60 protein-coding genes (2 of these 60 only partly in view) are annotated in these 57,671 nt (G+C 38.9%); 5 read left to right on the forward strand and 55 right to left on the reverse strand.

Going from position 1 to position 57,671, the window contains the following annotated elements:
• The 4 genes from dinG to panB form a co-directional block, all read right to left on the reverse strand.
• Positions 1–2,744: the 5' portion of an ATP-dependent DNA helicase DinG gene (gene dinG / locus ACIP9G_RS08125; RefSeq protein WP_401018708.1), read on the reverse strand. 28 nt of this gene lie to the left of the window's left edge; the window shows 2,744 of its 2,772 coding nt (coding positions 1–2,744); its start codon is at positions 2,742–2,744; its stop codon lies beyond the left edge, outside the window.
• 673 nt (positions 2,745–3,417) lie between these two features.
• Positions 3,418–3,801: an aspartate 1-decarboxylase gene (gene panD, locus ACIP9G_RS08130; RefSeq protein ID WP_340825172.1), complete on the reverse strand. Its 384-nt coding sequence runs from the start codon at positions 3,799–3,801 to the stop codon at positions 3,418–3,420.
• Position 3,802: 1 nt separating this feature from the next.
• On the reverse strand, positions 3,803–4,657 hold the full coding sequence (panC, locus tag ACIP9G_RS08135; RefSeq protein WP_401018709.1) for a pantoate--beta-alanine ligase: 855 nt from the start codon (positions 4,655–4,657) through the stop codon (positions 3,803–3,805).
• The gene (gene panB / locus ACIP9G_RS08140; protein ID WP_340825175.1) at positions 4,658–5,494 is read right to left on the reverse strand and encodes a 3-methyl-2-oxobutanoate hydroxymethyltransferase; all 837 of its coding nucleotides are present in this window, start codon (positions 5,492–5,494) and stop codon (positions 4,658–4,660) included.
• Positions 5,495–6,037: 543 nt separating this feature from the next.
• Between panB and ACIP9G_RS08145 the strand changes: the two genes are divergently transcribed.
• From ACIP9G_RS08145 to ACIP9G_RS08155, 3 genes are read left to right on the forward strand one after another with little or no spacing between them, the layout of a single operon-like run.
• Entirely contained in the window at positions 6,038–6,358 is a 321-nt protein-coding gene (locus ACIP9G_RS08145) for a PadR family transcriptional regulator (RefSeq protein WP_173478483.1), read from the forward strand.
• A complete protein-coding gene (locus ACIP9G_RS08150) occupies positions 6,351–6,950 on the forward strand; it encodes a DUF1700 domain-containing protein (RefSeq protein ID WP_340825178.1) in 600 nt (199 codons plus the stop codon). The genes ACIP9G_RS08145 and ACIP9G_RS08150 overlap by 8 nt, the downstream gene beginning before the upstream one ends.
• Entirely contained in the window at positions 6,951–7,784 is an 834-nt protein-coding gene (locus ACIP9G_RS08155; protein WP_401018710.1) for a DUF4097 family beta strand repeat-containing protein, read from the forward strand.
• A 162-nt stretch (positions 7,785–7,946) separates the two neighbouring features.
• Here ACIP9G_RS08155 and ACIP9G_RS08160 read toward each other — a convergent pair whose 3' ends face one another.
• The 7 genes from ACIP9G_RS08160 to ACIP9G_RS08190 form a co-directional block, all read right to left on the reverse strand.
• On the reverse strand, positions 7,947–8,930 hold the full coding sequence (locus ACIP9G_RS08160) for a biotin--[acetyl-CoA-carboxylase] ligase (RefSeq protein ID WP_401018712.1): 984 nt from the start codon (positions 8,928–8,930) through the stop codon (positions 7,947–7,949).
• A 111-nt stretch (positions 8,931–9,041) separates the two neighbouring features.
• On the reverse strand, positions 9,042–9,572 hold the full coding sequence (locus ACIP9G_RS08165) for a GNAT family N-acetyltransferase (protein ID WP_401019084.1): 531 nt from the start codon (positions 9,570–9,572) through the stop codon (positions 9,042–9,044).
• A gap of 158 nt (positions 9,573–9,730) precedes the next feature.
• Positions 9,731–10,906: a CCA tRNA nucleotidyltransferase gene (locus ACIP9G_RS08170; RefSeq protein WP_401018714.1), complete on the reverse strand. Its 1,176-nt coding sequence runs from the start codon at positions 10,904–10,906 to the stop codon at positions 9,731–9,733.
• Positions 10,893–12,038: an N-acetyl-alpha-D-glucosaminyl L-malate synthase BshA gene (gene bshA, locus ACIP9G_RS08175; RefSeq protein ID WP_340825185.1), complete on the reverse strand. Its 1,146-nt coding sequence runs from the start codon at positions 12,036–12,038 to the stop codon at positions 10,893–10,895. Before bshA ends, ACIP9G_RS08170 begins: the two co-directional genes overlap by 14 nt.
• 32 nt (positions 12,039–12,070) lie before the next feature.
• Positions 12,071–12,475 carry a methylglyoxal synthase gene (mgsA, locus tag ACIP9G_RS08180; protein ID WP_340825186.1) on the reverse strand — a complete coding sequence of 135 codons (405 nt, stop codon included), beginning with the start codon at positions 12,473–12,475 and terminating at the stop codon, positions 12,071–12,073.
• A gap of 18 nt (positions 12,476–12,493) precedes the next feature.
• Complete coding sequence (dapB, locus tag ACIP9G_RS08185) at positions 12,494–13,291, reverse strand: 4-hydroxy-tetrahydrodipicolinate reductase (protein ID WP_340825187.1); 798 nt, start codon at positions 13,289–13,291, stop codon at positions 12,494–12,496.
• On the reverse strand, positions 13,291–13,626 hold the full coding sequence (locus ACIP9G_RS08190; protein WP_024364257.1) for a nucleotide pyrophosphohydrolase: 336 nt from the start codon (positions 13,624–13,626) through the stop codon (positions 13,291–13,293). The genes dapB and ACIP9G_RS08190 overlap by 1 nt, the downstream gene beginning before the upstream one ends.
• Before the next feature lie 114 nt (positions 13,627–13,740).
• On the opposite strand from ACIP9G_RS08190, the gene ACIP9G_RS08195 reads away from it, so the two are divergent.
• The gene (locus ACIP9G_RS08195) at positions 13,741–14,610 is read left to right on the forward strand and encodes a YitT family protein (RefSeq protein ID WP_340825188.1); all 870 of its coding nucleotides are present in this window, start codon (positions 13,741–13,743) and stop codon (positions 14,608–14,610) included.
• 286 nt (positions 14,611–14,896) lie between these two features.
• On the opposite strand, the gene ACIP9G_RS08200 is transcribed toward ACIP9G_RS08195, so the two are convergent.
• The 37 genes from ACIP9G_RS08200 to prsW all read right to left on the reverse strand — a co-directional run bounded on the left by ACIP9G_RS08200 (position 14,897) and on the right by prsW (position 49,696).
• A complete protein-coding gene (locus tag ACIP9G_RS08200; RefSeq protein ID WP_427428250.1) occupies positions 14,897–15,571 on the reverse strand; it encodes a zinc metallopeptidase in 675 nt (224 codons plus the stop codon).
• 60 nt (positions 15,572–15,631) lie between these two features.
• Positions 15,632–16,228, reverse strand: coding sequence for a lipoprotein heptaprenylglyceryl N-acetyltransferase LhaT (gene lhaT, locus ACIP9G_RS08205; RefSeq protein ID WP_340825189.1), 597 nt, complete (start codon positions 16,226–16,228; stop codon positions 15,632–15,634).
• Between the two features lie 225 nt (positions 16,229–16,453).
• The gene (locus ACIP9G_RS08210) at positions 16,454–17,227 is read right to left on the reverse strand and encodes a menaquinol-cytochrome c reductase cytochrome b/c subunit (protein ID WP_340825191.1); all 774 of its coding nucleotides are present in this window, start codon (positions 17,225–17,227) and stop codon (positions 16,454–16,456) included.
• A 42-nt stretch (positions 17,228–17,269) separates the two neighbouring features.
• The gene (qcrB, locus tag ACIP9G_RS08215; protein ID WP_024364262.1) at positions 17,270–17,944 is read right to left on the reverse strand and encodes a menaquinol-cytochrome c reductase cytochrome b subunit; all 675 of its coding nucleotides are present in this window, start codon (positions 17,942–17,944) and stop codon (positions 17,270–17,272) included.
• A 22-nt stretch (positions 17,945–17,966) separates the two neighbouring features.
• Positions 17,967–18,470: a Rieske (2Fe-2S) protein gene (locus ACIP9G_RS08220; RefSeq protein WP_340825192.1), complete on the reverse strand. Its 504-nt coding sequence runs from the start codon at positions 18,468–18,470 to the stop codon at positions 17,967–17,969.
• A 155-nt stretch (positions 18,471–18,625) separates the two neighbouring features.
• A complete protein-coding gene (locus tag ACIP9G_RS08225) occupies positions 18,626–19,075 on the reverse strand; it encodes a DUF2487 family protein (protein ID WP_340825193.1) in 450 nt (149 codons plus the stop codon).
• A 150-nt stretch (positions 19,076–19,225) separates the two neighbouring features.
• Positions 19,226–19,783, reverse strand: a complete 558-nt coding sequence (locus tag ACIP9G_RS08230) for a ReoY family proteolytic degradation factor (protein ID WP_024364265.1) — start codon at positions 19,781–19,783, stop codon at positions 19,226–19,228.
• Between the two features lie 14 nt (positions 19,784–19,797).
• Positions 19,798–21,066, reverse strand: a complete 1,269-nt coding sequence (locus ACIP9G_RS08235; protein WP_401018717.1) for a tetratricopeptide repeat protein — start codon at positions 21,064–21,066, stop codon at positions 19,798–19,800.
• A gap of 94 nt (positions 21,067–21,160) precedes the next feature.
• Complete coding sequence (gene aroA / locus ACIP9G_RS08240; RefSeq protein ID WP_401018718.1) at positions 21,161–22,450, reverse strand: 3-phosphoshikimate 1-carboxyvinyltransferase; 1,290 nt, start codon at positions 22,448–22,450, stop codon at positions 21,161–21,163.
• 105 nt (positions 22,451–22,555) lie between these two features.
• Positions 22,556–23,653 carry a prephenate dehydrogenase gene (locus ACIP9G_RS08245; protein WP_401018719.1) on the reverse strand — a complete coding sequence of 366 codons (1,098 nt, stop codon included), beginning with the start codon at positions 23,651–23,653 and terminating at the stop codon, positions 22,556–22,558.
• On the reverse strand, positions 23,650–24,750 hold the full coding sequence (gene hisC, locus ACIP9G_RS08250; RefSeq protein WP_401018720.1) for a histidinol-phosphate transaminase: 1,101 nt from the start codon (positions 24,748–24,750) through the stop codon (positions 23,650–23,652). Before hisC ends, ACIP9G_RS08245 begins: the two co-directional genes overlap by 4 nt.
• A gap of 18 nt (positions 24,751–24,768) precedes the next feature.
• Positions 24,769–25,137, reverse strand: a complete 369-nt coding sequence (aroH, locus tag ACIP9G_RS08255) for a chorismate mutase (RefSeq protein ID WP_340825201.1) — start codon at positions 25,135–25,137, stop codon at positions 24,769–24,771.
• Positions 25,134–26,225 (reverse strand): 3-dehydroquinate synthase, encoded by a 1,092-nt coding sequence (gene aroB / locus ACIP9G_RS08260; RefSeq protein WP_401018721.1) that lies wholly within the window; start codon positions 26,223–26,225, stop codon positions 25,134–25,136. The genes aroH and aroB overlap by 4 nt, the downstream gene beginning before the upstream one ends.
• A gap of 3 nt (positions 26,226–26,228) precedes the next feature.
• Positions 26,229–27,410: a chorismate synthase gene (aroC, locus tag ACIP9G_RS08265; protein ID WP_340825203.1), complete on the reverse strand. Its 1,182-nt coding sequence runs from the start codon at positions 27,408–27,410 to the stop codon at positions 26,229–26,231.
• A gap of 362 nt (positions 27,411–27,772) precedes the next feature.
• Positions 27,773–28,543 carry a CheR family methyltransferase gene (locus ACIP9G_RS08270; RefSeq protein ID WP_340825204.1) on the reverse strand — a complete coding sequence of 257 codons (771 nt, stop codon included), beginning with the start codon at positions 28,541–28,543 and terminating at the stop codon, positions 27,773–27,775.
• Positions 28,544–28,626: 83 nt separating this feature from the next.
• A complete protein-coding gene (locus ACIP9G_RS08275; protein WP_340825205.1) occupies positions 28,627–28,857 on the reverse strand; it encodes a hypothetical protein in 231 nt (76 codons plus the stop codon).
• A 231-nt stretch (positions 28,858–29,088) separates the two neighbouring features.
• A complete protein-coding gene (locus ACIP9G_RS08280; protein ID WP_401018723.1) occupies positions 29,089–30,714 on the reverse strand; it encodes a long-chain fatty acid--CoA ligase in 1,626 nt (541 codons plus the stop codon).
• Between the two features lie 128 nt (positions 30,715–30,842).
• On the reverse strand, positions 30,843–31,610 hold the full coding sequence (locus ACIP9G_RS08285) for a 3-hydroxyacyl-CoA dehydrogenase (RefSeq protein ID WP_401018724.1): 768 nt from the start codon (positions 31,608–31,610) through the stop codon (positions 30,843–30,845).
• Between the two features lie 14 nt (positions 31,611–31,624).
• Positions 31,625–32,773 carry a thiolase family protein gene (locus ACIP9G_RS08290; RefSeq protein ID WP_401018725.1) on the reverse strand — a complete coding sequence of 383 codons (1,149 nt, stop codon included), beginning with the start codon at positions 32,771–32,773 and terminating at the stop codon, positions 31,625–31,627.
• Positions 32,774–33,128: 355 nt separating this feature from the next.
• Complete coding sequence (gene ndk, locus ACIP9G_RS08295; RefSeq protein ID WP_340825209.1) at positions 33,129–33,545, reverse strand: nucleoside-diphosphate kinase; 417 nt, start codon at positions 33,543–33,545, stop codon at positions 33,129–33,131.
• An 86-nt stretch (positions 33,546–33,631) separates the two neighbouring features.
• Positions 33,632–34,606, reverse strand: coding sequence for a heptaprenyl diphosphate synthase component II (hepT, locus tag ACIP9G_RS08300; RefSeq protein WP_340825211.1), 975 nt, complete (start codon positions 34,604–34,606; stop codon positions 33,632–33,634).
• Positions 34,607–34,625: 19 nt separating this feature from the next.
• The gene (locus ACIP9G_RS08305; protein ID WP_401018726.1) at positions 34,626–35,330 is read right to left on the reverse strand and encodes a demethylmenaquinone methyltransferase; all 705 of its coding nucleotides are present in this window, start codon (positions 35,328–35,330) and stop codon (positions 34,626–34,628) included.
• Positions 35,331–35,346: 16 nt separating this feature from the next.
• Positions 35,347–36,114 carry a heptaprenyl diphosphate synthase component 1 gene (locus ACIP9G_RS08310; protein WP_340825214.1) on the reverse strand — a complete coding sequence of 256 codons (768 nt, stop codon included), beginning with the start codon at positions 36,112–36,114 and terminating at the stop codon, positions 35,347–35,349.
• Positions 36,115–36,427: 313 nt separating this feature from the next.
• A complete protein-coding gene (gene mtrB, locus ACIP9G_RS08315; protein ID WP_010858802.1) occupies positions 36,428–36,646 on the reverse strand; it encodes a trp RNA-binding attenuation protein MtrB in 219 nt (72 codons plus the stop codon).
• Between the two features lie 63 nt (positions 36,647–36,709).
• Positions 36,710–37,279: a GTP cyclohydrolase I FolE gene (gene folE, locus ACIP9G_RS08320; RefSeq protein WP_401018728.1), complete on the reverse strand. Its 570-nt coding sequence runs from the start codon at positions 37,277–37,279 to the stop codon at positions 36,710–36,712.
• Positions 37,280–37,568: 289 nt separating this feature from the next.
• Complete coding sequence (locus ACIP9G_RS08325; RefSeq protein WP_004232618.1) at positions 37,569–37,841, reverse strand: HU family DNA-binding protein; 273 nt, start codon at positions 37,839–37,841, stop codon at positions 37,569–37,571.
• 199 nt (positions 37,842–38,040) lie between these two features.
• Positions 38,041–39,519 (reverse strand): stage IV sporulation protein A, encoded by a 1,479-nt coding sequence (gene spoIVA / locus ACIP9G_RS08330; protein ID WP_340825215.1) that lies wholly within the window; start codon positions 39,517–39,519, stop codon positions 38,041–38,043.
• 310 nt (positions 39,520–39,829) lie between these two features.
• Complete coding sequence (locus ACIP9G_RS08335; RefSeq protein ID WP_340825216.1) at positions 39,830–40,618, reverse strand: hypothetical protein; 789 nt, start codon at positions 40,616–40,618, stop codon at positions 39,830–39,832.
• Between the two features lie 18 nt (positions 40,619–40,636).
• Positions 40,637–40,849, reverse strand: coding sequence for a DUF2768 domain-containing protein (locus ACIP9G_RS08340; protein WP_340825217.1), 213 nt, complete (start codon positions 40,847–40,849; stop codon positions 40,637–40,639).
• A 402-nt stretch (positions 40,850–41,251) separates the two neighbouring features.
• The gene (locus ACIP9G_RS08345) at positions 41,252–42,268 is read right to left on the reverse strand and encodes an NAD(P)H-dependent glycerol-3-phosphate dehydrogenase (RefSeq protein WP_401018731.1); all 1,017 of its coding nucleotides are present in this window, start codon (positions 42,266–42,268) and stop codon (positions 41,252–41,254) included.
• A gap of 160 nt (positions 42,269–42,428) precedes the next feature.
• Positions 42,429–43,739 (reverse strand): ribosome biogenesis GTPase Der, encoded by a 1,311-nt coding sequence (der, locus tag ACIP9G_RS08350; RefSeq protein WP_340825219.1) that lies wholly within the window; start codon positions 43,737–43,739, stop codon positions 42,429–42,431.
• Between the two features lie 291 nt (positions 43,740–44,030).
• Positions 44,031–45,167: a 30S ribosomal protein S1 gene (gene rpsA, locus ACIP9G_RS08355; protein WP_340825221.1), complete on the reverse strand. Its 1,137-nt coding sequence runs from the start codon at positions 45,165–45,167 to the stop codon at positions 44,031–44,033.
• Between the two features lie 102 nt (positions 45,168–45,269).
• A complete protein-coding gene (gene cmk, locus ACIP9G_RS08360) occupies positions 45,270–45,944 on the reverse strand; it encodes a (d)CMP kinase (RefSeq protein WP_340825223.1) in 675 nt (224 codons plus the stop codon).
• 82 nt (positions 45,945–46,026) lie between these two features.
• A complete protein-coding gene (locus tag ACIP9G_RS08365; protein ID WP_340825225.1) occupies positions 46,027–46,686 on the reverse strand; it encodes a flagellar brake protein in 660 nt (219 codons plus the stop codon).
• Between the two features lie 85 nt (positions 46,687–46,771).
• On the reverse strand, positions 46,772–48,055 hold the full coding sequence (locus tag ACIP9G_RS08370) for a PepSY1/2 domain-containing protein (RefSeq protein ID WP_340825226.1): 1,284 nt from the start codon (positions 48,053–48,055) through the stop codon (positions 46,772–46,774).
• 16 nt (positions 48,056–48,071) lie between these two features.
• Entirely contained in the window at positions 48,072–48,923 is an 852-nt protein-coding gene (sleB, locus tag ACIP9G_RS08375) for a spore cortex-lytic enzyme (RefSeq protein ID WP_401018734.1), read from the reverse strand.
• A gap of 98 nt (positions 48,924–49,021) precedes the next feature.
• On the reverse strand, positions 49,022–49,696 hold the full coding sequence (prsW, locus tag ACIP9G_RS08380; RefSeq protein WP_173478441.1) for a glutamic-type intramembrane protease PrsW: 675 nt from the start codon (positions 49,694–49,696) through the stop codon (positions 49,022–49,024).
• 81 nt (positions 49,697–49,777) lie between these two features.
• On the opposite strand from prsW, the gene ACIP9G_RS08385 reads away from it, so the two are divergent.
• On the forward strand, positions 49,778–50,746 hold the full coding sequence (locus tag ACIP9G_RS08385; RefSeq protein WP_340825230.1) for an asparaginase: 969 nt from the start codon (positions 49,778–49,780) through the stop codon (positions 50,744–50,746).
• A gap of 141 nt (positions 50,747–50,887) precedes the next feature.
• Here the strand turns inward: ACIP9G_RS08385 and ACIP9G_RS08390 are convergent, their stop codons facing one another.
• From ACIP9G_RS08390 to ACIP9G_RS08420, 7 genes are all read right to left on the reverse strand, one after another.
• A complete protein-coding gene (locus ACIP9G_RS08390; RefSeq protein WP_401018736.1) occupies positions 50,888–52,429 on the reverse strand; it encodes an aminotransferase class V-fold PLP-dependent enzyme in 1,542 nt (513 codons plus the stop codon).
• Positions 52,430–52,433: 4 nt separating this feature from the next.
• Positions 52,434–52,994: a glycerol-3-phosphate acyltransferase gene (locus ACIP9G_RS08395; RefSeq protein WP_401018738.1), complete on the reverse strand. Its 561-nt coding sequence runs from the start codon at positions 52,992–52,994 to the stop codon at positions 52,434–52,436.
• A 72-nt stretch (positions 52,995–53,066) separates the two neighbouring features.
• Positions 53,067–54,029 (reverse strand): YpdA family putative bacillithiol disulfide reductase, encoded by a 963-nt coding sequence (locus ACIP9G_RS08400; protein ID WP_340825234.1) that lies wholly within the window; start codon positions 54,027–54,029, stop codon positions 53,067–53,069.
• A gap of 145 nt (positions 54,030–54,174) precedes the next feature.
• A complete protein-coding gene (locus ACIP9G_RS08405; protein WP_401018739.1) occupies positions 54,175–54,930 on the reverse strand; it encodes a metallophosphoesterase in 756 nt (251 codons plus the stop codon).
• Between the two features lie 159 nt (positions 54,931–55,089).
• Positions 55,090–55,788 (reverse strand): LysM peptidoglycan-binding domain-containing protein, encoded by a 699-nt coding sequence (locus ACIP9G_RS08410; RefSeq protein ID WP_401018741.1) that lies wholly within the window; start codon positions 55,786–55,788, stop codon positions 55,090–55,092.
• Between the two features lie 88 nt (positions 55,789–55,876).
• Positions 55,877–57,319 (reverse strand): RecQ family ATP-dependent DNA helicase, encoded by a 1,443-nt coding sequence (locus tag ACIP9G_RS08415; protein ID WP_401018742.1) that lies wholly within the window; start codon positions 57,317–57,319, stop codon positions 55,877–55,879.
• On the reverse strand, positions 57,320–57,671 hold the end of the coding sequence (locus ACIP9G_RS08420) for a YpbB family protein (RefSeq protein WP_401018744.1). Its footprint extends 677 nt past the window's final position; 352 of the gene's 1,029 nt are visible here — the last part of the coding sequence; its start codon lies beyond the right edge, outside the window; its stop codon occupies positions 57,320–57,322. It abuts the gene before it with no gap.

Raw genomic sequence — 57,671 nt, forward strand, 5'->3', positions numbered from 1 at the left:
AAAAGCTCTGGTAATTGTAGTTTTCTCACATCTATCGGTGGTAATGCATCAATAAATTCTTTTCCATACGATTTTGAGCTAATACGACGATCTAACACAATAAATGCGCCCTTATCTTGCGAAGAACGGATTAATCGGCCAAAACCTTGCTTAAAACGCATAATCGCTTCAGGTAAAGACAGCTCTGTAAAGGAGTTGTGCCCTTGCATTGTAAGGTGTTTGGCACGTGCCTTGAACACTGGCTCCTCTGGAGAAGAGAATGGCAGGCGTACAACGATTACGGAAGATAGTGCGTCACCTGGGACGTCTACTCCTTCCCAAAAGCTATTTGTTCCAAATAACACTGCCTGGCTAAATTTCTGAAACGATTTGAGAATACGCATCCGACTACCACCTGTAACACCTTGTGCAAAGAGCATATAGTCATCGAGTAGTTCACTATCTTGTATTAGTTCAACTGTTTTTCGCAGCATATCTTGTGCAGTAAATAAGACAAAGCAGCGGCCTTCTGTCATGCGAACTGTACGTGTAATGGCGTGCGCAACTGCCTCAATATATTCCGCCTGTGTAACTTTTTGAATGTCCGGCATATCTGTGACGATAAACGCCTTTGCACCTGCATAATACGAAGGAGGTGCCTGTAACTGTACGACATGCACACTGTCTGAAATACCTAGCTGACGTGTAATAAAACGTTCATTGCCTGGTACAGTTAATGTTCCTGAAGTCCAGACGATACTTGCTTGATTACGGAGTGGTGCAAGTACCTTTTCAATTATTGGTGTGACATTTACTGGCTTTTTATAAACATGTAGACTCCCTGGTACACTGCGCAAATCAAACTCAAACCACACTGAATTATCATCCTGTGGTAAAAGGAAAATTTCCTCCCATTCAGCAATTCTTAGCTTCATTTCACGAATCCAATAATGCCACTCGGATAATATAAATACTTCATTTTTGTCTAATTGCTCAATATTATTTTCAAAAGCTTTTCCAGCATCTACTGCAAGGTCTAGCCATTGCTGTAATAGTTTGCTTACTTGTAAAAGTGGCTCTTTTGCAAGTAATACATCCTCTAAAAACAGTGTACACTTGCTACTTGTTTGTTTGCCTTTAATTTGCTGTTGTACTTTTTGTACTACACGCTGGATTGTTTCGTCAAACACACGCTGTAGACGTATAAATTGTTTATCTAGTTGCTGTAAGCTTTGCATCGGAATGCGCTGCTTCTTCTTGGCAGCCTGACTAAATTGCTGAAAGAGAGCTGTTTCTTCCATTGTACCAATTTGGCCAAAAACATATTTCCATTGTGTATACGAAAAGACCGTTTCATCCTGTTGCATAGCTGCTTGAATAACTTGATGGGCTTCGTCAATAATCCAACCATCGATTTGTGTAAAAATTGGCGTTTGACGAACTAAATCACTAATTACCATCGAGTGATTCGTCACGATGCAATCCGCTGTTGCACTATTTTTTAATGCTTGCTCGTAGAAATCAAAGCCTTTTGTCGATTTTTCATCAGGTATTTTGCGGATTTTTTCTAAAAATAGCTGTCCTCCACCAGAAACATTAAGTTCACTTAACACACCAGTTTGGGTTTTTGTCAGCCATACTAGCAATTGTAAAATTGTAAAGGTATCGTCATATGATTCATCTGCATATGCTATACATTGCTCAAAGCGTGCGAGGTCAATATAATGTTGCATGCCTTTAAGTACAGCAACATTTACTTTTGTGCCAAGAATTTTTTCGATTTTTGGTAGTTCCTCTTCGACAAGCTGCTCCTGTAAATGTGCTGTATACGTACTAATCGCTATCTTTTTATTGTGCGCTCGTGCATATAAAATACAAGGTAAAAGATAACCAACCGTTTTACCGATGCCTGTAGAAGCCTCGATAATACATTCTTCTTTCGTGTTTAATGCTTGCCAAATCGTATCCATCATTGCAAATTGAGCAGGTCGTTGCTCGAAGTTAGGCATAGCCTTTGTCATCATTGCTTCTTTGTCTTTTGCCGTTTGAGGATAAGGTGCTAGTTCCGGCTTAAAAACCTGTTTTTGACGACCATCACAAATCGCAAAATTGCGATAGTAGGTAATATGTTCATCAGTCGAACTTTGATGGCGTTTTATTTGTAGTGCCTCAAAGAAAAGCTGGGATAAATTAGATTTTAAACGGAACGAGCGTTTATGCATTTGTTCAAGCGTTAGCTGTGGAAGCTTTAGAAGCTCATTCCAACTACGTTTAAAAAGCTCAGCTGTTGCAAGTGCGTCATCGTCCGCTCTATGTGCATTTTCAAGTTCAATATTTAAATCCGCTGCTAAATCACCTAGCTTAAAACTAAGTGACATAGGGAATAAAATTTTTGCTAGCTCTACCGTATCCATTTTCTTACCATGCCATTTCGGTAAACCAGCTCGTTTGAATTCTGCTTGTAAAAAGGATAAGTCAAAATCGGTATTATGCGCGACAAAAACACAATCGGCAATCAATTCATATATGTAGTCCGCATGTGCCTCGAACGGCAAGGCATCTTTGACATCCTCGTCCGTAATATGCGTTAAATCTTGTATAAAGGACGGAATAGATTTACCTGGATGAATAAATTTTGTATAAGTTCGTTCTATTTCCCAATCCTTCATAATTACAATGGCAATTTGAATCATACGGTCACCATTTGCTGGAGAATGACCTGTCGTCTCCAAATCAACAATTGCATACTTTTGACTTTCCATCATACATCTCAACTCACAGTTCACATTAGATAGATGAATTTTATCATAAATTCATCGCGCTGGTCATCCTTCCACCATCTTGGATGAAAGAAAACGCTTTTTCGCTAATGTTTTTCCATAAAACTCCTTAAAATTGTTTGAAAATTGTTTGAGTGACTGGCACTTTTACATAATTCCAAAATTGTTTCAGAATTGTGTGAGTGCCTGACACTTTTACATAGACGACTAGCAAAACATAGGCTTCTAAAAGCGTAAAAATCCACTTCACTTTCCGCGGGCACATTGTAAGCCGCAACCGTCGCTATCGCGCCGCTTGTTGCGTCTTACATTGTTTGCTATTCCCGCAGGAGTCTTCGTGGATTTTTACTTAGTTATAATAAATTTTCTTACTTGCAGTGCTGCTTGATTTCAAAATTGTTTCAGAATTGTCTGAGTGACTGGCACTTTTACATAGACAACTAGCAAAACATAGGCTTCTAAAAGCGTAAAAATCCACTTCGCTTTCCGCGGGCACAATGTAAGCCGCAACCGTCGCTATCGCGCCGCCTGTTGCGTCTTACATTGTGTGCTATTCCCGCAGGAGTCTTCGTGGATTTTTACTTAGTTATAATAAATTTTCCTACATACAGTGCTGCTTGATTTCAAAATTGTTTCAGAATTGTGTGAGTGACTGGCACTACAATATAGTTGCTTCAGGCTCGTAGGCAATCATTTCTTTTATTGTATTACCTTCTCCCATAATCGCTACTGTTGGTTTATGTTCTTTTGCCTCTGCATTATCCACATAAACATAAGAGATAATAATGACGATGTCTCCGCGTTGTACAAGGCGCGCTGCCGCACCATTTACACAAATAACACCTGAGCCACGCTCACCTGCAATAATATAAGTTTCAAAGCGAGCACCATTATTATTATTTACGATATGCACTTTTTCGTTTGGTAGCATACCAACTGCATCTAAAATATCCTCATCAATTGTGATGGATCCTACATAATTTAAATCCGCTTCCGTTACAGTAGCACGGTGGATTTTGCTATTCATCATCATGCGTAACATATTATTTTCCTTCTTTCACATTAAAGATACAATTATCGATTAATCGCGTTTGACCGATATAGACAGCAGCTGCTAAAAGGACTTGTTCCGTTTGAGCTGTTACTGGTAGTAGGTCTGGGTAAGCCAATAATTCAATATAATCAATTTTTCCATGTGTGCGTGCAGTGATGTGCGCCTTTGCTTTTGCCAGTGCCCCAGTTGCATCACCATTTGCTAGAAAGCTATCTCTAGCAAGCTGTAAAGCCTCATATATAGCCGGTGCTTCACTTCGATCTTTAGCATTCAAATAGACATTGCGCGAAGATTTTGCTAAGCCATCCTCCTCACGTACGATAGGCACGACACGCATTTCTAACGGGAAATGATAATCACGTATCATCGTAGCGATAATAGCCGCTTGCTGTGCATCCTTTTGACCGAAATACGCACGGGTTGGCTGAGTTAAGTGAAATAAAATTGATACGACCTGTAATACGCCATCAAAATGCCCTGGTCGGCTTGCGCCACATAAAATTGTTGCCTGCTCGCCTGCATAGATGCGAATACCACCATTATGCGGATATATTTCTTCAACACTTGGTGCAAAAACAATATCTACACCTACAGATCGTGCTAAAGCCGTGTCTCGTTCTAAATCACGAGGATAACTTTCAAAGTCCTCGTTTGGACCAAATTGCGTCGGATTAACGAAAATACTCATAACAACAAGGTCATTTTCTACACGTGCTTTTGACGCTAATGTTAAATGGCCTTCATGCAAATAACCCATCGTTGGCACTAAACCAATTGTTTTTTGCGCTTTCTTAGCTGTTTGAATTTCTGCAGTTAGTGCTTCGATTGTCGTGATGACTTTCATTTATTTAACGCCTCCGTATAGCTGATCCAATGCTTCATCCTTCATCGTGAAGGAGTGGTTTAATGTAGGGAATGTCCCAGTCTTCACTGCATTTACAAAATTAGCAATACCACTACTTGCTTCACTTCCCATATCGGCATAGCGTTCCACAAATTTTGGTACATGATGTGATCCATAGCTAAGCATGTCATGGAAAACTAACACTTGTCCATCTGCTTCAAGTCCAGCGCCAATGCCAATCGTAGGAATAATTAGTGCAGCGGAAACTAGCTCTGTTAGCTGGTGTGGAATACATTCTAATACAATTGCACAAGCGCCCGCAGCTTCACACTTTTTGGCATCCTCAATAAGTTGTTTTGCCTGTTCGGCTGTCTTCCCTTGTACCTTATAGCCCCCAAGCACTCCTGCTAATTGCGGTTGCAAGCCTAAGTGCGCAACGACCGGGATCCCTGCTGATGTTAATTTACTTATAACCGGCAGTACATCCCCCGCACCCTCTAGCTTAAGAGCATCTGCACCAGTCTCCTGCATCATAGATACCGCAGTTTTTAAAGTGTCGTTAATATCACCTTGATAAGACCCAAATGGCATATCCACGATAACAAACGTATTTTTTGCCCCTCGACGGACAGCTTTTGCATGGTGAACCATATCCGCTACGGTAACTGGCATCGTTGAAGGGTAACCAAGCACTACCATTCCAAGCGAATCCCCTACGAGAATCATTTCAACGCCTGCTTCTTCTGCAAATGTTGCGGAAGGGTAATCGTACGCTGTTAACATGACGATTTTCTCTCCTGCTGCTTTCATTTTTAAAAAATCTGATGTCGTCTTCATTGTGTAGTCCTCCTTTTTTTAAGGAAAAAAACAAAAAGACCTTTCTATTCCTTAAAATGGACAGAAAGGTCATGTGTTCGTTCAGAACCGTTTTACCTCATTGTTGTTAACATACCAGCAGGATTTTGTTTGCTATGCAACTAAAAATCCGTGACATGACGATGAGGTTTTAACTTCATTTAAACAAATAGAAACCAGCCATTTCAACTTTTATAGTTAGGCTATTTCTACTTAATCAAGTTAAATTTTGAACGCATCGTTTTCTTCCGTCCCTGTCTATAAAGATCAAGGCAGATATTTGTTGTAATTTGTAAATTGCTTTTGAAGGTGCCGTTCACAAAGGATACTGCCCTTCAGCACTACTATAACAGATTCCAATTAATCTTCAAATATTTTTTTCTAGCAATGGACTTCCCCTAGTATTTCGTTCGAACATTTTTTCACAAAAATTGACAAACACATATTATACGTCATATACTATCAGCATACTATACAGCATATATTATAAAACCTTGTATAGGTAATTGAATGTGAGGTGGAAAGATGACATTTCAGCTAGGCTCCGCATTACTCGATGCTTGTGTACTTGCGATTGTTGATAAGGAGGATGCATACGGCTACTCATTAACACAGCAGGTACAATCTGTGATGGATATATCCGAATCAACGCTGTATCCGGTTTTACGCCGTTTACAAAAAGCAAACTACCTAACAACATATGACCAGCCCTACCAAGGGAGAAATAGACGGTATTATCAAATAACCGAGCAAGGGCGTATACGATTGCTAGAGCTTTTACAGGAGTGGCAAATGTATAAGCAAAAAGTTGACTGTGTACTTTTAGGAGGGAAATTAGATGGATAGAGTAAGCTATTTAAAAAAGCTACGAGGCAAATTAAGTCGGCTTCCTGCGCATGAGCTAAATGCTGCGCTTGTCTATTATGAAGAGTATTTTGATGAAGCAGGCGCAGAAAATGAGCAGCAAGTCATTTCACAACTAGGTTCTCCCTCTGTTGTTGCTTCACAAATAATGGCTGACTTTGCTTTAAAGGATTTAGATGCAACACCCGCTTCTACAAAGAAAAATATGACCGCTATTTGGCTCATTATTCTTGCAATATTGTCGGCACCATTATCTTTACCAATACTAGCAGTTGCGGTAGCACTTATGATATCGGTTGGAGCAGTCATTTTTAGCGTTGTTGTGGCGATTGTTGCAACAGTTCTAAGCATCTTTTTAGGCGGTGTTGTGGCACTCATTGCAGGCTTCTTTGTTTTAACAGAGCACTGGCCAACAGCATTGCTCTTTATGGGAATAGGACTAATTGTAACAGGATTGGGTGTTTTACTTTTCCCTGCCGTAGCACGCTTGATTAAGAAAATTGGTCTTGTTTGTGTGGAAGTATTGGCAAGTTTATTCCGTAAAATTACAAAAAAGCGTAAAGGGGGATTTTAAATGATTTCGCGATATAAGCTCATTGCGCTTAGTATGATTACTTTAGGTATTTTACTTGCCGTAATTGGTTTTTCCTCTGGAGGAAGATGGTTTATCATAAAAGAAGATAATGGCTTCACTGTCCCAGCAAAAAATGGGCTCGAAAATAATTTTTATGCACTTGAAGCATTTACAGATCTACACATAAACAATGACTACGGGGATGTTGAAATACTTCAGTCAGATAGCTATACATTAGAAACAAACGTTATGAAAAATACGGACGTAACTTATAGTATGAAAGATGGCACTTTGACCGTTGAAACGAAAAGTAAAAGAAAAAGCGGTATGACGATTGGCATCGGGACATTCAAATCACCTTCCATAAAAATTACTGTTCCAAAAGATACAAAATTAAATTCCATAGTTATTGACAGTAATTTTGGCGATACAACGCTTAAAGGATTCGATTACAAGCAATTAAGCCTTAATGAAGATTATGGAGATATTCTACTGAAGAATATTGCAGGAGAAAAAACGGAGATTACTCAGTCTTTCGGTGATTTAACACTCAAGCAATTTAAAAGTAGCGGTCTTGTTGTTGAAAGTGAACATGGGGATATTACTATTAATGGGACACTGAACGGTCAATCCAACATCACCTCTAGCTTTGGAGATACTTTGCTACACTTAGACAATAAAAAAAGTGATGTAGGTTTCGAATTGAATACAAGCTTCGGAGATATTTCAGTAAATGATAGTTCGCAAAATAGTAAGGTTTCTCAGCTCCTTGCAGGAGAAAATCAGCTAAGCGTTTCACTTTTACATGGAGATATAGCATTATCTCTAAAATGATAACAAGATGCTGGTATAAAATAAAAAAAGAGTTAGATTGATTGCAATCAATCTAACTCTTTTTTGCTATGCCGTTAATGGCATGGCCGGTACAACGGTCGCTTTTCGCTAGAGTTATCTTTTACCCCTGTTTCAAAAAGCATTGTCGAGTAATTTAATTTTTTATAAAATTTTAATATCCCCCGAATAAATTGTTCGAATTGTACCATCATTTAATGTTAGCTGTAACACACCTTCATCTGTAATGCCGCTAGCAATGCCTTCAAAACGTTCTCGTAAAGTCGTCACTTCGATACGTTGTCCTATTGTGCATGACATTTGCTCCCATAGCTCTTTAATACTGGAGAAGCCCTCTTTTACGAATAGCTCAGTAAACTGCTCTAAATATTGTAAAATCGTTGCGACAAGTGCAGCACGATTAATTTCCTCTCCTGCAGCTATGCGTAGCGATGTGGCAATATTTGCGATGTCAGGAGAAAAATCTTTTTCTTGCTGGTTAGCATTGATACCGATCCCAACAAGTAAAGCTTGTACAAGGTCTGCCTCTGCCTGCATTTCTGTTAAAATCCCTGTACATTTTTTGCCGTTTATCAGTAAATCATTTGGCCATTTTATTGCAGGCTCTACATGTTTATATAATGTTTTAATGGCCATTGTAACTGCAACGGCAACGACAAGTGTAAATGAAGATGCTTGCTGTGGTGATACATCGGGTCGTAATATAATGGTCATCCAAATACCTGTACCTTTTGCTGATTCCCATGGTCTAGACATGCGACCGCGCCCTGCCGTTTGTTCTTCACCAATAACAATCGTTCCATCTGGGGCACCTTCTTGTGCTAGCTTATGCGCAATTATTTGTGTAGAATCCACGACATCAAAATAGTGAATTTGTCGTCCTAACCGCTCTGTTTTTAAAAATAATTCTAATTGTGTTGGACTTAAGCTATTCGGCACACCAGTTAACACATAGCCTTTTTTCTTAACCGTTTCAAAAGTGTAGCCTTCCTCCTGTAACGTCTGCATATGCTTCCAAATTGCAGTACGCGACACCCCTAGTGAATCTGCCAAGTCTTGTCCTGAAACTGCCTCACCGCTAGCTGCTAATAATCTTTTTAAAATTTCATCCTTCATGGACATACTCATACTCAAACCAATCCTTTAGTATTTTTCTTCATTGCACCTAATCACAACAGTGGCATTTCAAATATATCATCTATAACGAACTTGTCTCGTTAGCAAGAGATGCAATAAGATTTACCATTCATGCTTTAAAATACTGTATAAAAGGGAATCTCGCCAGCCATCTCTTAATAACAAATCTTGTCGTAATTTACCTTCTTGAGTCATGCCGATTTTTTCTAACCCTTTTGCAGAGCCTAAATTTCTCGGGTCACAAGTTGCAAAAATACGGTGTAAATTTAATGTACTAAATCCAAATTCAATTAGTAGCTTCGATACTTCTGTAGCATACCCCTTTGCCCAATAGTCTGGGTGAATAATATAGCCAATCTCACCTTGTCTATTCGTAAAATCTCGAATATTAATTTCCCCAGCACCGATAAACCGTTCCTTTGCCATAACAGCAAAAACAAAGCGACTTCTTGGCATGTTTGTAGCTTCCAACATTACTTGCGTGACAAACTCATATGACTCTTTTTCGGAATTAGGACCCCATGGTTGATATTGGCAAACAATTGGTTGAGATGCATATTCATGTACAGCTTTCCAATCGTGTTGCTCTAACTCTCTCAGTATAACTCTCTCTCCTATTAGATGGTCAATCATCATCCACCCCACCTTGATTGAAATTTTGTATATGTATAAATCGTTTCTAGTTTTCACTCAAAATGCTAATAAAAAAATAAAGCAAGTGACCTTGTAATGACGAAATTTCAATGGTCACTTTTTGTCACTTGCACTATTTTCATTATAAAATCAACTATTTATCCTTTATGGTCATACTCGCGCTCAAACCAATCCTTAATGTGGTTTTGCTCATTAGTAAGTTCCCCATTCACAACGGCCGTTAATATTAATTGCAAAGCTTCTTTTAACCATGGTCCCCGTTTTTGTCCTGACCATTGCAATAAATCCATTCCATTCACTACAAGCTCTTGGCGATGTCTTATAGGTAAGCTTGCCTGAACCTCCCGTATGCTTTGCTGCGAGTGGTTCATTAGCTCTTTCAACTGTGCAAAGTATTGTGCTGCTTCGAGCTCCTCTAGCGAATACGTAAAATAGTCCATACTTGTCCAGCCCTTTTGTAACGCATGGAACGCACCTAAAACAGCCTTAACAAATGCCATTTCCTTATTCGATAAACGATAGGCACGCAACACTTCCTGCCATTGGTCACCTTGTATAAGAGCAAAATACGCCCAACCGCAAGTTGCATTTTGTACAGAAAAGCCTTGCCATTGTTCGACTTGGAAGTCACCTTGCAAATAGGACACTAAGCCACTTTCTTCAAGCTTTTTAATGCCATTATAAACATCTTTCCCTACCCACAGCTTATCAAGTTCAGCCTTAATGCGCTCTTTGGCCACCCAGGCAATATCTGAAGCCTTTTCCTGTATTGCCTGAAGTGTCTCAGCTTCGATCGTAAAGCCAAGCTGTGCTGAAAAACGCACAGCCCTTAGCATTCGTAAGGCATCCTCAGCAAAACGCACTTTTGCTTCTCCTACTGCTCGAATAACGCCAGACTCAATATCACGCTGCCCATTATAATAATCTACAAACGTGCCATCTCGACGCATAGCTATTGCATTCATCGTAAAATCACGGCGCTGTAAATCCTCTTTCAGGGACCTTACAAAATGGACTTCCTCAGGTCTTCGATGATCAGTATACTCTCCATCTGTGCGATACGTTGTAACTTCAACTGGTGCTGTTGGCTCAAGAACTAGCACGGTGCCATGTTGAATACCAATATCAACGGTACGATTAAAAACAGTTTTAACTTCTTGTGGCAATGCATTTGTCGCTACGTCTACATCATGTGCTTGACGATTTAATAGGGCGTCTCGCACAGCTCCGCCTACGACAACTGCCTCAAAGCCTGCTTCCTCTAATTGTTCAATAACTGAGAAAGCAGCTTGCCATTCTTTATTGTTTTGCATGGTTTTTTTCAGCAACCTTTTCATACAGTTGTTCATACTGCTCGACAATTTTAGATGAGTGGAATTTTTCACTAACTGCTCGCATCGCTGCTTCGCGGAAACGAAGTAGCTTATCTTCATCGTTCAATAACTGAACAGCATAGTCAGCTACAGCATCCGTATCGCCTAATTCCACTAAATAGCCATCTACACCATGATCAATGACTTCTGGTATTCCACCAACGGTCGTACCAATACATGGCACACCACAAGCCATTGCTTCAAGCAATACAAGTCCAAAAGATTCCTGTTGTGACAGTAATAGCTTCAGATCACTAATAGCGTACAATTCATCTAAATTTTCTTGTTTACCTAAAAATAAGACGTCCTTGACATACGGGCTTTCTTTTACTTGATCCATCACACGATGCTTTTCGGGTCCATCCCCTACTAACAATAGCTTCGCTTTTATATTTCCTCGGATTTTCATAAACGCATCAATAATATGAGGGAGGTTCTTAATTTTACGGAAGTTAGAAACATGAATGATGACTTTTTCATCTTCTTGAATGCCAAACTGCTCTTTTAAGTTACCAGCATCTTGCGGACGATAGACACGCTCATCCACGAAGTTATAAATCGTTTCAATTGGCTTTACAGTATCAATAAGTTCGTAGGTTTGTTCTTTTAGTGACTCTGAAACTGCAGTTACAATATCAGACTTATCAATACCATATTTGATAGCTTGTGACAGCGTAGAATCCTGTCCAAGTACGGAAATATCCGTGCCATGGAGTGTTGTCACAATACCAATATTTTGCCCACTCATTTCTCGGGCTAGCACCGCACATACGGCATGTGGGATTGCATAATGTACATGTAGTACGTCTAACCCTTCATCTTTAATCACGTCCGCCATTTTACTCGCTAATGCAATATCATACGGCGAATACTGAAATACTGAATAATTGTTCACTTCTACTTCATGGAAAAAGACGGTCGGATAAATTTTATTCAATCGAAATGGTACGCTTGAGGTGATGAAATGAATTTCGTGCCCTCTCTCTGCAAGCATTTTTCCTAATTCTGTTGCAATAACACCAGAGCCTCCAACTGTTGGATAACAGGTAATGCCGATTTTTAGCTTTCTCATTCGATAATCATCCTTTCTAAATTCACGTCTTTTTAGTCTCGTCTTTCTTGAATCAGTCTCCAATCCACAAAGCCCTCTTGTAGGCCTTTTAGTAGTATTTCTGCAGTTCCCATATTTGTTGCCAGTGGCACTTGGTAAACATCACAAAGACGGATAAGTGCAGAAACATCCGGCTCATGTGGTTGTGCTGTTAAGGGGTCACGGAAGAAAATGACCATATCCATATCATTATTGGCAATCATTGCGCCAATTTGTTGATCCCCGCCAAGGGGACCTGAGCGAAAACGTGTAACCTCTAAGCTTGTAGCTTCCATAACACGTTGCCCTGTTGTACCTGTTGCATAAAGTGTATGTTCATTTAAAATATCACGGTAAGCGATAGCAAACTGTACTAGATTATCTTTTTTGCGATCATGTGCAATTAATGCGATTTTCATAAATTTTCCATCCGTTCTTTAGATGATGTTTTCTAAACCATAAACTAGCTGATCCATTTTCATAACTTCTTCTACACAAAATGCAACACCGGACATAAAGGAGTTACGATTTAATGAGTCATGACGGATTGTTAATAGTTGACCGTCTCCTCCAAACAATACTTGCTGATGTGCCACTAAACCAGGTAAACGAACAGAATGAATTCGCATACCATCAAAATCAGCCCCTCTTGCTCCTTCAATCGTTTCTTTTTCCTGTGGATGACCTTGCGTTTTTTGTGCTCGCACCTCTTGGATCAGTTGTGCTGTTTTGACACCAGTACCAGATGGCGCATCCAACTTTTGGTCATGGTGCATTTCAATGATTTCTACATCTGGTAAGTATTTTGCTGCTTCTTTAGCAAATTTCATCATCAGGATTGCCCCAATTGCAAAGTTTGGTGCGATAATGCAGCCTAACTCCTTCTCATTAGCAAGTGCTGATAATTCTTCAAGCTGAGCATCTGTAAAACCAGTTGTGCCAATAACCGGTCGTACATTTAAATTTAAAGCCTCTTTTGTATGATTATATACTGCATGTGGATTCGTTAAATCTACTAAAACGTCAGGGGCAGTCGCTTCTACTAGCTCGTTCATATCTGTAAATATTGGTGCTGTATAGCTTGCTGGGAACATTTCTAAATCAGCTAATGTCTGGCCAACCTCTTTATAATCTAGTACAGCTACTAACTCCATTTTGGCATGTTTCATAACTGTATGTACAGCTTCAGCTCCCATTTTTCCTCTTGGCCCTGCAATTGCTACACGAATCGACATTATTCCTCTTCCTTTCTTGTCCAGCGATCCTTATCTCTCGTTTCAAATTTATGTATGACGCGTAAAAGTGCCTCATCTAATTTTATACCTTGTGCATTAGCAAAGCATACTAAAACAAAGAAAAAGTCACCTAATTCTTCTTCAATACTATTCGTTTCTTCAGTGCTTTTTTTCTTTTTCTGTCCGTAAACGTCTTGCACTTCGCGTGACAATTCTCCAAGCTCCTCCGTTAAACGTGCGAGTAGTTCAAAAGGAGGGAAATAACCTTCCTTAAATTGCCCTATATAATCATCCACACGTTTTTGCAAGGCTTGCATCGTTATCTGTTCTGTCATCCAATATCACACTCCTATTTACCATCGTATAAAATTTACACCATTGTTGTCAAAAACAATAAAATAACAGATAATAAAACCACTACTTCATAGTTAGGAATTACAGGAGGTCTTATGTTTAAACAGATCAGAATTCGTAATATTATCGCAATAATGCTCGGAGCAGCCATTTTTAGCTTTGGTTTTGTACACTTTAACATGCAAAATCAGCTAGGTGAAGGTGGTTTTAGTGGGATTACCCTTGTTCTTTATTTTACACTAGGTTGGGATCCTGCATTACTTAATTTAATATTGAATATTCCAATGTTTATTTTAGGTTGGCGTCTACTTGGTAAAAAATCTTTTATTTACACATTAATAGGTACAATTTCAGTATCCATTTTCCTGAAAATCTTTCAGAAATATCAGTTCACAATTCACTTAGAGGATGATTTATTCCTCGTAGCATTGTTTGCGGGTGTTTTCGTTGGACTAGGGCTCGGTATTGTTTTCCGCTATGGTGGCACTACGGGCGGTGTGGATATATTAGCACGTCTAGGCCATAAATATCTAGGCTGGAGTATGGGAAAAACAATGTTCATGTTCGATGCTATTGTTATACTATTATCATGGCTAACATTTTTAGATGCACGTTCTATGATGTATACGCTTGTCGCAGTGTTCGTAGGCGCACGCGTCATCGATTTTGTTCAAGACGGAGCCTATGCAGGGCGCGGAGCACTCATTATTTCGGAGAAGTCTAGCACAATTGCAGATTTGATTTCGTTACGTATGGAAAGAGGCGTGACGATTTTAGAAGGACATGGTCACTTTACTAAGCAGGAAAAAGAAGTGATATACTGCGTTGTTGGACGCAATGAAGTTGTACGTTTAAAATCGATTATCCATGAGGTCGATCCTCATGCCTTCGTCTCTATTTCTGAAGTTCGAGATGTTGCTGGAGAAGGCTTCACGCTCGACGATCAAAAACAACCATTACATTAAGAATAGGCAAAAGAGCAAAAGTGTTAGATTGATGCTAATTCAATCTAACACTTTTTGCTGCTAAACACGATATTGTACGCTACGGCGGTTGCTTTCAACAGGTTCATGGATTTCTATCGGCGATTTCTTTTGTCCTACCGGCGATTCATAGACTTCTATCGGCGATTTCCCCTGTCCTACCGGCGATTTATGGACTTCTATCGGCGATTTCCCCTGTCCTACCGGCGATTTATCATACAAATAAAAAAGCTTGTTATAGTGGTCATCCCACTATAACAAGTTTTTCTTAGTCGTCATTACGCATATTTGTAAAGATTAAAATTAATCGTAATAATTCTAAAACAGCTACTGCTGTAGCAGCTACATAAGTTAACGCAGCGGCACTTAACACTTTACGTGCTGGACGTTCCTCTTCATTCGTAATAATACCAAGTGAATTCATTTGCACGAGAGCACGCTTTGATGCGTCGAACTCAACTGGTAATGTTACTAATTGGAACACTACGCCTGCTGCTAATAAGACGATACCTAACAATAACATATTAGATAAACCTGAAAAAATCCCGATCATAACGAAAACCCAAGAGAAGCCAGATGAAATATTCGCAACTGGAACTAGCTTACTACGTAAAGTAAGCATTGAATATGCCTCTTTATGCTGTATCGCATGGCCTACTTCGTGGGCAGCAACTGCTGCACCTGCTACACTTGCCTCATAAAAGTTACTTTCTGATAATGCGACTGTTTTTGTCGCAGGGTTGTAGTGATCAGATAACACACCTTGTGTTGGCACAACTCGCACATCGTACAAGCCGTTCGCATCTAAGATCGCCCTTGCTACCTCAGCACCAGTTTGTCCCTTCATGGTACGTTCCTTTGCAAACTTATTATACGTACCTTTTACCTTCATTTGAGCGTACAATGGCAGTAGCATAATAATCGCAAAATAAACAATATACATGCCTGTTGACAATTTTCTAACCCCTTTCTACCTCGATACTATAATTCTATAGAGATTTCCCTAATTGGGCAAATATTTGCGCCACCTAATTGAGAAAATAGCGATAAAAATACAAGCAATTGATAACCAAAAAGTAAAATATCCAATGGCACTTGTATATTCAGCTAAATCACGATACATTGGCATTTGCCCAAATACATAGTCTATGACATCATTATGCAATGTCCATACAGCTGCAACCACAACATGCCAATATGAAAATACATATTTACCGATGTAAAGGACGCCTTGGAATGCCATCGCAAAATGTGAGCCGATAAGCATCCAGCCTTGCCAGCCGATGTAGCCTGTTTCAACGAGAGTCCAGAGATTCATTACATCTGCCCAAATACCATATTTAACTAATGTGACAAGTGCTAACACTTCCATTAATGGCCATCTTTTTCCTAATATCCATGCCAACAGCACAAAACAAAAAAACAAACTAGCAGTCGGACTATCTGGTACAAAAATATAAAAAATCGGCTTCGTAATCGCTAATTGCCAGCCATACCAATAATAGCCGTAAATCGTTCCTAATAAGTTAATAAGTAGTAATACTATTAAAAATGTTTTATGCGTAAGGAGGTACCAAATATTTGCACGTGTCATTTGCATGATTAAAACTCCTTTACTATCCGTCCATACTAAGATGTCTTTTTCTTTAACTTTTATGTATTTTTTGGCGGCTAAGCCTCTATGGCACTTTTATGTTACAACAAGTGGCTCATTGCAAAATAAAGTTTTATCCATAGACTTTCCTAATTAATTATATCAAACCTATGTGCTAAATGTTTAATAAAAGCTAGAAAAAAAGAGTCAGTTTCCCGACTCTTTTTAACATTATTCAGCTTTTAAGCTTTCGATAAATTCAGCTAGCTTTTGAAGATCTTCATCAGATCCTGTCCATAAACCTGCTGGCATTTTACCACTTGGTGAACCATTGTGGGCAATGTCTTTAATTTCATCAGCTGTTAAGCCTGTATTCATAAGTGTTGGCGCACCAGCACCACCTTCTAAGCCTTCACCATGACATGTAATACATGCAGAGCCAGCATAGATTTGGTAACCTTCTGAGCCTTTATCGAACTCTACAGTTTCCACGATAGCACCTTGAATTTTTTGAGCTTCCCAGTCATGATTTACAACTGACTCCCAAGTTAAATAGAACATAGCAGCCAATGTTAATAACATAAACGCAGTTGGTAACGGGCGTTTAGACGGACGGCGTTCTGGACTCTTATCTAAAAATGGCATTAATAATAGCGCTCCAAATGCTAGACCTGGAATGACAATTGCTCCGATAACATTATATGGACCAGAAGCAAATGAGTATTTTAAGAGTTGGTACATGAATAAGAAGTACCAGTCCGGTAATGGCGTGTATGCTCTTGTTGGATCAGCTGGCCCTTCAAGTGGAGATGGGTGAGCGACTGTTAACAATAAATAAGCGATTAAGAAAACAGCACCTACCATCCATTCTTTTAGTAAGAAGTTCGGCCAGAAAGCTTCAGTTTTACCTGGATATTCGGAATAATCCTTTGGAACGTTCGGCATTCTGTGATTCGCTTTAATACGAGAATCGCCGACAAATTTCATTCCTTTTCCGCGATGCATAGTGTCCCCTCCTTTAAAAAATCATCGAACCGTCAAGAATTATTACAACGGCCCTGAAATTCCTTGACGTCGAATCATGATAAAGTGTGCTGCAAGTAACCCAAACAATACTGCAGGCAAGAAGAATACATGAATCGCAAAGAATCGTGTTAACGTTTGAGCACCAAGAATAGTACTGTCACCCGCTAATAATACTTTAATCATCGAACCAATAAATGGTACAGATGCCGCAATTTCGATACCTACTTTAGTAGCGAACAATGCTTTCATATCCCATGGTAATAAGTATCCTGTAAAGCCAAGACCCATCATTACACCAAAAATACCTACACCAACCATCCAGTTTAACTCACGAGGTTTTTTATAAGAACCCGTGAAGAATACACGAAGCGTATGTAAGAACATCATTACAATTACTAATGAAGCTCCCCAGTGGTGCATACCGCGTACGATTTCACCGAATGCTACTTCGTTTTGTAAATAATAAACTGATTTCCAAGCATTCACGACGTCTGGTACATAGTACATTGTTAAGAACATACCAGATAGAATTTGAATTACTGTGATGAAAAATGTTAATCCACCGAAGCAGTAAACGAATGCTGAAAAATGGTGTGCAGGGTTCACGTGCTCTGGCACTTCGTGGTCGGCAATATCACGCCAAATCGGTGTAATATCTAATCGTTCATCGACCCAATCATAAATTTTGTTTAGCACTGAATTCGTACCCCCTTACAAATTAAACTAGAGTATTTGCTCTTGCTGGACCAATCATTAAATAACCATCTTTTTCTTGTACTTCAAATTCATCCAACGGACCTAGAGGCGGTGTACCTGCAATGTTTTTCCCGTTTTTCTCGTAACGCCCTGCATGACAAGGACAGAAGAATTGATTTGGGTGTGCTGAATCGCCATTCCAGTCCACCATACATCCTAAATGCTTACAAACAGGTGATAGAGCAATTATTTGGTCGCCTTCTTTGTAAACCCAAGCTACGTTTGTAACATTAGATTTGTACCAAGCGTCAACTTGTTCAAATGTGAAGTCAACTTTAACTGGCTCTGCATTGATGTCAGCGACTTTATGTTCCGTTTTGATAAAATCCCCACCCTCATGCTTTTGTAAAACTGGGTCAATTGCAAAACGAACCATTGGCATCAACATACCTGCCGCCATAAATCCGCCAACACCAGTAAGTGTGTAGCTTAGAAATTGACGACGTGAAACTCGATTGTTACTCATCCTTTTCCCCCCTCTAACTTTAAAGGTCAGTCCAACGGACATACTTTTACAAATAGTAATACTAGGACATATCTATGATATATCAAGTCCATAGCTTGGTCAATATAGCATTCTGTGGAAACCTGGAGAATGTGAACATTTATTGAAACAAATTGCTAAATTTGTGACCATTTGGTCGAAAATGCAGGTATTACTTGACGTAACTGATCTTCGAGAATGGTATTTTTCACGCTCATATCCATGGATTCTAGTGGAATAGCCGGTAACCAAATAATATTTACAACATCTCCAATATTTGTCCAAAAATGGTCACAAGTAATGAAGAACACATGCTTAAAGCCAGCAGTATGTAATTGTGTTTCTAATTGCACTGGCATTTCTTCGCTTTTTAAAGCAGTACTATACGAAAATGGTGGCATGACTAGTAAGCGGCCTTTAAACTGTTGTTCGATAAAAGCTGTAAGCGATAACAAAAAATCTGATTCTGCCCCACTTTGCTTCAATTTTTCAGCACTAAAATCGATTCCTACGAGTGGAATAATTGCCGTATCGATAAAATCCTTCTGCGCTAAAAACGATGTCACATCGTTAGCATTAAAATACATCCAATAACCCCCCTACTGTTACAAATATAAAAATGCCCTTTTCCACTCTTTTATAGGATAACCAATAAAAAGTGAAAACAATCATTCACTAGTCATGTTACCATATAGAGGTGGATAAAGGGCATTCAATTTTTACCTATTGACTTAAGACTATTGTAAATTAGCAGTTTCTTTTAAAACTTGTAACAAATTAGACAATTCATAAAATCGTTCTTCATCGCCTTTATCTAATGCTTCATCAATTTGTGCAAGTAATTTTTCTTCTTGGAATACGAGTAAACTATTGGAAAGTAACTCTTCTGCCAGTAAACGGTCTTTTTCACTTACAATTAATGTTTCTGGCATATAAGGGTTTTCTTCAAGAACTGCTAAGTATTGTGCACTTGGCGGTATATTTGGAAAGTTCAGTTGTATATACATATCTTCTTGTTCATGTAAACGTAAGTCATGGAACGATTTTTCAGCATCTGCTGTCATCACATTGCCTTTATAAAAACGAAATGGTACACCTGTTGAGTCTACTGTAGACATCACCATAGCTCTAGGACAATAGTGCGCTTCTTCTACAAACCGTATTCGTTTTAACAACTCATCATTACTTAATAAGTAATTTAAAATCCATACACACTCACGACGTTTTAATTGGTAATTTTTCAAAAACCAGCGAACAAATGCTTTTTTATCGACAACTGATACAGAAGCAGTCATACCCACTCCCTCCTTTACTCTAATTCTAAGCCTTCTAACATCTCTTGCCATTGTGGTTCACCTGGTTGAAGCTTGATTAAATGACCGAGAACTTCTTTAACTTCTGAACGCTTGCCTTCTTCTAATAAGAAATAAACATATTTTTCTAAAAATGCTGCGTCTTCCTTAAAATCAGTATATGCCAAACGGTAAAATTCGTATGCACGGTCGTACAATTCTAAATTTGCATATGCGTCTGCAGCGTAGGGATATAAAGTTATCCATTCAAAATCATTTTTTTGTAATGTCTCAAATAATTCAACGACATCTTCATAGCGTTCTTGTTGCGTAAATACGGAAATAAGCGTTAGCACGGCTTCCATATACTCAGGATCTAACGCAATTGCTTCTCGTAAATAATTTTCTGCTTCTTCTGGCAAAGCGTTTTTTAATGCCATTTTACCAGCAAATAAGAATAATGATTTATCGTACTCATCGCGCTTCAAGCCTTCTTTAATAGCTGCATAAGCTTTTTTATTGTCCTCTGTCATGGCATAGCTTTCCGCTAGCAATAAATAAGCTGAGAAATAGTCAGGGTCTAATTCTTTTAAGTCTTCTAATTGATTAATCGCCAATTCATATTTTTGCGATTGGAACGCAGCATATGCAGCACCAAATAAAGTATCTGGCTTCACTTCGTCATCTAGAGCTGCTAAATAATAGTCTAAAGCTGTTTCATAGGCAGCGCCCGCACGATATACTTCAGCTAGTCGTTCAACGAGACTGATGCCTGCAAATTCCTCTTGTTGCTCATGTAATTCTTCGTAAAGGCGCGCAGCCTCTAGAAAACGTCCTGTCTCAAATAATAACTCTGCTTTAGCAAAATGTAGTAGTGGCTCATCAGGTAAGATCGCTAACGCCTCGTTAATGCGCTTTTCTGCCACTTCAAATAAACCTTGCATTTGATAATAATCGGCTAGCACTAGTAATGCTTGCGGATACTCTGGGGCTGTATCTTCGACTGCTAACAACATGTCTAATGCCTCGTCCTCATCACCAAGCTCCATTAAGACGTTGGCACGGTCAATTTTTAGTTGTGCCTCCTCTGGGAATAAAAATTGCAGATGCTCCAGTACACGGTCCGCTTCTTTCATGTAACCATATTGCATAAAAACTTCCGCTAGTGCGTATATTTCCTCAGGTAATTCCTTCATTAAAAAAGATTCTAGAAGCTGATCTATTAAAGCTAAATCCCCTTGCTCAAGTGCTTGCATCATTTCCGTCATTGCATTATTCACAGTCATTCACCTATTCTTTCATGTATATCTTTATGCTACAAAATATTTTCTTTTGAAACAAGAAAAAACTCCCCAAACGGATTGGGGAGTCAAGTGTTGACTATTTCTTCACAGACTCAACATGCTCGAAAAACGACGGATAGGAAACAGCGATGCATTCTGCATCGTCTAATGTCACTGCCCCATCCGTTATTAACGCTGCCACAGCGCCCATCATACCGATACGGTGATCCCCGTATGTTTTCAGGCTTGCCCCATATAATGGCGTTGGTCCTTCGATAATCATACCATCCTCAGTTGCTTCAATATGAGCACCTAGTTTTTTCAGCTCATCCACCACGGCAGTAATGCGATCCGTTTCTTTGACTTTGAGCTCCTCAGCATCCTTGATAATTGTTTTACCGTGAGCCTGTGTTGCTAAAAGTGCAAGAATTGGAATTTCGTCGATTAATCTCGGAATCATATTCCCTTGAATAATAGTTCCGTTTAACGTAGACGTTTCAACAGTAATTGTTGCAGTTGGCTCAGATTGACCGTCTTCATTAGCTACTATTGTTATAGAGGCTCCCATGTTCTGAAGAACTTCTATAATACCGTCACGCGTTGGATTCACCCCAACATTTTCTAAGACAATTTTACTATCATGACAAATTGCACCTGCTACTAAGAAAAATGCTGCTGATGAAATATCGCCTGGCACTGACACATGTGTACCTGAAAGTGTTTGTCCGCCTTCAAAAGTAATTACCCCATCTGCTACAGTTATTTGCGCCCCAAATTGACGTAGCATGCGCTCAGTATGGTCACGGGACACCTCTGTTTCACGTACAATTGTTGTACCTTGCGCACGTAAAGCTGCTAGTAAAATAGCTGATTTCACTTGTGCACTGGCAACAGGCATTTGATAGTCAATAGCTTGTAGCTTTGTACCTTGTATGGCAAGTGGTGTATATTGTCCATCCGCACGACCTGTAATGTGAGCACCCATTTGACGTAATGGATCAATCACACGTCGCATCGGACGTTTACCGATAGATGCATCTCCTGTCATCACGCTATGTACTTTGGAGCCAGCTAAAATCCCGAGCATTAAGCGTGTTGTTGTACCAGAGTTCCCTGTGTAAAGCACCTCGCTAGGTTCCTGCCAAGCTTCCATACCAGCGCTTTCGATTGTTACATTTGTACCGTCCACATCAATCTTCACACCAAGCTTGCGGAAACAATCAATAGTGCTTAAACAATCTTCACCAAGTAAAAAGCCGTCAACCGTTGTTTTCCCTGTTGCAATCGCCCCAAACATGACAGAACGATGTGAAACAGATTTATCACCAGGGATTGTTAATAGCCCTTGTAAAGATGGTTTATTATATTGTAATACTTTTTCACTCATAATTATCTCTCGCCTCCATATGAAGATAGAAAGCGCCGATATATCGACGCTTTCTTCATTGTATTTAGCCATTCATCGCCTCTTATGAGACGTTAATGCACTAATCTATGAAATATACGTTTCAAAGTTTGCTCGCTTTTGAATACATGCTGCGGCACGTTCACGATCACTTTCACTTTGCAGGCTAATCACAAGAATACCGAAAACATCTTCACGTGATTCTACAATTCGTAAATTTGTAATGCTAATTGCTTCATCTGCTAGTAGGCCTGTTACCTCAGAAATCACCCCTGGATAGTCAGGAACATCTACGTACAAGTCAAACGAAGTAAACATTGCTCCAGCACTAATTGGCAATTCATCACGTAGCTCTTTAGCAATAGCGAAATAACTTTCAATGTCTGCTGAGCTACCATTTAATAGCAGTTCCTTGACACGATCCATTTCAGTTTGCCAGCCTTCAAGCTGTGCTACTAATTCATCACGATTTTGAAGTGTAATATCACGCCACAAAATCGGATTAGAGGATGCAATACGTGTCACATCTCTGAACCCCCCTGCTGCAAGTGAGCGTGTCATTGGGTATTCACCATTTTCCCCGCCTAATTGATGCACAAGGGATGCAGCAATAACATGCGGAAAGTGACTAACTACAGCCGTCATATGATCGTGCTCACGTGCGGATACACTAACAACTTTGGCATGTGTGAATTTTAAAAGGCTTTCTAGCTGAGCCATATTAATAATTTCTTCGCCTGCGAGTGGTGTCAGCATATAATACGCATTTTCGAAAAGATGCGCTTTGGCAGCTAATACACCACTTTTATGAGAGCCTGCCATCGGGTGTCCACCGATAAACGTAATACCAAGCTCACGTAGCTCCCCGGCTTTTTGCATAATCATTTTTTTCGTACTACCTGTATCTGTTACAATAACTTTATTTTTTAACGGCCATGTTTTTAATTTTTCCATCCACTCGAGCGTAGCGTTGACAGGCGTTCCAAAAATAATGATATCTACCTCTGCTGCAACGTCTTTTGGATCTGTCACAATATCATGAACAATGTTTAATGTTTTGGCATGTTCACGGGTTTTTTCATCCATGTCATAGCCAATAATTTTAGTTTCAGGTGCCTTTTGTAAAGCAAGAGCAATCGAGCCCCCAATTAAGCCTAAACCAATAACGAGCACTTTGCGTGTCATGCAAAAACCCCTTGTTCTTTTAACACTTCTTCAAGATGCTCTAATAATGCTGCATTTTGTGCTTCCGTACCAATTGTTACACGGATAAAACCTGGCGCACCTAGAGCATTACCACTACGAATAATAAAACCACGCTTCATAAGCTCTTGGAAAACAACATCACTATCAGCATTCGTGTTAAAGAAAATAAAGTTTGTATCAGATGGGTAGTATTTCAAATTATGCTTTTCACAAAAATCAACGTATTGTTTTTTACCTATTTCATTTGCTACACAGCAAGTTTTTAAAAAGTCTTGATCACTTAATGCAATCGCCGCTACAGCTTGACTTAAAATTGTATTATTGAACGGTGCACGTACTGGATCCAGTTTTGAAATGACTTCTGGTTGACCAATTGCATAGCCTACTCGGAATGCGGCAAGACCGTATGCTTTAGAAAATGTGCGCATTAATATCACATTTGGATACTCATCAATTAAAGGTAGCGTTTCTTTATGACCTGGATGTGTCACATATTCGATATACGCTTCATCTAAAACTACAAGCACATCGCTTGGTACTTTCGCTAAAAATGCACGTAAATCTGTATCTGCAATGACTACACCTGTTGGATTATTCGGACTACATACCCACACAATAGAAGTATGTTCATCAATAGCTGCTGCCATTGCGTCTAAATCGTGTGCACCTTCAATACAAGGGATTTTACGAACTTCCGCACCTTCAATTTCAGCATTATGAATGTATTGTGAGAATGATGGATCTGCCATGACTGTATTCACACCTGGATACAACAGAGCACGAGTAAGAATTGCAATTATATCATCTGAACCATTTCCAAAAAGAAGCTGTGTTTCTTTGACACCAACATGTTTTGCCACAGCTGAACGTAAATTTTGTGCATAGCCGTCTGGATAGATTGCATAGTTTACTGCACTATTTTGTAAATATGCTGTTACCTTAGGTGAACAACCAAATGGGTTTTCATTTGAAGCTAACTTTACGACTTCTTGTAAGCCAAATTCACGTTGTACTTCTTCAATTGGTTTACCTGGCTTATATGCTTGCATACCGTCCAATTGTTGTTTCCATTTCATCTCAAACATCTCCTCTTATTATTTAGCTTGGGCTAAATCTGGTCTTAATTTCACAGCATCATTTAAATAAATATGCTGAACATCTTTTTGTGCCATTTCCACATTCGCATGGATTAAAACACGAATACATAATGGCAGGGCATCTGGCACATCCATTTCATGCATACACATAACAGGGACATACTGCCAGCCGTCCATTAACCTTACAGCACGTGCTGGAAACGCCGATGTAATATCTGGTGTCGTTGAAATAACGATTGATGCAATATCTTCTATCTCCACATGATTTGCTGCCACAACCTCACGCACTAATCTCGCTGTCTCATCCCATACAAGCTCTGGCTTGTCCAATTCAATTGTAATTGCACCTCTAAGTCCACGAATCATACAAGCACCTCCGCTAATAGCTGTCGGAATTCAGCATCTACCTCTTTGCATTCTGCTAACTCAATTGGTCGCACAAAAGGCTTCCCAATTTCTTCGAGTAACACAAATTGTAGGACACCGTATTCCGCTTTTTTATCTTTTAATAAATAGTCTGTTAATTGTTCAAATGTATAATCATTCACCGCATCAAAAGGATAGCCATTATTCAGCGCAAAACGTAAAAATGCTGTTGTGAATTCACGATTTAACTTACCATATCGTTCACTTAATAATAGACAATACACAAGACCAATCATCACCGCTTCACCATGTGCAACTTTCCCATAACCCGCAGCTGCTTCTATTGCATGGCCATATGTATGACCCAAATTTAAATATTTGCGCACTGACTGCTCTGTTTCATCCTCAGACACAATTTTCGCCTTTACTTCAATGCCAGCTTTTAAATGTTTGGCCAATTCAGATGTACTAAAATGGATAACTGAATCTGCAGCCATTAGCTCTTGAAGCCAAATGGCATTTGATATCATCGCATGCTTAATGACCTCTGCTGTACCTGAACGCACTTCACGCTCAGGTAAGCTTTCTGTAAAGACCGTATCGTAAATTACCCCTTCTGGTTGATAGAACGCACCAATCATATTTTTGCCTAGTGGATGGTTAATAGCTGTTTTACCGCCTACTGCTGAGTCATGCGCTAAAATCGTCGTTGGTATTTGGATAAAGGGCACTCCACGCATATATGTAGCTGCAACAAAGCCTGTTAAATCTCCAACTGCGCCTCCACCAAATGCAAAAATAAATGATTTACGTGAACATTTTTGTTCAAGCAAGAAAGTTTGTGCTGCATTGTATTGTTCAAATGTTTTACAAGCCTCACCACCTGGTAGCACAAATACCTCAAACGCATATGGGAAATTCCCCTTGAAATATTTCCCTTGGGCTGCCCACACATTGGCATCTGTAAAAACAATAAGCTTATCTGCTTTTTGCAGTTTATCATCAAATGTTTTCACTGCTTCGGCTAAAAAATTATGCCCAAGCACTACCTCATATTGATGTGATTTTGTTGCTACTGGTACACGCATATATTAAAACTCCTTTGCGTAACGGCGTTGTTCTTCGATTTGTGCTTTTAATTGTGGTAGTTGGTCTCCATGGAATTGGTCCATAATTGCGTTGGCAATTTCCCAGGCAATAACATGTTCAGCTACGACTGAAGCTGCTGGTACTGCACAGCTGTCTGAACGTTCTACGCTTGCTTTAAACGGTTCTTTTGTCTCTATATCAATACTTTGCAATGGTTTATATAATGTTGGAATTGGCTTCATAACACCTCGAACAACAATCGGCATGCCTGTAGACATTCCGCCTTCTAGGCCACCAAGACGATTCGTAGCACGAGTATAGCCATGCTCTTGGGACCAAATGATTTCGTCATGTACTTCTGAACCTTTACGGCGAGCCATTTCAAAACCAATACCAAATTCAACACCTTTAAAAGCATTAATAGACAACATTGCTGCTGCTAATTTTGCATCTAGTTTACGGTCGTAATGAACATAAGATCCAATACCAGCTGGCATACCTTCAACGATTACTTCAACAACACCGCCAATAGAATCGCCTGCTTTTTTCGCTTCATCGATTGCCTCAACCATTTTTGCTGAAGCAACAGGATCTACACAGTAGCAAGGATCTGCTTCGACGATTGTGCGAATTTCATCTACAGTCTTTCCTTCAATTACAGACGTGTCTGCTTTAATGCCTACGATTTCCGTTACATGTGACACAATTGAAATACCGAGCTCATTTAATAATGCTTTCGCAACAGCCCCTACTGCAACACGGACAGTCGTTTCACGTGCAGAAGAACGTTCTAAAACATTTCGTAAATCTCGATGGCCATATTTCATGCCTCCTACTAAATCAGCATGTCCTGGACGTGGACGTGAAATTTGACGTTTAATATCATCAGGATTAACATCATCTGCTAATGGTTCCGCGCCCATAATTTTCGTCCAATGCTTCCAGTCATCATTTGTGACAACTAGCGCGACAGGAGAGCCAAGTGTTTGTCCGTGGCGGACACCACCTACTATTTCTACTGTATCCGTTTCGATTTGCATACGACGGCCACGGCCATGACCTCCTTGGCGACGTTTTAAATCATGGTTAATTTTTTCTGCTGTTATTGGTAAAAGTGACGGTAAACCCTCAATTATTGTAGTTAATTGCGGTCCGTGTGATTCTCCTGCTGTTAAGTAACGCATAAACGCTTTCTCCCTTCAACTCGCTAAAGTATGTATTTTTCACTATAACATATATTCTCTAAAAAAACAGTCCTTTTGCAAATGTCATAGCACGTATTCATAAATCAATAAAGATAGACAGCATAGCATTATATGCGAATATTCTGAACGATTTATTTAAAAAAAGAGGTTTTTTTAACTACTTAAGTGCCACACAATAAGTCCAAGATTTTTTAACGTGAAACCGATTTACTTTAATAAAAAATACGCTTTTTGCTTATGCAAGCGAAAAGCGTACGGTCATCTATGTCTAGTGTCTTGGCAATTTATGTACGTGACAGTCATCTTATTTACTGTACGAAAGCTTTTCATCATTTAATTAATTATTTTTTTCGATAGAAGAATGTATCCTCTACTTCAAATTCGTAACGAGATGGATTAAAAATTTGCTCCGTTGATCCTACAAATAATATGCCATCTTGTCGTAATGCTTTACTGAAGTTCGCATATATTTGATCCTTTGCTTCTTCCGTAAAGTATATCATAACATTTCTACACACGATTAGATCATAATGAGAATCGTAATGATCGTTAAGCAGATTATGCTTTTTAAATGTGACACAGCGCTTAATTTCATCTTTAACTCGGTAGAAGTTTCCTTCTTGCTCAAAATACTTTGCTTGAATATCTTTTGGCACCTCTGCTAAAGAACGCTCCGGATAAACACCTAGCTTTGCCTTTTGAATTACATTTTCATCTAAATCAGTGGCGATTATTTGAATTTGCGATAATGGTACTAATTGCGATAATACCATTGCTAATGAATATGGCTCTTCTCCAGTTGAACATGCAGCACTCCAAATTTTCAAACGCTTGTTGGATTGTAGTAACTTCGGGAAAATTTTCTTTTGTAATACTTCCCAGCGCTTTCCATTTCGATAAAACTCAGACACATTAATCGTCATTCGATCTAAAAACTCATTCATCAAATCACGATCTTGCTCGAGTGCTTTTAGAAAATCAACAAAATTACGATATCCCTTTTTCTCGTAGAGTGAGGTCAATCGTCTTTTCATTTGCGCTTCTTTATATAACGCTAAATCAATTCCAGTTTTGCGCTTAATACCTTCAACAAATTGTTCATAATCAGACATACAGTCATCTTCCCCTCTAGCGTCGTATTTCCATTATAGCGGAAAAATGCCTTTACTGAAATAGTCTTTCCTTGTATTCAATGTTACTTTGTCGTATTTTTCTTTTCTTCTAGTAGTAGCACTTTCGAATGTTCTAATTCTAGTCGTAATTTTTCTGTTTCTTTTGTATATGATTCCAATCTTAGCTTTTCTAATTCAACTTCTTGTTCAATTGTTTTTAATTTTAATTTTTGCCCTTTTGTACGTGCATCGGTAAATATTCCAGCTAAAGCGACCATAATGCCGCCAATAATAGCAACAATAGCAATTTCCATTTTTTCTCTTCCCCCTATCTATATAGATTATACGATAAAACTAAAAAATAGTTTCCTTTTTTGAAAGTTCTTCAATCAATTCTCTTTTTAATCGGGAGAATGCTTGCTTTTCAGTGCAGAAATCGCAATCATCCGTTCCAAAAACGAAAAGAAGGCATCGAGTTTTCACTTCCTGATGCCTTCTATCGCTACTCTAAAATGAAGACGGTCAATTTACGCTTTCATTGATAGTTAAATTTCTACACGATAGTCTTTTAAATTTTCCCTTAGCTTTGCTTTCATAAATTTTCCGACAGATGTTTTCGGTACTTCATCTAAAAAGACTACATCATCAGGAATCCATGTTTTATGGAACTGTGACCGCAAACTGTCCAACAGCTCCTCCTTTATAATCGAGTCTTTATGCTCAGGTTTCGGAACAACACATGCCAATGGTCGTTCCAGCCACTTTTCATGTGGTATTGCCACCACTGCCGCTTCAAATACTTTCGGATGTGACATCAAAGCATTTTCAAGCTCCACTGACGAAATCCATTCGCCACCACTCTTAATTAAATCTTTTGTACGATCTGTAATTTTAATATATCCATCAGGCGTCATAACCGCAATATCTCCTGTGTATAACCAACCATCTTTAAAGGCTTCTGTTGTGCGCTCATCCTTATAATACTCATTAGCAATCCAAGGGCCTCTTAATGTAATTTCGCCCATTGTCTTGCCATCCCAAGGTACCTCACCATGTTCATTTACAATGCGCATATCAAGAAGAGGTACCGTTATCCCTTGCGTTGTTCGAACGTGCATTTTTTCGTCTGTCGTATAGTTTTGCATGTGTGATAAGTATGTTGATAAGCTAACAAGCGGTGATGTTTCTGTCATACCGTAGCCTGTATAATACGGAATGTTTTGCTCCTCCTCAAAGCCGCGCACAAGACCCATTGGAGATGCAGAACCTCCACAAATAATCGAACGTAAGGAAGATAAATCTCGTGGCTGTTGGCGTTGTTCTTGTAAAACGCCTAACCAAATAGTTGGAACCCCCGCTGTCAACGTTACTTTGTACTGCTCAAACAAATCGAGTAATAGCTGTGGCGTAAACATCGGTCCTGGTAATACTTGCGTCGCTCCAAATAACACACTAGCAAACGGTAAGCCCCAGGCATTGGCATGAAACATTGGTACGACTGGTAACACTACATCGCGCTCGCATATTGCTATGCTATCAGAAAGTCCCGCTGTAATACTATGAAGGACTATACTGCGATGTGTATAGACAACCCCCTTTGGCATGCCTGTTGTTGCACTCGTATAACACATACCAGCTGGTGCATTTTCATCAATATCATCAGGGAAGACAAAATCATCATTTGCCACTGCAAGAAGTTCTTCATAGGAAAGAGCATTCGGTAATGGCGAATTTTCTAACTCAACATCATCCCCCATGATAATAAAATGCTTCACCGTTTTAAGCTGTGACACAATGGGTGCAATAACAGGCACTAAATTTTCATCAATGAGTAAAATATCATCTTCTGCATGATTTATTACATACACGATATGTTCAGGCGCTAGTCGAATATTTATCATATGCAGCACAGCCCCTGCACACGGTACAGCAAAATATGCCTCTAAATGGCGATGATGATTCCAAGCGAAAGTACCAACTTTTACACCACGATCCATACCAAGTGTCGTAAGAGCATCCGCTAATTTACGGGTACGCTTCGCAAACTCTTTATAGGTAAACTCATGAATTGTTGTAGCGCTAGTACGCGAATATATTTTCTTCGCATGAAAATATCGCTCAGCTCGATTTAAAAAACTTGTTAATAGTAAAGGTGTATCCATCATATGCATAATATCGCTCCCTTTCGTTTTCACATTTAATTTGCTTTAACACTAAAGCCGACTGCTGCTACAAAAAAGATATTTACATTTAAGAATGAATCCATTTACTTCACAAGCACTAAAAACTTTTCAAACCATTATTTTGGCTGCATTCGTATCGCACCATCAAGGCGAATAACCTCACCATTGAGCATGACATTATGAATAATACTTTCCACAAGCATCGCATACTCAGATGGTTTTCCAAGACGTTTTGGGAATGGCGTCATACTAGCTAGTGCCGTGCGAGCTGGCTCTGCTAATGAGGCAAACATCGGAGTTTCGATTAACCCTGGCGCAATTGTCATTACGCGTATTCCCCAATCTGCAAGCTCACGTGCAATCGGCAATGTCATTGCAGCAACTCCGCCCTTTGAGGCGCTATAAGCTGCTTGTCCAATTTGACCATCGAAAGCGGCAACCGATGCTGTATTAATAATAACGCCTCGTTGTCCATCTTCGTCGGGCTCGTTTTGCTGCATTTTTTCGGCTGCAAGTCGAATGACATTAAATGTGCCTATTAAATTAACTGAAATTACTTTAGAAAATAGCTCAAGTGCATGTACTCCACGTTTTGAAATCACTTTACTTGCATCAGCAATCCCCGCACAGTTAACCGCCACGTTAATTCGACCAAATGTAGCGATAGCATGCTCCAGCCCAGCAGCTACATCTGCTTCTTGTGTCACATCAACGCGGGCGTAGCGAACACTTTCGCCTAATTCCTGCGTGATGTTATGCCCTCTTTCATCATTAACATCAAAAATGACCGCTTTGCCGCCTTCGTTAACAATTTTTCGTACAGTCGCTTCTCCTAAGCCTGATGCACCACCTGTTACAATCGCGACAACGTCATGACAGTTCATAGAACCCAACCCCTTTACATTTTTTCAATAATTGTGGCATTGGCCATCCCCATACCTTCGCAAATAGCGAGTAGGCCGTAGCGTAAGTTTTCACGTTGCATCCGATATAACATCGTCGTTAACAACTTTGTACCAGTAGCACCTAGTGGGTGTCCTAAAGCAATTGCTCCGCCATCTGGATTTAGCTTTGCTTGGTCTGCACCAATTTCATGTAACCAAGCAAGAGGAACAGGGGCAAATGCTTCATTCACCTCATACGTATCAATATCTTCAATTGACAGTCCTGCGCGTTTTAAGGCTTGTCTCGTAGCCTCGATTGGGCCCGTAAGCATAAGCGTTGGATCTGACCCTATTACAACGCGTGTCACTATTTTTGCAAGCGGTTGAATACCTAGCTCCTGTGCTTTTGCTAACGACATTAGCACGACAGCGGATGCACCGTCACTCATTTGACTTGCATTGCCAGCTGTAATAACTCCGTGCTCTTGAAAAACTGTTTTCAAGTCATGTAATCGTTCGATGGTCGTATCTGCGCGAGGTCCTTCATCGACTTCAAATGTAGTAACGGTTCCATCCTCTTGTGTTATATGGACAGGCATAATTTCCTGTTGAAAATGGCCTGTCTCTATCGCTGCTAATGCTCGTCTATGGCTTTCATAAGCAAAGTTATTCAATATGTCCTTTGAAAACTGCCATTTTGCAGCCATTTTTTCAGCTGATAGTCCTTGATGAATAATATGATAATTTTCTTGTAAGCGTTTTCCTTTATGGGCAGTTTGCATATTTGAAAACATTGGCACCCTTGTCATACTTTCAACACCACCAGCAATCACCACATCCATATCCCCTGCTAAAATAGCTTGTGCTCCAAAATGGACAGCTTGCTGGCTAGAACCGCATTGTCGATCAATCGTTACACCTGGAACCTTCTCTGGGAAACCTGCCATTAATAAAGCTGTACGTGCAATATTTGCACCTTGTTCACCTGTTTGTGTAACACAACCAAAAATAACATCCTCTACTTGTCCTTTGTCGATACCTGCTCGCTTAATAACTTCCTGTAGTACATCTGCTGCTAAGTCATCTGCACGTACATCTTTTAAAGCGCCTTTGCTTCGCCCTACCGCTGTACGAACAGCTGCTACAATCACTACTTCTCTCATATAAATCCCCCTTTTCTAAAACGATTCTGTCATACCCCTTAATTCATTTACGTTTAAGTTTATTTGCTTAGTAGAAAATATATACCGCTTTATGAAACTATTTACTAGTTACGAATTATCTGAATATTATATCATTTATTTTACATGACGAAGTCGTTATTAACAATTCTTTATGTATTTAAATAGAGTAGATTAAACTAAAGGCGAAGTCCTTCTTCAGTAACCAAGATTCGTCATTTTACACCCCCACGAATGGCAAAGTGATAACACTTACTGCTTACTGTTTTAAAATTATTTTAAGCAATAAAAAAAGAGCGACTCCAAGTTAATGGATATCGCTCTATATTTTATAAAATTAAACTAAATCTTCACCGAAGAATAAGCCAATTTCACGCTCTGCAGATGCAAGAGAGTCAGAACCGTGGATGATGTTGTGAGAAACAGTTGTTGCGTAGTCACCACGGATTGTACCTGGGTTAGATTCTTCTGGTTTAGTAGCACCCATCATTGTACGAGCAAGTTTAATTACGTTTTCGCCTTCCCATACCATAGCGAATACTGGACCAGAAGTGATGAAGTCTACTAATTCACCGAAGAATGGACGTTCAGCATGCTCAGCATAGTGTTTTTCTGCTAATTCTTGAGGGATTACCATTAATTTAGCGCCTTTTAATAAGAAACCGCGACGTTCAAAACGATCAACGATATCTCCTACTACTTGTCGTTCTACGCCATCAGGTTTAACCATTAAAAAAGTTTGTTCGATTGCCATGTTTAAAACACTCCTTAAATTCGTCTAACAGGTTTTACACCTACCGATAAATATTAACAAAAAATGAGCTTTAGCACAACAAAAAGCTAGAATTTACGCTTGCCCATAAACAAAGCGATGTCACGAAGCTTTTTCTTAATTGGATGTTTTGGTAAAGCATCTATTTCTTGTAAAGCTTTTTTCAAATACTTGTCGCTCATTTTATTAGCTTGTGTAATCGCATCAGATTTACGCACATATTGCAACATTTTTTGGCGCTCGGGCTCTGTTAATGTTCCCGCAAACACTTTTGCTAAATAAGGCTGCATCTGTTCATCATCTTTTAATAACAAAATCGGTAAAGTAATATTCCCTTGTAATAAGTCACTACCTGCTGGCTTCCCTAATTCTTTATCTGTCGCCATAATATCTAATACATCATCGATTATTTGAAAGCTCATGCCCACAAAGTAACCAAAGCGTTTCAAATGGCTTACAGTTTTGGCATCTACACCTGCTGCGACTGCACCAATCTCACAGCTAGAAGAAATAAGTAATGCCGTTTTACGTTTAATACGTCTGAAATAATCCTTTAAGCCCTGATCCAATCTAAACTTGTCTTCGATTTGAATAACTTCACCGTTACAAATTTCCACCATTGTTCGTGCCAAAATTTGATGAACAAGTGGGTCCTCGATTTTTGTGATGTATTCAAGTGCACGCGCAAAAATAAAATCGCCCGTGTACATTGCTACTCTGTTATTCCATTGGGATTTGACAGTTGGACGTCCTCGTCGCATATCGGAATCATCAATCACATCATCATGCACTAGCGACGCCATGTGAATGAGCTCTAAAGGCACAGCCACATTTTTCATCTTTTCGATATCATAATCGCCAAATTTTGCGCCAAGCAACACAAAAATTGGTCGGATTCGTTTGCCACCAGCTTGTAATAAATGGAGAGAAGCATCGTTAATTAAATGCGAAGACGAATTCACCGCTTTTTCTAATTCTTGTTCGATGATATCAATATCTGACTTCAAATCGGAATAGAGTAGTTTTAACTTCATCTTTTCCACGCTTGAAAACCTTCCCCCATTAACGTATCTTTTTAAAGCCCATATGCATTGCCGCAGCACCGCCACTGTATGCTTTGTACGTTACTTTTTCTAAACCTGCCTGTTCAAACATTGCCGCTAGCTTTTTCATACCTGGGAAATTATTTGCCGATTCCTGTAACCAGGAATATTCTTTATAGCTTTTCGCAAAAATTTTACCAAATATCGGCATGATAAATTTAAAATAAAAACGGAATAGTTGTCGATAACCAGGAATTTCTGATTGCGACGTTTCTAAACATACAACCATGCCACCAGGTTTTACGACGCGATGCATTTCTTTTAACACTTGCAAATAATCAGGAACATTACGTAGACCAAAACCAATCGTCACATAGTCAAATGTATCGTCTGGGAAAGGCAATTCCATTGCATTCCCTTGTATAAGCTCAATTTGCGGATAAGGCGTTATTTTTTGTTCGCCCACTTTCAGCATGTTTTTACTGAAATCCAATCCCTTTACTTCGCCACTTTTTCCAACTGCCTCAGCTAACGCAATTGTCCAGTCAGCTGTTCCACAACAAACATCCAGCGCTTTCGATCCAGGCTTGACAGCCATACGCTTCATCGTATCGTTACGCCAGCCAACATGCATTTGGAAGCTAATAACGCCATTCAATTTATCATAGTTTTCCGAAATACTTTCAAATACTTCGTGAACGTGCTCTTCTTTCGATTTAGCCATTTTAGTAAAACCTCTCTTATCCGTTTGTAGAAGCAATAGATGCCTCTACACGTGCTTGTAGAGCTTGTTTCACATCACTTTGTAAAAATGATGCTTGGTCTATCACCTGCAACAGCTCTGTTTTTAAGCGGGCAATTTTATCTTGTAAGACACCATTGAAGGTCGTACCTGCCTGTAATGCACTTTGTTCAAGCGCTTTACACATTAAAGATTTTTGTCCACGCTGATACATAGCCCATTCTCTTTCTAATCGTAACAATAATAAACTCTTTTCCATTAATGGAATATAATGATGCAATGCATAAAGCTCAAAAAACTTTGCAATTAAACCTGATTCAATATTGCTTATTGAAGAACACCATTGTTCAAATGTACGCTGTTCTGCCTCATATACTTTGATTTGATGTTCGCAGCGTGTCACGATTCCTTGTGACAAATTCCGAATCAATGCGACATTTCCTGACATTGCTAAAATTTCATAATATCGTCCACTATAAAAATCCCCAGCTAAAACGGTTAGCTGCTGTTCTTTTGAAGTGGCATCTAGTTCTTTAATATGATCATGTGCCGCTAGAGCTGCATATACAATTCCAACAGTTATTGCAGCTTCCCTTTGCTCTTGTTGCCACTCTTCGCCATTCAAAAAGGGAACTAACAAGTAAAACAGTTGATTTTCATCGAGCACAGGGACTCCTGTGTATTTTTGCAAAGTTCTATGACGAACATCCATGAAAATCTCTGTTTTTAACTGTGCAATTGAATTTTGAATGTATGTTGCATTCATAGACCTTACTCCATTTCACTTTCAAATACGTTAATCATCTATATGACTTAACGTTTGCTCACTGAGTCATTATAGCATAAGCATCGTTTCGGAATAAAAAGTTTTTACTTTCACCAACATGAACGGGCAGTAGAATTCCACCATAGAAATGCTCAGAAAAAATTGGTAGGAAATCTACTTGCCCGTAAAAACCAGTTTCAAGAACACATACTTATTGTTCTCGTATGTGTCATGCATCCGTGCACAATATAACTAACAATCATCGGCACTGTATATGGACCTTACCGATAAAAGCTACAATACAATACCTACGTTACTTTTTTCCTTCACTTTGGATAACACCATGTGCTGTATGGATTTGCGCTTTGCCACGAATTTTCATGGCAGATGTGTGCTCAGTAAATTGAGCAATCATGACTTCCCCTGCATCTAATTTTTCAGAATGATGAAATTTCGTATCCGTACCACGTGTTAAGCCTATTACATGTACGCCATCTTCTTCTGCCTGAATTACTATATAATCTTGCGCCATTGTCTGTACACTCCTTAAATCCGACAAATTCTTAGTCCATCATAACATAATTAGACAAGCAGTTTAAGACATTTGAATAAATGACAAGACTTCTCTACGTTTTACCTCATCTTGTTCATAAATGCCTCGTGCCACAGATGTAACAGTTTTAGATCCTGGTTTTTTCAGACCACGCATTGTCATGCACATATGCTCTGCCTCGATTACAACATAAACACCTTTTGGAGACAGCATTTCCATAATCGTATCCGCTACTGATGAAGTAATACGTTCTTGTAATTGTGGACGACGTGCAATTGTTTCAACCGCGCGACCTAATTTACTTAGTCCCGCTACAATGCCATCGTTTGGTATGTAAGCCACATGTGCTTTGCCATAAAACGGCACTAAATGATGCTCACACATTGAATAAAATGGGATATCCTTTACAAGCACTAATTCTTCATGATCCTCATGGAAGACAGTTTTAAAATAATCTTTTGCATCTTCATGTAAGCCACTAAACATTTCAGCATACATTTTAGCAACACGTTTTGGCGTATCAAGCAATCCTTCACGATTAATATCCTCGCCTACAGCTTCTAAAATCATTTTTACTGCTTCTTCTATTTTCAATAAATCAACATTCGACATTCGTAAAAACCCTCCTGCGTATCAAAGCATTACACATTTCCCTATGCATCGTAGCATATCCAAAAGTTAAGCGCAAAACGACTTACCTGATTTAAAAGAAATTCAACATATCTTCTTAAAGTTTTCGTTTATCGTGCTATGTATACAGTAAAAAATAAAGTCATCTTGTGACTAGAATTTTGTATTTTATAGAATTACTGCCATTCATTATATTTTATAAATAAGTTAAAAAGAGCAGCCTTCATGCTCGTTTACATGAAGACTGCTCTATGTAACTACTAGACGTGTATTATTTTACAGCATCTTTAAGCGCTTTACCTGGTTTGAAAGCAGGTACCTTGCTAGCAGCGATTTCGATTTCTTTACCAGTTTGTGGGTTACGACCTTTACGAGCCGCACGTTCACGTACTTCAAAGTTACCAAAACCAATTAATTGTACTTTGTCACCCTTTGCAAGAGCATCTTGAATTGTATCAAATACAGCTTCAACTGCTTTAGAAGCGTCTTTTTTAGAAAGACCTGCAGCTTCAGCAACAGAGTTTACTAATTCTGTTTTATTCACACCATTCACCTCCTCTCAAAGGGTCATGAACCAATTCTGTAAAAAGAGTAACACATAGGAAACCGCGACGCAACTGTATTCATTCATGATTATAACCAAAATATGCGTTTTTCACCCAAAAAATAAAAATAACAGGACTTTTCGCATAAAAACGAATAGCCCTGCACTATTTTTTTGCTCTCTAATTTCCATTTTATCTCTATAAAATAAAAGTAACCAATCCTCTGTCGCCTTCATTAACCATACGCTCAATTGTTTGACGCATACGTTTTTTAGCTGTAGTAGGCACTGCACTCATTTTGTAGCGAATTCCTTCTTTTAACACTTCATGCAATGGTGTACCAAAAAGTTGTGTTTGCCAAAGTGCATCACGATCATGTAAATAAGCATGATTTAAATCTTTCAGAAGTTGCTGACTGTGGAATTCAGAGCCAATAAGTGGAGCAAATTCTGATTCCATATCAACTCGAATAATATGATAGGATGGCGCTGTTGCCTTCATGCGAACTCCATAGAAATTATTTTGCTTAATAAGTTCTGGAGCAGTTGGTTCGAACTCTTGCATCATTGGTAAAGTCACACCATATCCACTATTATCCGCTTCAGTTATTGCATCTTTAAAGCGTTTTTGTGCTTCTTTTGCTTCAGCAGCCTCTTTAATAAATAGCAACCAATCACGCTTTGATTCAATTGGTTCATCTAACCATTCATTACAAACTGCCTTATACAATTCTCCTTGTAATGACACTCGAATGACGGCTGTACCGATTCCCGAATCTACATGAATCACTTCACTTTGATCAATAAAATCAATCTCTTTAAAGGCATCAGAAGCTTGTTGCACGTCTCGAATCTTCATGACAGATGACAGTACTTCTTCCATCGAATCAATTAATGCCACGTTTAGAGGATGTGTAGCATCTAGTACATCAAGCCAATCTGGTTTCTCAACCTCAATCGTCCGAATTGGAAACTCAAATAACGCCTCTTGCAAAATATATTGAATATCAGTAGCACGCATTTGATCGATTGAAATCGCAATTACTGGAACGTTATAACGTTCAAACAGCTCATTTCGAAGCTGTACTGTTTCTTCTCGTGCTGGCATTTGACAATTTAACACGATAACAAAAGGTTTTCCAATTTCCTTTAATTGTGCAACAATTTCTTCTTCCGCTTTTTCTGCGGCACGACGGCTAATACCATTTACAGTTCCATCAGTTGTTACAACAATACCGATATTAGCATGATCTCGAATCACTTTATCCGTGCCAATTTTCGCCGCTTCTTGGAAAGGAATTGGCTCTGTATGCCAAGGTGTATGCACAAATTTCGGACCATTCTCATCCTCATAGCCCTTTGTACCATCAATGACATAACCAACGCAATCTGCTAAACGAATTTGGAATGTCATTTCATCTTCGCCGACCGCAATACGTGTCGCTTGAGCAGGCACAAACTTCGGCTCAGCAGTCATGATTACTGGGCCTGGCGAGCTTTGTGGCAGCTCGTCCTGTGCTCGCATTCTTTCTGTATCATCCACAATATTCGGTAACACTACAGCTTCCATTACTTTTTTTACAAATGTTGATTTACCTACACGAACTGGACCTACAACACCAATATAAACATCGCCATTTGTGCGCTCTGCAATTTCTTTAAATACTGCTTCACTCAAGGTTTCTGCCTCCTTTATCTACGCTTTTTCACTATATGCATCCACGAAGATAAATATGAAAAGCTCCTCAGTAGCAATATGAATAGAATTTATATTTCCGTTGAAAAATTGATTCCACGGAGCAAGGTAGTTTTTCCGAGGAATGAGGTAGTAATTCCGCGAACCAGTGTGATATTTCCGCGATGTCATGCAATTATTCTGAATTGTTTGAGTGCCTGGCACTAATTTCGGACACTAATTTCGACAGCTATTTTGGCATAAAAAAGCCTCAATCATTAGATGTTCTCTAACGATTGAGGTAATTAAAACTTTATTTCGATTCGGTAGCTTTACTTTCGCTCTCTTGAGCTGCTTCCGCTTCTTCCTTCGCCTTTTTTGCATCTGCTTTATAGGCGTCCATCATATAGGTTGGCTCGCCTTTTTCATCTACAGTGTATGGCACTGAATAGGCTGGAACAACTGGATATTTATCGACAAGTAATTGACGAATATCCTCGCCTGGCTTTACATCTGGCTTGTCCTCTTTTAATAGCTGACCTAAATCGATTGAATAATCCACATGCATTTCGCCATCGCCTGTCATAAATATCGGTAATTCTGCACCCGAATACGGACTTTTGACTGTTACTTCTGATTTGTAGCCTAATTTTTCAAAGTTAATTTGGTAGACATTATCAGCAATTGCACCCTTTGTCGGAATATACTGTGTGCCCAATTTGCGAATATTAATCTCTCGCATACGCTCCGCAGAGTTTAAATCTACTAATTTTACTTCGGCGCTGTTTTCTGGATCCCAAATAATATATTGATAAATACCGCCTTTTTCATATGCATTTCCTGGAATTTGCGTAATATATTTTGGCATAAGTTTTTCAAAATCGATTAAATATTTTATATAGATATCCGTATCCAATTCACTGTTTTTAATCGGTACTAGGCCACCTGTAGCTTCACGATATTCATTGACAGCACGTTGGACAGATGCTAATTGATCGACATCTGGCACTTGGTTTGCGGCCTTTTCCTCCTCAGGATATGCGCAACCACCTAGCAAAACGGCTATTGCCACTGTCAAAAGAAAAGCATTTAGTTTTTTCATTCACGTTTTTCCCCCTTTTTAAGCTGGCCATGTGGCAATTATAAGTACCATTAAAAATGTTCCAAGTCCAAACAGTATGTATGCTAATAAATTTACGATTGTACGTAATAAACCATTTGAAATTTTATTGCGACCTAGATAAATTAAACCAACTGAAATAATCATAAAGCCGATACAATAAAAAGATACCCACATGATATCCAGTGCTGGCATATGTGCTAACGGACCCATTTAAGTCTACCACCTTTCTTCAATGACACGAGACAATCAACGTTTATTATACTATGGGCATCCTTAAAAAAGAAGGCGCTTTCCCAAAAGTAAAAAAGGAGTGCTATAAGGTGCTTAACATGTTATTTTTTTGATATACGAAAAAAATAATCCTTTCAAGCTCATATAAATTAAGGTGACCGCTACAACATATAACTCTCCGTGGAAATCATATCATATTTTTACTATAGGTGGAGAAATGTATCGTTATAAAAATAACTTTTAAGGCAAAAAAAGTATTATTACCACCTATTACTTTACAATTTGTTCAAAAAAGAGACACCTCAGATCCTTCTGAGATGCCTCTTTTGTGTCCATTTCATGACAAGTTATATATTGCTTACTAGTTCAAACCATTATGATTTAGTTCATCAGTTCATCGATCTCACGCTTTTTCACTCGCATCATTAATGCATCGACGGCCACTTTCGGCTCTACATCGTTAAACAATACGCCATAAAGTTCCGTCGAAATTGGCATGGCAACATCATATTTTTCGGCCAGTTGATAGGCTGCCTTTGTTGTCCGTACGCCTTCTACTACCATCCCCATTTGATCGAGTACTTCTGGCAGCTTCATGCCTTTACCTAACATATTTCCTGCTCGCCAATTTCGAGAATGCACGCTTGTACACGTTACGATTAAATCTCCCATGCCTGTCAGCCCTGCAAATGTAAATGGATTTCCGCCCATTTTAACACCTAGACGAGTAATTTCAGCAAGTCCACGTGTAATAAGTGCAGCCTTCGCATTATCACCATAATTTAAGCCATCTGTTATGCCTGCAGCTAACGCTATAACGTTTTTTAATGCACCACCCATTTCCACGCCTATAACATCCTCATTCGTATATACGCGGAAAAACTGGTTCATAAACAAGTCCTGTACCTTCTCAGCCGCCTCTATATTGGCACAGGCTGCTGTAATCGTTGTTGGGGAATGTAATACTACTTCCTCAGCATGACTTGGCCCAGAGAGCACTACAATGTCTTCTACAAATTCAGAAGGCAAGCTTTCGGCCAAAATTTCAGATATACGTTTTAATGAATCTGGCTCAATTCCCTTTGAAACATGGACAAATAATACTTTTCTGTCTAATGTAGCGATCATCTTTTCACAAGTTTCTCGGATAGCCTTAGTTGGTACTGCTACAACGATTGTATTTGAATGTGCTACTGCCTCTGCAATATCATTTGTAGCATGTAAATTCACTGGTAGTACCGTTTCTGGTAAATACTTTTTATTCGTATGCTGTGTATTAATTTCTTCTGCCTGATCGGCTCTATGTGTCCACACAAGGGTATCATGTCCATTTTCTGCAAGTACCATTGCAAGTGCTGATCCCCATGAGCCTGCTCCTAGTACACAAACTCGTTCCATTCAAATTCCCCCTTCTATTTCCTTTAGGTAAATCTTCACGGGCAAAATGCATGTTATCTAACAAATTTTAACCAAATTGTGATTTAGCCTAGTCCTTTGAAAAAAGACGCCACCCAACAACAATTGTCGGGTTGGCGTACTGAATAAGTTATATTTTAGATTATGCACGCGCACGTGTAATTAAACGAATTGGCGTCCCTTCAAAATCAAATGTTTCACGAATTCTATTTTCTAAAAATCGCTCATAAGAGAAGTGCATTAATTCCGTTTCATTTACAAATACCACAAATGTTGGTGGTTGAATCGCCACTTGTGTTGCATAGTAGATACGTAAGCGACGACCTTTATCAGTTGGCGCTGGATTACGTGCAACCGAATCTTCAATCACTTCATTTAGAATAGATGATTGGATGCGCATCGCGTGATTTTCACTTACACGCTGTACAATCGGTAAAATTTGATGCACTCGTTGTTTTGTATTTGCTGACACGAAAATAATCGGTGCATAGTCTAAGAATAAAAAGTGTTCACGGATTTGCTGTGTAAATACATTCATTGTTTTATCGTCTTTTTCAATGGTATCCCATTTATTAACGACAATGATAATAGCTTTTCCAGCCTCATGTGCATAGCCTGCAATTTTTTTATCCTGTTCTTGAATGCCTTCTTCAGCATTAAGAACAACTAAAACAACGTCAGAACGCTCAATAGCACGTAGCGCACGTAAAACAGAATATTTCTCTGTCGTTTCGTACACTTTTCCTTTTTTACGCATACCGGCAGTATCAATAATTACATATTCATGCCCATCGTATTCGTAAGGCGTATCAATAGCATCTCGCGTTGTACCCGCAATGTTACTTACAATGACACGATCTTGACCTAGGAACGCATTCACTAATGATGATTTCCCGACATTTGGACGACCAATTAAAGAGAATTTAATAACGTCATCTCCGTATTGATTTTCATCTTCTTGTGGGAAGTGCTTTGCACACTCGTCTAATAAATCTCCTAAGCCTAATCCGTGGGAGCCTGATATTGGCCAAGGTTCACCAAATCCAAGTGCATAGAAATCATAAATCATTTCACGCATATCTGGATTATCAATTTTATTAACTGCTAAAACGACCGGCTTTTTTGTTTTGTATAAAATTTTTGCAACTTGCTCATCTGCTGCTGTTACGCCTTCACGACCATTCGTCATAAAAATAATAACATCAGCTTCTTCAATAGCGATTTCAGCTTGTTGACGAATTTGTTCTAAAAACGGCTCGTCTCCAATTTCGATACCACCTGTATCAATAATATTAAAATCATGTGTTAACCACTCTGCCGAACTATAAATACGGTCACGTGTTACTCCCGGAATATCTTCCACAATCGAGACACGTTCTCCAACGATACGATTAAAAATCGTCGACTTACCTACGTTCGGACGACCTACGATGGCTACTACTGGTTTCGTCATCTGTACTTCATCCTTCCAACTTCTTGTCTTTCGCTATTATACACGAAAAATGCCATTATATCATAACATATCCATCAAGGAGAGTACTTTTTAGCTTTCTCTTTTACATAACCGCTATTTTTCGTTCCAAGCATTTCCTTTTTAGCAGGGTTCGCTCCAACTAATTATCCTGTTGTGGCTTACGTTAGGCTGAGCTAAAAGCGCCGCCTGCAGCAAAAATCAATTGTAACTAAATGCAAAAATTTTAGACAAAATAAAGCGAGGATACAAATGTATCCTCGCTGTTTGTTATTATTTAAAGTTTTTCAGTTGGTCGCCAATTACATCACCGAGAGAGAAGCCTGTGTTTTCTTCTGGTAATTCATAGTCGATTACTTCTTCCGCCTCTGGATTTTCCAATAAATCTTTAATACTTAATGCAAGGCGCCCTTCGTCAACGTTGACATCTAGCACCTTCACTTGTACCTCTTGCGCTTCTTTCAACGCTTCATGAGGCGTATTAATATGCTTATGCGCAATTTGTGAAATATGCACTAAACCTTCCACTCCAGGGAACACTTCTACAAAAGCACCAAATGACGTCAGGCGTTTTACTTTACCTACAAGCACAGTGCCTTTCGCAGCACGCTCTTCAATATTCGACCAAGGTCCAGGAACTGTTTCCTTAATCGATAACGAAATACGCTCATTCTCTGGGTCTACTGAAAGAACCTTAACTTTTACTTCTTGTCCTTCTGTTAATACCTCACTGACATCACTCACATGCTCATGTGATACTTGTGAAATATGGACAAGTCCATCGATACCACCAAGATCAATAAATGCACCAAATGATGCTATACGCTGTACTTTACCATCTAATACATCGCCAGCTTTGATTTGGTTAATAACATTTTTCTTCTGAGAGGCTTTCTCAGATTCTACTACTGCTCGATGTGATAGAATTAAGCGATTTTTTTCTTTATCAAGCTCGACAATTTTAAAGCTTAATACTTTCCCTTTATAATCTTCAAAATCATCGACAAAATAATCTTCTACTAGGGATGCTGGAACGAACCCACGTACTCCTAAATCTACAACAAGACCACCTTTAACAATATCCTTAACTTCCGCTTCGAAAACTTCTCCAGCAGCAAATTGTTGTTCTAGTGTATCCCATGCTTTTAAGGCATCTACTTTACGTTTTGATAATACATAGTTTTCTTCTTCAACCTTTGTAATCATCAATTCTAACTCATCCCCAACGGAGATAGCGTCAGACGCTTTTTCAATGTGTAAGCTCGATAATTCACTTATTGGTACAATACCGTCAAACGGTGCACCCGGAATTGAAACAGTTACCGCTTTTTCATCAACCTGCTCTGCAATACCTTTGACGATATCACCTTCGTTAAACGTTTGTTCTGCATAGTTCATTTCTTCAGACATATGTAACCCTCCTTCGCATCTTCCCTTACTATTTTATTCGATATTGAAGACAAAAACAAAAATAAATCCTTTAAATTCAAAAAATGTCTGAAATTTTAGGATTTATACCATTTTTTCTTGTGCTAATTTTAAAATGGCTTGCGCTGCGGCATCAATTGATAGCTCCGTTGTGTCTAAATAAATAGCATCCGCTGCTTGTATCAGTGGTGAAGCTTCACGCTCACTATCCATTTTATCGCGTAAAGCAATATCTTCTTGGAGCTTTTCTATTGAAGACGCTATCCCTCGTTTTTCATTGTCAATATAGCGGCGTCTTGCACGTTCTTCTACAGTAGCAGACATAAAGATTTTAAGTTCTGCATTTTTTAACACATGTGTAGCAATATCACGTCCATCCATGACAACACCACCATTTGCGGCAAGTTTTTGCTGCTGTGCTACTAACAATTCACGCACTTTTGCATGTGCTGCTACTTGCGAAACAGAAGAGGTTACTTCATTGGAGCGAATTGCATCAGATACGTTTTCGCCATCTAAAAAAACAAGTTGACCTTGAGGAGAAGGCTTTAATTCAATTGAGCTAGCTGCTAACATTTCTGCTAATTTTGCTTCATCATCTAAATGTATGTTTTGTTGCATTGCTTTATACGTAACTGCTCGATACATTGCTCCCGTATCGATATACGTGAATCCTAGTGATTCTGCAACGATTTTTGCGATTGTACTTTTGCCAGCACCTGCAGGACCATCAATCGCAATTTGAATGTTTTTGTTCATTATGCTTCCCTACTTTCTTCACACCATATTGTAACATACTAATAAAAAAAAGCCCTCTACAAGCAAGAGGGCTACTGTGAATTTAATCATCGAATGGATTTATTTCTTTACGGCGATTTAACAGCTGTCGTTCAAAGCAAAAACGTACGATATGTTGTTGATCAATATCATCCGTATCGGTTAATTGAATGGTAGCAATTGTCTTGTCATCTTTTTCAAATATTCGAACAACTGTTGCATCTGTAACGACGTAATTTACATCGCCATTAGCAAATGGCAAGACAATCGTTAACTTAATGTCATCGTCATCTTTAAAGGCTACATCACCTTTTAAGATAAGTGCGAGTCCACCTGCACTTATATCCGTTGTTACTAGCTGGTATTTATAATCTTTAAATTGAACTGCCACATCGACAGGCGTCTCAACTCGAACGTATTCTCGGCGTTGAATTTTGATAAACTCATCCTGTTGTGGGCAATGCAACATAATCATCGGTATATTGCCAGCTTTGCGTCCAATTACTTCTGTATTGAAGGCGTAGGATTGTTTATCTTCTGTTCGAAAGGTTGCCCTAAATTCAGAACCATCTATTAAAAAAGCTGTTTTTTTAGTTATTACATTTGTTGGATAGTCAATATAAATTATATTGTCTCTTTGTTCAACCACTTTACAGCGGAATTTTTCAATACGTTCTGTATAAGTAGGTTCAAGTTGTAGTAGTGTACCAATTTTTATTTCCATGAGCATCTCCCCGAACAATATATATACCCCTATTATTGCATGGGATGTAAATTTTGGCTATATGAACTGGGAGCTTTTTCTATACTTAAGTTAAATATTCTACTTTTAACACATTGTGATTTTCCGCATCCACTACAATTCGGAATGTTTCTTGCGCTTGTTCGTCTCGAACTGCAATCACTTCATAGCAAAGTCGTTGCTCGAATTGTCCGTTATCCGTATAAATATTTCTTACTTCCTCTACACGTACATTGTCATCAAAGAAAGTTTTCCAATCAATTGGAATGGCTTTTTGTGGTTTTATCGCTTCTTCTTGTATATATTCCATTGCATTTGCACCAAGTAACTCACCATTATCTTTTGCAATTTTTAACTGAACGCCGTCAGCATAAATTAATGCATTGTCACCAGGATTAACGCGTGCAAAAGTAACATGCCAAGCTAAATGGTTTTCACGTGACTCAACAAATGCAACATCTTTCATCTCAAGTCTCTTTAAATGTTCTTCCGCTTTTTTAATAATTTCCTCTTGTGACAGCTTGGCCTCATCTACAGGACGTTCAACTAAATAAGATAGTAAATGTCCTCCCTTTTCAGTTAAGTCAACATAGCCTAAGCGAATACCTTGGTGGAACTGTATGTGGTAAAACGGATATGGTGCTGTATCACTGCTTTTTGTGACAGTAAACGTAGCATCTTTAATAATTGGGAATAAATATTTTACTTTTTCTAAAGCTTCTTTTTCCGTAATGACTGAATCTTGTAATGCTTTTAAGTCTAATTTTTTCTGCCAGTCTGATTCACTCAATGTAAGCGGGAAATCACTTTCGCCATAATCTTTTAATGTCTTCTTAATATTATCAAATCCTGTATTAGGATTTTTATTGTCTACTTGACGCATCCAAACATCCATATTTCCATCTTGCTTATAATAATCAACAGTTGCTGTTGTCCATTCGTCAGATAAAGCTTGTAAATTCGTAGAAATTTGCGGCATCTTTTCGCGCCAAGCTTCATAATCTCCGGACTTCGCAGTTTTTTTCGCTTCATCACCAAGTCTTCCTAAATAACCTAGCCACTGATTAGAAAGCTCTTGCCCAATTGGAATATTTGAAATAGATGAACGCACTTCAGAGCTTAGTCGCCAAATAGAATCGAGCTCACTGTGTATTGCCTGTTCATCCTTAAATAACAGAGACTGCGAAACGGCTCTTTGTAAATACGATAATTTCTCTGAGGCATCCGTTAGTTTTTCTGTATACTGCGCATGCACTGTACGTTGTAAACTTTCTTTATCTCCATGTAAATCAATACTGTATGCTCCTAAACCTATAACTGCTATCGTTAAAATAACGAGCATTGTTCTCATCTATTTTCCTCCTTTCTTATGAACAGAAAATATGCTCACCTATTTGTTTTATTTGAGGACGAGACCAAATCCACTTACTTGTTGCTGTTTTAGGGTTAAAGTAATACAATGCATTCTCTGATGGATCCCAACCATTCATTGCATCGATAACTGCTTCTTTTGCACGCTGGTTCGGCTCTAGCCAAATTTGTCCATCCGCTACTGCTGTAAACGCCAAAGGTTGGAAAATAATACCTGAAATCGTATTAGGAAAATCAGGGCTTTCTAATCTATTTAAAATAACAGCTGCTACGGCTACTTGGCCTTCATATGGTTCTCCCCTAGCTTCTCCGTAAACTGCATTGGCGATTAGCTGTAAATCACGTTCCGTATACTTTGGTGGAATTTGTGTATCGGTCCCATTACTATTACTACTACCAGTGCTTTCATTATTTGCTGTACCGCCACCACCAGAATTCCCACCAGTATTACCTGTATTACCAGTACTTTTCACCTGCTGATCAAGTGGAACACCACCATAATAGGTAAACTGATTGCCAGCTTTTAATTGCGCTTTCACCCAGTTTTCATCATAATCTGAATATCCTGCTAACGCTTTCTTCGTCTTTGTGCCTGCTATTCCATCTACTGGTATTCCATATTTCTCTTGGAAATTTCGTAATGCCCAGTAAGTGTTGTAGCCAAATTTCCCGTCAATTTTACTTTTATAAAATCCTAAGTATTGTAGTCTAGCCTGTAGCTCAATGACGTCATCTCCATAAGCACCACGGGTAATTTGTTGATCGCTAAACGCTGTTGCGTTGTTTTGTGGTATTGAGACTATACTAATCGCAAGTAGGAAAGCAAAAAGTATACTTATTAAACGCACAATCATCACTCCTTTTTTTATAGCTTGAAACAAACAGCACTTTTTATACATTTATAAAATAGAAAAAACGTAGAAATCATTTTTAGATTTCTACGCTTTTATATTTTTTTATGCATATGCAAATGTTGGATAAGATGATAATGCGCAAGTTTTACTTTACGTAAACCAAACCACCATAAAAATAGCATAAACGGTATCATTAAATATACCCAATGTCCTTTAAATGATAATATTGTATTGTATAAAATGTGTAATACTACGGGTGCGCAAATTGCCATCGCAATCATTTCTTTCGTCTTTGCATGCTTTGAAAACTTTGCACGACCATAATAATAGCCCATTACTACTCCAAATAGAGCGTGACTCGATACGGGTAATAACGCTCGCATGAATGCTGTATTCAAACCAAAAGAAAATAAATACAATACATTTTCAATCGTAGCAAATCCAAGAGATATACTTGCACCGTACAATATGCCATCATAAGGATCATCAAATTCTACATGATTGTAGATAGCTATTAACAGAACAAACCATTTAAAAAACTCTTCAATGACACTTGAAAATAGGACATCTTGTAAATAAAGATATTGAAAAACCCCTTCTTCTGTTAATACATACTGTAAAAACAAGATAGGGAATGTTAAAAAAGCACCATACAAAAACGTTTGAAGTAAAGTTTTTCGTGGCTCCGTTGCCATTTGATTGCGCAAATAGAAGTAACTAAAAAGCGCTAGACCTGGAGCAATGGCAGCTGATAAAAGAATGATCATGTTGCCGGCTCCTTTCAACAGTAGACTGATATCATTATACCATGTAATGACAAATTTTTTTAAAAAGGAGATTTATTTTTTATGAGAAAAACAATTTTATTAATTCATACTGGCGGAACGATTTCCATGGCAATGAGTGAAGAGGGTGCGGTCATGCCAAACAAGGAAAATCCACTAATAAAAGAAAGCAAAAAACTAGATACACTTGCTTCTATTAAGGAAGTGGAGGCATTTAATCTTCCTTCACCACATATTACACCAAAAGAAATGCTTAGTTTACGTAATTTAATTATGGAAAAAACTTCAACTGAACAATTTGATGGTGTCGTTATTACACACGGCACGGATACATTAGAAGAAACAGCTTATTTCTTAGAGCTAACAACCAATTTATCCATTCCCATTGTCTTGACAGGTGCGATGCGTTCCTCCAATGAGTTAGGTGCAGATGGCATCTACAATTTAGTTGAAGCAGTTCGCGTAGCTGTAGATGACGAAGCACGTGACAAAGGAGTGCTCGTAGTAATGAATGATGAAGTCCATCTAGCAGTCAATACTACAAAAACGAGCACTAGTTCTGTCAATACGTTTCAATCGCCACAATACGGTCCAATCGGACTTATTACAAAATCGCGCATTTTGTTTCATCATGCCCCGATTCGCCGTCAATATGTAGACATACAGGGCTTGGGGAAACGAGTAGCCATGCTGAAAGTGTATGCAGGGATGGATGTAGATTTACTCGACGTTGTCCTTGCCTGTCAATATGACGGTGTTGTACTTGAAGGACTTGGACAAGGAAATGTTCCACCAACCGTTGTAAAGGGCATTGAAAGTTTATTGGAACGCGGCATCCCTGTTGTGCTTGTATCCCGTTGCTTCAATGGCATTGCTGAAGGCGTATATGGTTACGTTGGTGGTGGTAAAATGCTAGAAGATTTAGGCACAATTTTTGCGACAGGCATTAACGGACAAAAAGCACGATTAAAATTGCTAATCGGTTTAAATAAAGAAGGAAATCCATTGGACTTAAAGGAATTTTTCCAGTAAGTCCTATGCATTTCTCGTGAACCGCCACTAAAACTAGGTGAATCGCCACTAAATCATGTCATAGCGCCAATAAAGCAAGCAAAGTCGCCATAAAAACGAGAGAAACCGCTCATATAACACGGCAGCTCTCCGATAAAGCACTTATACATCTACTGTTCGCTCATAATAAGTTAACAGATTTCGTAAGCGACCTAGTGCTAACTCAAAATCAGGTTGGATTACTGACAACTGTATAAAATTTCGGTTGCGTAAATATTCACTATCTCCATGGACATATAATCCATTTAATTTTAAATCGGTCGATAAATTAGTGAGTTCCTTTGGGCATTGTATTGTCAAAATCATTGGATACGCTGTAGTTACTAAGCGATAGTCCATAAATGGTAGCTGCAGCAGTGCTTCATAGTGCTGTTGTAGCTGACTATAGCGAGCTGGATATGCTTGTAAAGCATTTACTACATTGCCAATAAGCACGGCAGGTAACGTAGAGGGAATCATACCTTGCTGATAATTAGCTAAGTCCAAGTAAGCAGGTATAGTAGAGGAAGGCTCCACAAGTTGTTGTGAAAATACAAATGACAAGCCACTAAGTGCCCCAATCGCTTTACCACTCACCGCTGTAGCTAAGTAGCATTCAGCTAATGAAAATGGCATTGCCCCAAATGAGCTAATGCAATCTACGCAAAGCTTTAAATTATAGCGCTTAACTAATTGTAAAATGCCTTCTAATTCATTACATGTACCTGTTGAAGTTTCCCCGTGCACCATTAGTAGCCATTGATAGGAACCCGTTTGTAATAAAGCTTCCAATGACTGTAAATCAAATGCGCTTCCCCACGCTTGCGTAACGACGTCAAAATCTAATGACCAGCGCTCAGCCTGCTTGTGAAGACGTTCTCCAAATTCCCCATTCGTTAAAATAAGTCCATGTCCCACTTTTTGTGCTTTGAGTTGTCCGAGCATCACTTCATTCGCTAATGTCCCTGTTCCTACTAATGTAGCGATATGGGTGGCATTTGATAATTCGAGAAGCTTGCTGCGCATACGTTCATATAGTGATTGAAAAGCTTGAGATCGATGTGACATCTCAGAATACAAAATAGCTCCTTGCTGTTTAACAGGCCCTGGGTAAAATGTATAACTTTCTTGTGCAAGTTTTTGTTGTAAGGAGTGTTCAAATTGTTGCCTCGTTAATACCATTGGTAAAAACATAGCTTCCGCTGTACCTACTGCTGGTGCGAATTGGTTAAAGCCCATTTGCTTATACAATTTTTCCTCACGCGTAGTACCCGAAATGACAGCTGCTGAGTAGCCTTTTTCATAAGCAAAAGCATTCAACGCCTGTGTCAATCTTAATAATACACGTCCTGTACGATATTGCTTTTTCACTGCAAGTAAGCGAATTTCACAAAGCTTTGTACAAATTTCCTTTGGTAAATACTGCTCCACTTCACCAATTTTTTCATCAATTGAAAACGGTCGTTGATCTCGAAAGGCTAACATGCCAATAAGCTCAGTTCCTTTATAAACAACTAAATACGTATTTTCTTGATGAAAACGGTCTACTTTTCTTTTCATCGTATTTGGTTCATGCTGTGGAATTTCTTCAACAAAGGTTTCATAATTCAACTGCGCGATCGCATCGAATTCCTTTTCTGTCTGTGCGACTTTACACCAGTACATAAAATCACTTCCCTCTTCTTAAAGACTCCTTAATATTGGATGTATGCTTAATCAACATACAAATAATTGCAACTAGCATCGGTATGTATAGCGGTAATTGACCTGTTAGTACAATTGCTCCAATGTAAAACACGAAGCCACCTAGCATGCCAAGTGTAAGGCTTCTTGTGACACTAAACACAATTGCTGTGCCGACAATCATCAAGGAAAATATAGTCGGTGATAAGGCAAGGCCAACTCCGATAAATGTTGCCACGCCCTTGCCCCCATTAAATTTCAGCCAAATGGGATACATATGACCGAGTATAACGAGACAGCCTCCTACAATAATTGCCCACTGTTCCAGATTCCAAATACTTCCTAGTAACACAACGAGAACACCTTTTAATGAATCCCCCAAAAATGTCCACATAAATGCAGCCTTACCTATTACACTCCCTGCATTTCGTGCACCTAGGTTTTTACTGCGTTCCTCCTGCAAATTGACACCATATACTTTTCCAACGAAAAAAGCAGTCAAAAAGTTTCCAATAAAATAGCTAATTATCCAATATAACCAAGTCATTTTCCCCCACCTTTTATAGCCTCTATTCTAAAAGAAGCTGTATAAGCAGTCACGCCTATACAGCTTCTTATATTATCTTCTTTCTGCAATTGTTTGTGCGATACAATCACCATGGAAGCGTCCATTTTCAATAAAAATTTCATTGGCATTATTGCCTGCTGCGATGACCCCCGCAATAAATAGCCCTGCTACATTTGTTTCCATTGTGTCAGGTTGACAAAATGGTCGACCTGTTTCCTCATCAATCGTAACACCCATCGCTCGAATAAATGAATGATCTGGGTGATAGCCAGTCATAGCAAAAACAAAGTCATTTTTTAATACTTCTTCACGACCGTCAATATTTACTACAACCTCATGCTCACGAATTTCTACTACATTTGTATTAAAGTGCATTGTGACTTCCCCACCACGTACAACCCCGTCAAATTCAGGTAAAACCCACGGCTTCACGCTTGGAGAATATTCACTGCCACGATACACAACTGTGACACGGGCTCCAGCCTTGTTCAATTCTAATGCTGCATCTACAGCTGAATTTTTCCCACCGATTACAAGGACATCCGTATCAAAAAATTCATGTCCTTCTTTAAAGTAATGGTAAACCTTTGGTAGTTCCTCGCCAGGAATATCCATATAATTAGGATGGTCGTAGTAACCTGTTGCTACTACAACATATGGAGTTTCATATACATCCTTATCCGTCGTTACCGTAAAAATCTCTCCATTTTTCACAACACTTCCGACTTTTTCAAAACGGTTAACTTGAATATTTTTCAAGCGCACTACCTCACGATAATAAACAAGTGCTTGATTTCGCTTTGGCTTGCGCCCCTCAATAATGAACGGTACGTCACCAATGGCTAAACGTTCACTCGTACTAAAGAAAGTTTGATGTGTTGGATAATTGTAAATGGCATTTACAATATTTCCTTTTTCAATAACAATCGGTCGTAAACCAATTTTTTGTAAAGATATTGCTGCCGCTAAACCACAAGGGCCTCCTCCAACAATTATTGCATCAACTTGTTGCATTGTTTGACACTCCTATCAAATAGGCATCAGCGTATTAAACACAGATGCTTCGCTTTCATGCAGATTACATGCTCTCTATTGGGCATCTACATTTAAAAAAATAACTCTCGTCTCCATTATACGCCTTCTACGCATTATTGGTTGTTTATTTACCCGAAATTTCAATGTCAATTATATGGCATTCAGGTTTCGCTCCTAAACGGAATGGCAATAGTGTAGTGCCATAGCCGTTACTCACAAGTGTCATCACACCGTCACGTTCCCGATAAGAGCCTAGCGGATGAACACCATACGGTCCAACTCTGATTTGACCACCGTGCAAATGTCCACCGATCATTAAGTCCGCTCGAAATTTCGCACGCACTCTGGCAAAGACACCAGGATTATGTGAAATAAAAACGACTAAATCATCCTCGCCAACTTTTTCAAAGGCAGCATCAAAACTATATTTCATCGTAGAAGTATCTTCAATAGCACTTAGCCATAAGCGATTCTTTTTAGGTAATAAGACAGCATCATTGGCAATAATTTCGACACTGTGTTGTTGTAAAATAGCCCGAAATTGCTCCTCGCCTACTTCTCTATCATTATTCCCCCAGATAAAATAAGTAGGTCCTAACGGTGTCAATAAATCGAGATTGTCATGGATACGTTGAATAGGTGTGCGCCCATCTGCAAAATCTCCACCGATTATTACCGCATCAAATGTACCTTTTAATCGTTCTATCATTGGACGATTAATTTTTCGTAAATGCGTATCTGAAATAAAAAATAGTCGAATCTTTTCTTGTTCACCTTTGAGTGATAATTGATGATGCAACACATTATTTTCGTGCGCGACCTTCCACATATAGAGTAGGAAGGCGATAACTATTAAAAGAAATAGTCCAATATATATCATTCCCTCACTTCTCCTTATGACAGCAAAAAGGCGATTCATTATGCTGTAGAATCGCCTTTCTGCTAATCAGACGTTTGCCTCAACCATTCATTGGTGTTGACGTTTGTCCTTTATTTTATACTAGAAAAACAACATTGCCAAAGAATGACACCATTTTTCTTATGGTAGTTTAATGACTTGCCCAACAAATACAGTGTCATTAGGCATACCGTTCGCCGCTCGGATTTTCGCTAATGTAGCTTCACTACCATCACCGTAGTAATTTAATGCAATACGATATAGGTTTTCATTTGCTTTAACTGTATGTGTTTTCGCTTTTGCAGCATTTTGCTTTTCTTGTTCTGCTTTACGTGCTTGCTCAGCTTTTTTAGCTTCTTCTGCTTTTTTTGCTGCCTCAGCCTGTTGTTGTGCCAATTTAGCTTCCTCGGCTTTTTTCGCTTCTTCAGCAGCCTTTTGTTGTTCAGCTAACTTTTCAGCGTCTTTTTGTGCCTGTTCTTTGGCTTGATCGTTTGCTTTAGCATCTTTGTCTTTATCAGATGATGTGGATGCTTCCGCTTTACTACCAGTCTTATCAATTTCTACAACAGAATCTAGCGTATCCTTTTCGGCTTCTTCAATCGTTTTACCAGGATCATAGAATTGCACGAAATAAATTAATATAGTTAATGGAATTAAAATAAATGTAACAAAAAGTATCGTCATTAACGGTGATTTACGTTTTGTATTTTTCGGCTTTTTGTTATTGCTTCCATTTTTATTCATTCTTGAAACTCTAGATAGATTTTGCTGTTCTTGTTGTTCTTCTTCAAATGACTGACGATGTTCTTCGATTTTATCACGATAGTCTTCTTTACTCATTCGACTTTCCTCCAACCTTGCTACGCATTCTTCTATCATTCTATTATGACGAATTTTGCGAAAAAAGTAAATGACCGTCAATTATAGTCTAATCGTTTAATAAAAGCTGTTTTAATCGACTTTCCCATGCAATCATTTCTACTTTTTTCTCTTCCTTAACGCGTACTATATTGATTTCATCATAATGGATTCCACAATTTTCACAACAGTTTTCAGGTTTTTTCTGCAATTTTTGCCCAAAATACCCGACAAGCTGCTCGCGAATACAGCCTTTTGTCTGAGTAATTTTTAACATTTCATCAACCGCCTGATATTTTTCAAGTGCAAAATAATTAAGTCGCGCTTTCACTTCCTGAACAGATTCCTGATGATACCAGTAATCTAGCACACGAAAGGCCGTTTCACTCAACTCACCATTTTTCAACATTTGCGATGGCTCGATATGCTGTATTACAAGCTCTTGATAACGGTCGACATGACTTGCTGACGGCAAATCGCCTGTTACAACAAATTTCGCAAGTTCTTCGTCACCATCACTATAAAGTAAAATTGCAAGAGCTGGTTTTCCATCACGACCTGCGCGTCCTATTTCTTGCATATAGTTAGCGACATTAGCGGGCATTGTTTCATGGATCACCTGTCGAATATTTGCCTTATTGATGCCCATACCAAAAGCATTTGTCGCCACAATCCAATCTAGCTCTCCATCAATAAATTGCTGCTGAATAAATTGACGATCCTCTGCACTATAACCCGCATGATAAGCTGCCGCCCGAATACCTGCTTGCATGAATGTTTCACAATATTGCTCTGCACGCTTACGTGATGACATATACAAAATACCTGGTCCAGCTGTTTTTTTTACATGTTCTAAAATCCATCGTGCCTTATCAGCCCTATCCTCAAATCCAACACGCCCAAGATGAATATTAGGACGATCGACGTTATACATAAATTCAAACGGGTCGTTCAGCGAAAGTGTCGTATGAATATCCTTTACTACTTTTTGCGTTGCAGTCGCTGACAAAGCTAACACTGGCGGGCGATTGCTTCGCGAAAACCAGTCACCAATTCGCAAATAATCTGGACGAAAATCAAATCCCCACTGCGATATACAATGCGCTTCATCAACTACAATGAGACTTAATGACATTTTCGCGAGTTTTTCCTGCACCTGTTGTTGCAAAAGCATTTCTGGTGACGTAAAAATAAAGCGATACTGTTCTAAAAAATGGAGTGCATATCGTTTTTCATCTGCTGCTAAAAAAGAATTTAATGCTACTACTCTTTTTTCACCAAAGCGTTTAAGTTGCTCTACCTGGTCCTGCATTAAAGACAATAAAGGTGACACGATTAACACTGGCTTTTGCATTATATATGCTGGCAATTGATAGCACAGTGATTTACCCATGCCAGTTGGCAATAACGCAATTACATCTTTTCCATCAAGAATTGCTTCAATTACTTCCTTTTGACCTGGTCGGAATGTTGTATAGCCAAAGTGCTTAGCTAATGTTTGCTCTAGTTCCATTTATACTTCCCCTTTCGCGAGGACAAGTCTCAGCTGGAAATAACTCAAATCTTTTACTACTTCATGCAATGCCTTTAATTTTTTTGTTTGGTATTGCTTGGAAGCGTGCCAAACTTTTTCCGCTTCTTCATATGAGACGAATGGGCCAATCGAAAAGTTCGGTTCATTCATCGCTAACTCCACTAAATGATCTTCAATCGTACTTTGTTTCAATTTTCTTATTTGCACAATTTGTTCAATTGAATATCCTTGTTCATATAAAACGGCAGTTTGCTGTGCAGAATCAGTCAGCAATGCTTTAACCCGAAGTTCCTCAGCCATTTGGCCAAGTAACGGGTAATTATTTGTTGCA

Source organism: Lysinibacillus sp. NPDC093197, assembly GCF_044754025.1.
Lineage (GTDB): Bacteria > Bacillota > Bacilli > Bacillales_A > Planococcaceae > Lysinibacillus.

Coding starts and splice junctions, on each gene's coding strand:
- panD (WP_340825172.1), bottom strand. CDS start 3,801: ATGTTACGCATGATGATGAATAGCAAAATCCACCGTGCTACTGTAACG.
- panC (WP_401018709.1), bottom strand. CDS start 4,657: ATGAAAGTCATCACGACAATCGAAGCACTAACTGCAGAAATTCAAACA.
- panB (WP_340825175.1), bottom strand. CDS start 5,494: ATGAAGACGACATCAGATTTTTTAAAAATGAAAGCAGCAGGAGAGAAA.
- ACIP9G_RS08145 (WP_173478483.1), top strand. CDS start 6,038: ATGACATTTCAGCTAGGCTCCGCATTACTCGATGCTTGTGTACTTGCG.
- ACIP9G_RS08150 (WP_340825178.1), top strand. CDS start 6,351: ATGGATAGAGTAAGCTATTTAAAAAAGCTACGAGGCAAATTAAGTCGG.
- ACIP9G_RS08155 (WP_401018710.1), top strand. CDS start 6,951: ATGATTTCGCGATATAAGCTCATTGCGCTTAGTATGATTACTTTAGGT.
- ACIP9G_RS08160 (WP_401018712.1), bottom strand. CDS start 8,930: ATGAGTATGTCCATGAAGGATGAAATTTTAAAAAGATTATTAGCAGCT.
- ACIP9G_RS08165 (WP_401019084.1), bottom strand. CDS start 9,572: ATGATTGACCATCTAATAGGAGAGAGAGTTATACTGAGAGAGTTAGAG.
- ACIP9G_RS08170 (WP_401018714.1), bottom strand. CDS start 10,906: ATGCAAAACAATAAAGAATGGCAAGCTGCTTTCTCAGTTATTGAACAA.
- bshA (WP_340825185.1), bottom strand. CDS start 12,038: ATGAGAAAGCTAAAAATCGGCATTACCTGTTATCCAACAGTTGGAGGC.
- mgsA (WP_340825186.1), bottom strand. CDS start 12,475: ATGAAAATCGCATTAATTGCACATGATCGCAAAAAAGATAATCTAGTA.
- dapB (WP_340825187.1), bottom strand. CDS start 13,291: ATGTCGATTCGTGTAGCAATTGCAGGGCCAAGAGGAAAAATGGGAGCT.
- ACIP9G_RS08190 (WP_024364257.1), bottom strand. CDS start 13,626: ATGACAGAACAGATAACGATGCAAGCCTTGCAAAAACGTGTGGATGAT.
- ACIP9G_RS08195 (WP_340825188.1), top strand. CDS start 13,741: ATGTTTAAACAGATCAGAATTCGTAATATTATCGCAATAATGCTCGGA.
- ACIP9G_RS08200 (WP_427428250.1), bottom strand. CDS start 15,571: ATGTATATTGTTTATTTTGCGATTATTATGCTACTGCCATTGTACGCT.
- lhaT (WP_340825189.1), bottom strand. CDS start 16,228: ATGCAAATGACACGTGCAAATATTTGGTACCTCCTTACGCATAAAACA.
- ACIP9G_RS08210 (WP_340825191.1), bottom strand. CDS start 17,227: ATGCATCGCGGAAAAGGAATGAAATTTGTCGGCGATTCTCGTATTAAA.
- ACIP9G_RS08220 (WP_340825192.1), bottom strand. CDS start 18,470: ATGAGTAACAATCGAGTTTCACGTCGTCAATTTCTAAGCTACACACTT.
- ACIP9G_RS08225 (WP_340825193.1), bottom strand. CDS start 19,075: ATGTATTTTAATGCTAACGATGTGACATCGTTTTTAGCGCAGAAGGAT.
- ACIP9G_RS08230 (WP_024364265.1), bottom strand. CDS start 19,783: ATGACTGCTTCTGTATCAGTTGTCGATAAAAAAGCATTTGTTCGCTGG.
- ACIP9G_RS08235 (WP_401018717.1), bottom strand. CDS start 21,066: ATGACTGTGAATAATGCAATGACGGAAATGATGCAAGCACTTGAGCAA.
- aroA (WP_401018718.1), bottom strand. CDS start 22,450: ATGAGTGAAAAAGTATTACAATATAATAAACCATCTTTACAAGGGCTA.
- ACIP9G_RS08245 (WP_401018719.1), bottom strand. CDS start 23,653: ATGACACGCAAAGTGCTCGTTATTGGTTTAGGCTTAATTGGGGGCTCG.
- hisC (WP_401018720.1), bottom strand. CDS start 24,750: ATGAAATGGAAACAACAATTGGACGGTATGCAAGCATATAAGCCAGGT.
- aroH (WP_340825201.1), bottom strand. CDS start 25,137: ATGATTCGTGGACTTAGAGGTGCAATTACAATTGAATTGGACAAGCCA.
- aroB (WP_401018721.1), bottom strand. CDS start 26,225: ATGCGTGTACCAGTAGCAACAAAATCACATCAATATGAGGTAGTGCTT.
- aroC (WP_340825203.1), bottom strand. CDS start 27,410: ATGCGTTACTTAACAGCAGGAGAATCACACGGACCGCAATTAACTACA.
- ACIP9G_RS08270 (WP_340825204.1), bottom strand. CDS start 28,543: ATGTCTGATTATGAACAATTTGTTGAAGGTATTAAGCGCAAAACTGGA.
- ACIP9G_RS08275 (WP_340825205.1), bottom strand. CDS start 28,857: ATGGAAATTGCTATTGTTGCTATTATTGGCGGCATTATGGTCGCTTTA.
- ACIP9G_RS08280 (WP_401018723.1), bottom strand. CDS start 30,714: ATGCATATGATGGATACACCTTTACTATTAACAAGTTTTTTAAATCGA.
- ACIP9G_RS08285 (WP_401018724.1), bottom strand. CDS start 31,610: ATGAACTGTCATGACGTTGTCGCGATTGTAACAGGTGGTGCATCAGGC.
- ACIP9G_RS08290 (WP_401018725.1), bottom strand. CDS start 32,773: ATGAGAGAAGTAGTGATTGTAGCAGCTGTTCGTACAGCGGTAGGGCGA.
- ndk (WP_340825209.1), bottom strand. CDS start 33,545: ATGGCAATCGAACAAACTTTTTTAATGGTTAAACCTGATGGCGTAGAA.
- ACIP9G_RS08305 (WP_401018726.1), bottom strand. CDS start 35,330: ATGGCTAAATCGAAAGAAGAGCACGTTCACGAAGTATTTGAAAGTATT.
- ACIP9G_RS08310 (WP_340825214.1), bottom strand. CDS start 36,114: ATGAATGCAACATACATTCAAAATTCAATTGCACAGTTAAAAACAGAG.
- mtrB (WP_010858802.1), bottom strand. CDS start 36,646: ATGGCGCAAGATTATATAGTAATTCAGGCAGAAGAAGATGGCGTACAT.
- folE (WP_401018728.1), bottom strand. CDS start 37,279: ATGTCGAATGTTGATTTATTGAAAATAGAAGAAGCAGTAAAAATGATT.
- ACIP9G_RS08335 (WP_340825216.1), bottom strand. CDS start 40,618: ATGAAAAAACTAAATGCTTTTCTTTTGACAGTGGCAATAGCCGTTTTG.
- ACIP9G_RS08340 (WP_340825217.1), bottom strand. CDS start 40,849: ATGGGTCCGTTAGCACATATGCCAGCACTGGATATCATGTGGGTATCT.
- ACIP9G_RS08345 (WP_401018731.1), bottom strand. CDS start 42,268: ATGGAACGAGTTTGTGTACTAGGAGCAGGCTCATGGGGATCAGCACTT.
- der (WP_340825219.1), bottom strand. CDS start 43,739: ATGACGAAACCAGTAGTAGCCATCGTAGGTCGTCCGAACGTAGGTAAG.
- rpsA (WP_340825221.1), bottom strand. CDS start 45,167: ATGTCTGAAGAAATGAACTATGCAGAACAAACGTTTAACGAAGGTGAT.
- cmk (WP_340825223.1), bottom strand. CDS start 45,944: ATGAACAAAAACATTCAAATTGCGATTGATGGTCCTGCAGGTGCTGGC.
- ACIP9G_RS08365 (WP_340825225.1), bottom strand. CDS start 46,686: ATGGAAATAAAAATTGGTACACTACTACAACTTGAACCTACTTATACA.
- ACIP9G_RS08370 (WP_340825226.1), bottom strand. CDS start 48,055: ATGAGAACAATGCTCGTTATTTTAACGATAGCAGTTATAGGTTTAGGA.
- prsW (WP_173478441.1), bottom strand. CDS start 49,696: ATGATCATTCTTTTATCAGCTGCCATTGCTCCAGGTCTAGCGCTTTTT.
- ACIP9G_RS08385 (WP_340825230.1), top strand. CDS start 49,778: ATGAGAAAAACAATTTTATTAATTCATACTGGCGGAACGATTTCCATG.
- ACIP9G_RS08390 (WP_401018736.1), bottom strand. CDS start 52,429: ATGTACTGGTGTAAAGTCGCACAGACAGAAAAGGAATTCGATGCGATC.
- ACIP9G_RS08395 (WP_401018738.1), bottom strand. CDS start 52,994: ATGACTTGGTTATATTGGATAATTAGCTATTTTATTGGAAACTTTTTG.
- ACIP9G_RS08400 (WP_340825234.1), bottom strand. CDS start 54,029: ATGCAACAAGTTGATGCAATAATTGTTGGAGGAGGCCCTTGTGGTTTA.
- ACIP9G_RS08405 (WP_401018739.1), bottom strand. CDS start 54,930: ATGATATATATTGGACTATTTCTTTTAATAGTTATCGCCTTCCTACTC.
- ACIP9G_RS08410 (WP_401018741.1), bottom strand. CDS start 55,788: ATGAGTAAAGAAGACTATCGTGATAAAATCGAAGAACATCGTCAGTCA.
- ACIP9G_RS08415 (WP_401018742.1), bottom strand. CDS start 57,319: ATGGAACTAGAGCAAACATTAGCTAAGCACTTTGGCTATACAACATTC.